We start from the raw sequence: 52756 nt of genomic DNA on the forward strand, positions 1-52756 counted from the left end.
CCCCCCGCTTCTGTTTGCGGGTTGATGCACCCGAGGGGCGGGGAGGATTCGTTCTCAGTGAAGTCCGATTCCGCTGCGTCTCGTCTGCGCCGGTCGACGGACGAAGATCGACAGCAGGATCATAGCTAGGCTGACGAACGCACCGACCACGAACGCGCTGTGGATCCCCGCAAGCTCAGCACTGGCAGGTGCTATTCCTGCTGCCTCTTCGGCGGCCATGGTGGTCGACATCAGCGTGATGAACAGTGCTGTGCCCGCTGCGCCGGCTACCTGCTGCATGGTGTTCACAATCGCAGTGCCATGAGAGTACAGTCGCGGCTTCACCGATCCGAGCGCTGTGGTCATCAGCGGCGTCATCATGCATCCGAGTCCGACGTTGAGCGCGATGTGAATCGTGACGATGAAGCCAATGGTCGAGCCTTCTCCCAAGAACGTCATCGCCCAGAGTGCGGCGCTGACCACAAGGGCACCGGGGATGACGAGCGGGCGCGGGCCGTACTGGTCGAACAGGCGCCCGATGAACGGTGCGACGATTCCCATGACGACTGCGCCGGGGAGCAGGATCAGCCCGGTCTCAAGGGCGCTCAGCCCGATGATGTTCTGCAGGTAGAGCGGCAGCAGAATGAGAGTGCCGAAGAGTGTCCCCATGCCGATCACAATAAGAACGAGCGGTAGGGCGAACGTCCGGCTTGCGAGGGGACTCAGATCCATCAGCGCACGATCACTGCGCTGGAGGACAATCTGTCGGCGGATGAACACCGCGAGCGCGGCGACGCCGACGGCGAGCGAGATGGCGGGGTGCACGATGGCCTCGCCGGTGCTGGACTCTCCGATGCTGCTGAGGCCAAAGATCAACCCGCCAAAACCGAAGGCGGCGAGAACAACCGATGCGATATCGAAGCGCACTCGCTCGATAGTGCCGACGTTCTGCATGAAGGCAGCACCGAGGACAATCGCGACCGCGATGATCGGGAGCATGATGATGAACATCCACCGCCACGAAAGCAGATCGATGACGAGCCCTGACACCGTCGGCCCGACTGCGGGGGCCACGGCGATGACCACCGAGATCATCCCCATCATGCGCCCGCGTCGGTGTGCCGGTACGAACTCCAGCACTGTCGCGGTAAGAAGAGGCAGCATGAGCGCCGTCCCCGCTGCCTGCAGGATACGAGCAAGTAGCAGGACCGAGAAGATCGGCGCTGCCGCTGCGACGGCTGTGCCAACGCTGAAGAGCACAAGTGCAGTGAAGTACACCTGACGCGTACTAAGTCTTTTGAGAATCACTCCGGTGGGCGGGATGATGATGCCGAGCGTGAGCAAGAAGGCCGTAGTCAGCCACTGGCCGGTCGCGGCGGTAATCTCGAACTCCGCCATCAGGCGAGGCAGCGCAACGCCCATGACAGTCTCGTTGAGGACAACGACGAAGGTTGCGGCCAGCAGGAGCCCGATTGCGATCCGCGCTGCGCGAGGCATCTTGTCGGGTTCTGTAGCAGCGTCGGGGATACGTATGGTGTCTGTGTCGGATGCGGTCATGCGTTGGTCAACTCCTGGGAATGAGGGAAGGCGAGGGCAGGACGATCAGGCAAGGAAGAGAGCCTTGCCCACGAGGCGCCGCTCTGACATGGCGGTGAGGGCTTCCGGTACCTGCTCCAGCGGGAAGGTGCGATCAACCATCGAGCGCAGGTGTCCGGTGCTGAGGAGGGTCAAGAGCTCTGCCAGGTTGACGCCCAACCGTTCCACGTCTCGCGTATCGCCATGCGTGTATGCGGCGCCGAGCGCGATCTCGTGGGTGGATGGACCAATTGAGAACGGCGGAACAACAGAGATATCCGGGCGCCCGGCTGTGGTTGCGATTCGGCCTCCGTAGCGAAGAAGCGCCGCGTTTGCCGTGGCCGAGGCTGTTCCAACGGTGTCGAGAACCGCATCCACACCGACATCACCGGTGATCCTGCGCACTTCGGTCGGAACATCCTGGGTCTGAAAATCGACGAACTCATCGGCGCCAAGCGCGCGAACACGGTCCGCATTGCTGCCGGCGTCTGTGGCGATGACCCGTGCACCGCGAATCTTCGCGAGCTGGAGCGCGTAACCACCGACGCCCCCAGCAGCGCCTGTGATCAAGGCCACGTCCTCGCCCGTGATGTTCAGCCGATTAATAGCCTCCATCGCTGTGAGTCCCGCGGCTGGCATGGCGGCGGCATCCGCGAACGAGACTGAATCAGGAATTCTTGCCGCAGCGAGCGCAGAAACTACAGTCTGCTCGGCAAGTCCACCCCGTGCGCGAATATCCGCGTGCGCGACGACCCGGTCGCCCACACGAAACTTCGTCACGCCTGGCCCTACAGCGTCGACGATCCCGGCCGGATCGAGCCCGAGCACGGCGGGCCATTCCCACTCTGCGACGCCATAGTGTGCGCGCTGAAAATCTGAAGGGTTGAGCCCGCAGGCTTGCACGCGAATGCGGAGCTGCCCAGCGCCGGGTTCGGGAAGGGGGAGTTCTCCGACGCGAAGGGTGTCCGGTGTTCCGACCTGGTCGAGAAGCAGCGCCTTCATCGGCTGACCTCCGTTCCGAGCGAGGGATCAACAAGGACCTTCACCGCGTCCTCGCCATCGGCGAGTGCGTTCAGCGCCGCTTCGAGATCGTCCAGTCCGATAACTCTGTCGATCAACGGGGCCGTTGCGAGGGACCCGTCCGCCATCATCGTCATCACCATGTGGAACTCGTGGTTAAGGTGGGCGAGTGAGGCGCGAATCGTCAGCTCCTTCGACAGCCACGTCAGCGGGGATACTCGAATGTCGGATGTCGCGGCGCCAACGAGCATGATCGTTCCTCCGGGACGTGCCACCGCAGTTGCGGATTTGAGTGCTGGCTCATTGCCGACACAATCGAAGACAAGGTCAGCGCCCAGTCCGTTCGTCTTAGCCAGGACCGTTGCGTCCGACTCTGCGGGGGGCGTGGCCGCCGTCGCACCGAGGCGACTGGCGAGGGCTCGCCGTCGCTCGCGGGGTTCGACAACGATCACTTCGGCGGCTCCTGCGTGGGCAAGCAACTGGGTGACGAACAAGCCAACCGGTCCGGCGCCGATTACAACGGTTCGTGCCCCGACCACGGACGGCGCCCGGCGAACGGCGTGCAACGCGACGGCCGCAGGCTCTACCACAGCTGCATCATCGTCGGTCAGCGTCTTTGGCACCGGGATCAGCGCCTCTGCAGGCATCGTGATCCGCTCCGCGTATCCGCCGTGATCAGGAGTGAAGGGATGCGTCCCGAACGCGAGGGAAGAGTACTCCGCGCACCTCTCCCAGTGACCCGACAAGCACATCTCACAGCGGCTGCAGGCCGGCGGAGTTCCAGCAACTACTCGATCCCCGATACGCACGTTCGTCACATCCGCAGCCACGTCGAGTACGTCGCCGACCCACTCATGCCCGGAGAGGAACGCCGGGTACTCCTCGCCATCACGGAACGCTGCGACATCGGAGCCGCAGATTCCCGTGCGCCGAATTCGAACGACGGCCGTCCCGGAACGCGCCTCGGCAGGCGACGATACATCGCGCATGTCTAGACGGCGGAGGCCGGTGATGATTGCTGCACGCATTGACACTGCTCAACTTTCAATCGGTGGTGAAGTCACGTCAGCCTGCCACCTTTTGACAGTCACTGTCAAGTTGCGTTTCGATGCCAAGGTGGCGCACAATATAGACAATCCTGAGGAGGTGGCCCCATGCCGCTAGACAGCACCCCGGACCTTCGTGCTCGCCGGAAAGCGGAGCTTCGCCGCGAGGTTTCGGAGCACGCGCTTCAGCTCTACGCCGAGCGGGGGTACGAAGAGACCACCGTTGACGACATTGCACACGCGGTGGGGATCTCGCAGCGGACCTTCTTTCGGCACTACCCCACGAAGGAAGAGACAGTCCTCTTCGAGTCCGAGTCCCTCGCCGATGCTTTGGCAGAGGTGAACTTTGAGCGGATGTCAGCGGTCGCTGCCCTCGCCACCGTTCAAGCGGTGTATCGCGAGATGGTGGTAAGGCTCGATTCCAACGAAGACGAGAGAAGTCGCCACGCACAGCGTCTTATTGCTGCCAACCCTACGCTTCGTCAAGCCGCCTCAGCGCGGCATTCTTCGATCATGGAAGACACTCGTCGGCGCCTCGCGGGGGCGCTGAGCGATGGGCTCATGGCGCGGATGGTCGTAGAGATTTCTACCGCCACCCTCCACGCTGCGCTCGATGAGTGGGCTGCACAAAAGGATCCAGCCGAAACTCCCGCAGTTGACTTCTACGACCGTGCTGCGCAAGCCCTTGAGTGCCTGCGGAGCACTGCGCGAAACTGACCGAAGGACAGACCAACCGCCTACGCGAGCTAAGGATCAGCGTGCTCACCGCCGCGGCGGGGGCGGCGGTGAGGCACGGCTGCGCTAGACGGCCGGGCGTCTAGTCCTCCCGTCGAACGGGGTCTGGTCGGGCACGTTGTTGTATGCGAAGCCGTTCGGCAAGTACACGTCACTCCGCTCGACATCTGCTGGCGTCGCCTTCGCCAGCGCATACAGCGACTCCGAGATCCCAGCCCTCAGAATCTCGAGCGCGGTGGCAACGCCTCGTGCGCCGTCTGCCGCTAACGGGTACAGGTGTGCCCGCCCGATGAGTACCGCCTTTGCGCCTAGCGCCAACGCTTTCACGACGTCGGCCCCCTCCGGATGCCGCCGTCCATCAGCACCTCAATGTCCTGCCCCACACTTTCGGCAATTTCGGGTAGGCAACGGATTGCAGCAAGCGTGGGGTCGAAGTTGGTTCCGCCGTGGTTGGACACGCTGATTGCGGCAGCGCCAGCATCGACCGTGCGCCGGGCGTCATCAACGTGGGTGATGCCCTTCAGCATCACAGGCTGGTCCCAACGCTCGCAGAACCACGACAAGTCGTCCCAGCTAGGAGGCGGAGTATTGGTCCATAGCGCGAATCCCTCATTGAAGAAGGGGGCGGGGTCGCTCGCGTGGAGCGTGACGTTCGGCACTCGGAGCTGGGGGACGACGCCGTGAGGCAACCATCTCGCGACGTACCGAGGTTTGAGAAGGGCTTGCGGCCCGTACTTCACGATCTCGGCGAGCCCCATCCGGTCCGGGATGAGAACTTTACGCCAGTCTGTCCGATAGTTGTGGACGTAGTCGACGGATAAGATGATCCCTTTTGACCCCGCTGCCCGAGCTCGCTCCGCTCGAGCGAGCACGTCGTCTCGAGTTCCGGTCCAGGAGAACTGAAGGAACGCGTGATCGTTCGCACGAGCGACATCCTCGATGGAACGGGATCCATAGTTGGACAGCGCAATGGAATCCCCGCCGTCTTTGACGCCTGCGCCGCGGCGACCTCACCCTCGGGGTGCACTGCTTGACCGCCGGCGGGCGCGATCATGATGGGCATACTGCTGGGAACACCCATGATCGTGACGGTGAGGTCCCGCGCTGGGATGTCTGCCACTCGAGGCTTGAACTTCACCTCCTGAAAGGCCGCGACGTTGTCGATAGCAGCCACGCCGCTTTCCTTTGCGGCGTACAGACCTTCATAGATAGCCTTCGGCAGCCTTTTTTCGCGATACGTTGCGCCTCAGCAATGCTCACGAACAGCGGGGACTTCGCCATGGGGTCGTTCCTTTCGGAGCGGGCGGGCCGCCTGGACGAATCGTGTCGCGATCCAGGAGGCCCTCGCTGGGGAGTGAAATGTGCGTCCGGTCAGTTCACCGGGACGACTGATTTCTCAGCCGCGACCTGTCGTATGGCGTTGGCAATGGTGACGTAGGACGGGGGCGGACCCATCTGCATGTGGTTATGAGTAATGGCAACAGCGAGCCCCGTGTCGAGCTCTGCCCAGCCGATGGACGATCCCGCTCCAGGCATCCAGACGATGGACGAGTGCGGGGTTATGACCGGGATCATGCCGGGCGTTTCATCACTGAGGTAGTACCCGTACGCCGACACAGGAACCTTCATACCCAAGTACATGTCGACGGCGTCGGTGTTGGGGCGCGGGGTGAGAAAGTCCATCACTCGTTCTTCGGAGAGCAAACGCACACCGTTCATCTCTCCTCGGTTGGCCAGGAGCGCCCAGTGCGCGGCCATCGACCGCGCGTTGGTGATCGACCCCGCACCCGGGTCAACAGTCCTTCGAGTGATTTCCTGGTTGAAGATCTCCGCTGATGGATGCACCGCATGCGGCATCCCTCGGAAGAACATGGGGTAGGGCGTACTTTCCGGAATCTCGCCGCCGACGATGCGGGCCAACCGATGATCTTCCTCCTCGGGTAGACCGAGATACAGGTCTGTGGCACCAATCGGGTCGAGCAGTTCCTCCCTCACGAACTGCGCGAAAGGGCGCCCCTTCGGGTCTGTGCGCTGCACAATCTCCCCGATGATCCAGCCCCAGCCGAGGGCGTGATAACAGTTGGTCCCAACGGGATACTCCGGCTCCATGTCTTCGAAGCCGCGAATCATCCACTCCCAGTCCGCTTTGAGTTCCGGTGTAACTCCCTCGGGCATCCACGGCACTCCGGACTGGTGGGTGAGAACGTTCCGGACGGTGATGTCTCCCTTGCCGTTCTTTCCCCACTCTGGCCAGTACGTCGAGATCGGCGCGTCGTAGTCAACCAGCCCTCGCTCGGCCTGAAGATGCAACGCGGTGGAGGTGACGCCCTTCGTCACCGAGAACGGGTAGAACAAGGTATCCCCCGTCACAGGCTCCTTCGTGTCCGGGTCTGCGACCCCTCCGAAGGTATCCACGAGGAGGCGTCCGTGGAGATACGCGGCCACTTGAATGCCGACTTCAGTGGTGGCCAACGCTTCTTCGATGGCCGCTTCAATTCGTGGATCGGTCAGTTTGGCTTCTGTCGCCATGGCAGTCCCTTTCATCGTCGAAAGACCGAGTCTCCACATCTGCGTGCGCTCGGGTGGACACAGCCTAGGCGTTCACAAGACTGGCTGTCTAGCAAAAAGGCAGGCCGTATATGCTGGGCCACATCGGAGAGACGGTCGTCGTCCGAGAACCCAAATCAACGAAGAAGAGGTGGTGACATGCAGGGTGTGGTTGTCCACAACGGTCAGGTCGAGCTTGCTCACGACTTGGAAGTACGCCCCCCGGGACCGACCGAAGTGCGGGTGCGAGTCCTGGCATCCGGCCTTTGCCGCAGCGATCTGTTGCCGATTGATGAACCGCAACCTGACCCGATGGTGCTCGGCCACGAGGCATCTGGCGTGATCGATGCCCTCGGCTCAGGAGTGACCGACCTGGAGGTGGGACAACTCGTCGCGGTCTCCTGCCCCGTACCGTGCAACCGGTGTGAGGCGTGCGCGAAGGGGCTCTTCACGGCGTGCCAGCACAGCTTTGGCATCGGAGAGACACCCTTTTCGAGGAAAGGTCAGCGTGTTCGTGCTCTCGCCCGAGTGTCTTCGCTCGCCGAGTACATCGTCGTCGACGAGTTTCAGGCACATCCGGTGCACTCACTCTCGCCCAACGCTGCTGCGCTCGTGGGCTGCGCCGTCAGCACCGGGTACGGGATGACCAAGAACGTGGTTGAGTTGCGAACCGGCGAGAGTGTCGTTGTGTTCGGCGTGGGTGGGATCGGAATCAACAGCATCCAGACTGCACGGATGCTAGGCGCTCGTCGAATCATTGCTGTCGATATCAACGGCGACAAGGAAAGCACTGCACGGCAGTTTGGCGCGGATGACTTTGTAGAGATCGCACCGGGGTTCTCGGCAGAAGATATCGTCCAGGCTGTTCAACGATCAGTCCCCGATGGAGTCGACGCGGTGATCGACTGCACCGGCCAAGCATCGGTGCTTGAATCGGCTCAATGGCTCCTCAAGCCGGGAGGGCGTTTAGGGCTTGTAGGTATCCCCCACGATGGTGGCATCATGCGCATCGACGTGAGCAACGCGATGTATCGCCACCTGACAATTCGCGGCGCCCTAAACGGTGCATCGAACCCGTTCCTCGACATGGCAGACATCGTGCGGCTCGCCGAGACTCACCATCTTGAGCGCGACGACCAGGTATCTCATACCTTCGCGCTGGAGGACTACGCCGATGCCATCGATGCTCTAAGAAGAGGAAAGGTCCTCAGAGCTGTCATCCAAATGCCCTCGGCAGATGCTAGTTAGAGCATCATCCCACGGCATTCAGAAGCACGCCTTGCGAAGGCCGCGTAAGCTCGGGGCGATGAAGCAGACAGTGACCGGTCTCAGGGCCGCGCAGAAGGCGATGACGCGCGACCGGCTGGTCGACGCCGCACATGACTCGCTCGTTTCCCGGGGCTATGTGGGCACGACAATCGATGACATCACGACAGAAGCCGGAGCGACTCGGGCGACCTTCTACCTCCACTTCACGTCAAAAGCCGATATCACTCGTGCGGTGTGGGAGCGTTTCGTCGACGAGCCCACAAACACTCTGTGGGCGCGACTGGATGGAGTGCTCGAAGCTCTCGCGAGCGACCCTGCGGTCTTGCAGCGAGATTGGTTCCCCCAGGTCCTCGCCCACTGGGAGCACCGCGGCTCAACGATCCGTGCCATCCTTCACGCACGAATTGTCGAGCCGACGCTCAGTGAACGGTTGCTGACTACGCGGGAAGATATCGCCGACATCATCGTCCGTGCGCTCTCGCCCCATCCCCGGCACTCCGACTCGGCTCTCCGTATTAGAGCGATTGCTGCCTTCGAGATCCAGACCCAGGTTTTCCTCGGCTGGATCGAAGGCCAGGTGCCACACGACACGGACGCCGTTATCGATGCGCTCTCGGATGCCTGGACTTCACTGCTGAGTTAGATCGAGCTCGCCAATGGAGCGAAGGCCATCCGCTGTCCCGCACAGCCGACGCCCGCCGACGCTCGCTTAGCCGCTGCATCGCCGCACGAATGGTTCGGCGCACATCATCGCTATTGCGATCTCGTCGCCCATGGGGCGGCGGCTGCTCGAGGTTCTCGGCAAAGCCAACCTGCAGCACCACCGGTACGTGTCTCCGGAGTGGCAGCGCATCCACAGCTACGGCCCCCAGGTCATCGAGTTCCTAAACGGCAGCCTGAAGCACGCCGACAACGCCACGCCGGGATCACCCGCACCTCTGCGGTGCGTCCCCGCGCCTCTCGAAGGCGAATGTCCACGAGCCGTCGCGCCCAGCTCGAACTGACCGCCAGTTAGCGGACGCACATGTGGCGCGTTCTCGGAGGCCGCGGCCGACGGCATCCAGCGGTGAGGGGTTTATTGCCCACAGTGCAGAGATCAAGACAACTTCTCGTGCGCTTTTCCTGTCCTCCATCAGCGCTGACCCGGGCACTACGCCCGGACGATGCATCATCCCCAGCAAGAGCGGACAATGAACTGCCGATACCGTCGAGTCGAGGGTTTGTGGCAGACGCATGGAGGATTGATGAGCAAGGCACGTACACGATGGGTGGCCCCGAGCGAGGTCGATTTCCATTCGCGGATGTTGCGCTCCATCACGGGCAAACGGTACGAGGTGTACGCCATTAGCCGCATCCTCCATCTCCTCGATGATCCGGAGATCGAGATCATCACGCAGCAGCCGGTTCGTCTTGAGAACGGCTCGTTGGCGCTCCTGGACCTCTACCTGCCGCAGTTCAAGGTCGGCGTGGAGGTCGACGAGTTGCATCACTTTTCGGAGCAGTCGCAGAACGCGGACAAGATCCGCGAGCAGGCAATCGCCTCAGTGGCCGTTGCGAACATCCGCCGCGTTCGGGTGGAGGATGCTGATTCCCTCATCACGCTCAAGCAGCAGGTCGATGAGCTCATCGCAGACATCAGACAGTTGAAAGCCGGCGCGGTCGCCGACGGCTCGTTCACGCCCTTCGTCTACGGACACAGACATGACCCCGACCATTGGCGGGCTGTGGGTACCGTGACGACCGAAGACGACATTCACATGCATTCGATGGTCGACGTCTGCGCTCTGTTCGGCAAGAACGTCGAGCACTGGCAACGCGGAGTCATCCCTCTGACGGACACTCACCGCGTCTGGATGCCGGGTCTCACGCAAGAGGGTCTGACGTCCCGAAATGACTGGAAGAACACTCTCAGCCGAGACGAGCTGACCATTGTGGAAGAGCAGCTCAAGACCGGGTTATACAGATACGACCCGACGGTGAAGAGCATCGTCTTCGCCAAGTTCAAAGATCCGGTTCTCCTCACTCAGTATTACCGTTTCCTCGGGGTGTTCGAGATCACAGCCATCGAAGAACTCGCGGAAAAGAAGCACGTCACGTACACCCGGGTGTCTACAGAGGTCGACCTCACCGCCCACAGTTAGTGGGTTCTACAGGCTTTCGCTGGTGATACCTCGCACGGAGTTGCAGATAACCCGCGAAACGCCATGCCTCGTCGATGATGCAACGCGACGTGTCGCCCTGCTCTCGGTCGAGATCAGTTCCAGGTCTTATGCAACCAGTCACTACCGCGCTTGTTGAAGCCTTTCCAGGCGCGGGAGCGGCCAGTGACATCAACGACCAGTAGCTCGTCGTCGCCGTCGATGTGTGAGCCCAGTGCGTCACGGACCTCTTTTGCAGACAGTGTCGTGCGGACGATCCATGTGGAATCGAGGTGGTGCCACCACGCGCCAAGGTTCTTGATCGCCGAAATGAGGTCGTCGTAGTTCTTCTGCTTGTTCAGGTCATACCCGATGAGGTGCGTAGGCATGGGCTGTTCCTCTCACGTACCGTTCTCGACGCGCACTCGAGATGTCACAGTCGTCGCGGCGAGGCCGGCGAGATCTATGGTCACGACCCATTGTCCGCTGTGGGGCACCGGCAATCGGAGGGGGCTACGACGTGCGAGACCGCCCTGATATCGGTGCGCTCGGCCGTCCCGGAAGTTCTGGAACTCGTTCGTTGTCATCAACCGCACGTTCGCGCCCGTGGAGAGGGTCACGACAACGGTCGCTCCGCTATCCAAGTGTCCCAGGTCGTAGTGCTGGAACCGCGTCCTGACGGCCATGACGGCGCCTCCTTCTTCACTCGAAGTCTAGGGGGTCTTCGACACGCGCTATGGTGATGCTTCGGAGGGAAAATGGCGCGGGGATCGTGGGTGCAGGGGATGGTTGCTGACCTCCCCGATGCGCCGATGGAATGGCCGGAGGTTCTCTACCTTCGGCTCACGGCTCAGTTTGGCCGCCTGGGGTCGGGCAGAGAAAATACCAGCGCTGCCGAGGGCATACTCGGGTGGGACCATCAGGTCTATTTCTTCGTCGGCCGACCTCATCCGGACTACTCCGCCTCCGTCACCCTCTTCTCCCCGCCGGCGCCAGGAGCGGCTGCCTGGGCTGTCACTCCGTTCGATACCGGCGGCATGATCAAGGGCCACATCGTTACTGCACCGGAGCAGTCCGAGTCAGAGCGTGTCTCCCTGGTCGAGAAGTGGACTACTGCTGACACCTCGTATGTTGAGGCTCAGGAGAAGTGGATCGGGGGCGCGTTCACCGAGCGGGACGGTTACGTGCGTTCGGAGAAGCCGACCACCCATCTCGTGCCACAGGTGGATCTCGCCCACAACTCCGACCACTCGTGGACTTGGGAAGGTCGCCTCCCCTCGGTCAACTATGAGACAGCTCCAACAACGGCCACGCACGTGTTCGTGTCCACGGGACGCCGTCAGCATTTCCAGAACTGGGTGCGGAAGTCTGGGGTGGTGGCGCGAGAAGACCTTGCCGCGTACATGAGAACCGTGGCAACTCTCGTGCACGAGACACCAAGCCCAGTCGAAGACGCACAGGATATTCTGTGTTGAAGGGAGGATGCGAGTGAAAGTAACGCTGGTGGGGTTCGTTGCAGAGCTGACAGGCTCCGACGACCATCTACTCGAGGCGCAGCCCGCTGTGGAGATCGACGGCGACATCTTTGTCGCGCCTGGGCTGGACTGGACTCTGGACACTCTTGTCCCCTACCGCCCTCAGTCATCGACGCCGCTCCATCGCGTGGCGTCCCGCCCTGAGATCGTCGTGGGCGACACCGTATGGATTGCTGGGCGCACATTCGTCAAACGCGCAAAGGAATGCAACGCGGTCGGCGAATTCGCGTACGAAATTGGCGGCTGGCAGGCCGTCGCTCTCGGGTTCCGCGGCTCGTTCGGTCACCGACGTGCGTTCGCTGACATGGTTCGCGCGCTCCGTCACAACCTGGAGCGTGGATTAAATCAGGCTCTCTTCGACCACGTGAACCTGCTGCGCTTCGCCGGCCCGATTCTGCACGAGCTGTATGCCGCGCTGCCTATCGAGCCCGATCTCGAATACCAACTCACCCGCGCCCTCGTCTTCGACGGGGAACGCGACGAGTACTCGTTGGACTTCATCCGCGCTGAGACCGTCCACTTGCTAGGACTCGCCCCGTCGGAGGAGGAGTTCGACTCACAGTTGGAAGCCAAACGGCGCCGACTGTCGGCGAGCCGTTTGGGCGAGCGTGGTCAGCAAGGTTGGATTCCGTTCACGGCAGCTCCGGCACGCAAAGAAGCCGACGAGGTCCGGAAGATGTTCGAGAGTGTTCTCGCGCACTCGAACCAGGCTCCGGACTCCGCGATGACCGACCTCTTCCTGTCCTTCGGCGCGGAACCGCAGTCGTCCTGGGCTCACACGAAAAGCCCCCAACCCACGTACAACGAGAAGGTGTGATGTCGGACTCGACGCACGACGACAATCCCGCTGAGGTTGAAGGAGACCAGACACTCAACACGGGAACGGGAATCGAAGATTTCTATTCCGCGATGCAGCGGGAGCGAGAGAGCCAGTACGAGAGCTACCGTACGTACGCCGGTAGCGAGTTGTACACCAAGCATCTGCGCTCGGCGCTGGCGTCGTTCACCGAGACCGACGACCTCGAAGTCGGAGATCTCGTGCAGTGGAAGACGTTCCTCCGCAACGCTGAATACCCGGACTACGGGGCACCGGCAATCCTCATGGAGTTCCGCGACGTTCCAGAGATCTCTGTCGCGTCAACCATTGAACGTCAAGATGTTGTGATCGGTGTTCTCGACCAGGACCAAGACTTGCGTCTGGTCGTCACGGACCGACGCCGACTCACGACATGGGAAGCTGACGGCGCCTAGCCTCGAGCGCCCCTGCGCGAGGCGCGCGTTTCTCGCACCTCTCCCCTCGTTCGCACGCGATACCCGGTGGCGGGCCCACCCATGCCCGCAATCGTGACACTCCCGCCGCAGCCGCTTGCCGGCACCAGACACGACATTCTGAGCAGTGAGCTCACCATTGGAAGTCCGAAGCGAGGTCCGGCTTCGTGGCGGCTATGTCACTGAACCCACCCACGCTGTGCTGCGTGACGCCACAACGGCGCTATGGGCACGAAGCCGACGGCGAGAGCTGCGGGTGGGTAGACCTGCAGCCCTCGCCGATGTGGCACCGTACTGGGGCAATTTCGAAGGCAGAGCAGAAAGCCTCCGTCAACTCTGGCGGCCGGGCCACTGGGCCTGGCCGCCAGAGGCCCCACCTGTAGTCCTTCGCCGGTGAACGGAGAAGGCTACGTGGGGGGTCCCCCGCTTCGCGCCGGTCAGGGACTAGGCGAATCTGGCGGTGTGATCAAGCGGCATAGACAGCTTTTCCGATGAGCCGTCGCTCGGACATCGCGGTGAGAGCATCGGGAACCTGCTCGAGGGGGAAGGTGTGGTCAACCATCGGACGTAGTTTCCCGTCGCCGACGAGCGCGAGAAGCTCCCCGAGGTTGGCGCCCAACCGCTGCACGTCTCGGTCGTCGCCGTGCGTGTACGCCGCACCGAGGGCGATCTCATGGGTGGAAGGCCCAATCGAGAAGGGCGGCACCACCGATATGTCCGGCCGCCCAGCCGTGGTCGCGATTCGACCGCCGTAGCGCAACAGCCCGGCGTTGGCCGTCGCTGAGGTGGCCCCCACGGTATCCAGGACAGCCTCATACTGGAGGCGACCTCGGGAGGTGGGTAGTGGACGACGGCAACGTGATGGACCTTCGAACACGTCGCAGGATTCAGCTGCGCCGAGAAGTCTCGAAGCATGCGATGGATCTCTACGCGGAGCGAGGGTACGAGGAGACAACCGTCGACGACATTGCTCATGCGTTGGGGATTTCACAGCGAACCTTCTTCCGTCACTACCGCACGAAAGAGGAGACCGTTCTTTTCGAGTCCGAGTCGCTCGCACAGGCGCTGGCAGAGGCGGATTTTGCACGCATGTCGCTCACGGATGCTCTCGCCGCGATACAGGAGATCTACCGCGAAATGGCTGTCAGACTCGATTCCAGCGACGACGAGCGGAGTCGCCGTGCGCAGCGGCTGATCGCCGCGAATCCGACGTTGCGTCAAGCCGCGTCAGCTCGCCACTACACGATCATGGAAGACACTCGGCGACGCCTGGCGCAGACGCTGGGCGATGGGCTCACCGCACGGCTGGTGGTGGAGCTCTCTACCGCGACGCCCCACGCTGCCTTAGACGAGTGGGCGGCGCAGCCGCATCCGGCCACCACTCCCGCAGTTGAGTTCTACGACCGCGCCATGCACTCTCTCGCCGAGTTACGGCCCGTCCCGCGACGCTGACGGGGCGTAACACCCAGTGCCGAACCCTGACGCTCCAACCTCGCCACCGTCACGCCCCGGGCGCGGGGACGCCCGGGGCTTTGACGGGAACAACAGCGGATGGAGCTGCACACCGATTGCCGGCTGGCAGCGGCGCCAAGGAGGCTGCGACTAGCCCCGTTCGATGTCAGCGTCGAGAGATGACTGCCTGCGCGAGTTGAGGGGCGTGACAGCGACAGTGCCGGTGTCGTCGTGGAGCTCTTTCCTCGTGCGCCCGGCGTCTCGGACGAATCCGAAATAGCAGGCGATAAGGATCGTGATCCAGATCGCCCCAACTATCAGGGCGGGACGCGTGTCGGGGACAACTCCGATGAGGATGACCACGACTCCGATGACGAACATCGCGAGGTAGTTTGCGACGGGCCACAGCGGGGCAGGGAACTCGCTGGGCAGCAACTGGTCCCGCAAGATCTCTCGTTTCATGCGTGCGTGGGAGATGAGAGTCATCAACCACACCACGACGACCGCGAACGTGGCGAGCGCCGCAATGAGGAAGAAGATCTGCTCTTCGAACCAGACGTTCAGGACCACACCCACCAGAAGCGCGGCCGTCATTGCGATCACCGTCATGAAGGGGATTCCGCTGCGGCTGGCCTTGAGGAACGCACGCGGTGCCTGTCCCTGCTCTGCGAGACCGTGAAGCATGCGCGCCGCTGCAAAGAAGTCAGCGTTGATGGCTGAGAGCGCGGCGGTGATCACGACGACGTTGAGGACATGCGCGGCGCCCTCGAGCCCGAGGTTCTGGAAGATGGAAACGAAGGGGCTGGTGTTGCCGTCGATGGTGTTCCAGGGCTGGATCGACATGATGACCGTGAGCGCGAGAACGTAGAACAGCAGAATCCGAATAGGAACCGAATTGATGGCCTTCGGGATGACCTTCTTCGGATTCTGAGCCTCTCCGGCCGTGATTCCGATGATCTCCGTACCGCCGAACGCGAACATCACGATGGTGAGGGACAGGAGCACTCCCCACAATCCGTTGGGCATGAACCCGCCGTGATCGACGAGGTTGCTCAGTCCTGCGGCACCATCCGACTGATTGCCGAACCCGAACAGGATGATCGCGATTCCGCCGAGGATCATCGCGACGATAGCGACAACCTTGATGAGGGCGAACCAGAACTCCATCTCTCCAAATACCTTGACACTCACCAGGTTCGCGGCGGTGATGAAGAACACCACTGCCAGGATCCAGATCCACCGTTCCACGTCCGGGAACCAGAACCCCATGTACACCCCGAATGCCGTGACGTCGGCCAGCGCGACCACGAACATCTCGAACGTGAAGGTCCAGCCTGTGAGGAATCCGGCGAACGGACCGACGTATCGCGATGCGTACTGACCGAAAGATCCCGCGACGGGGTGGCGGACGGCCATCTCCCCCAGCGCGCGCATCACGACGAAGACGACCGCCCCGCCAAGGATGTAGGCAAGAAGCACCGCGGGTCCGGCGGCTTGAATCGCGCTGGCAGAGCCGTAGAACAGCCCTGTACCGATAGCTGAACCCAGAGCGATCATGCGGATGTGTCGAGCGGTGAGGCCCCGGCGTAGCGCGGAACTGGTCTGATTCATGCGAAGTCATTCTCCTTTGAATGCGGTGAGTGATGCGAGCTCGCTCACGAGGGGGTGCACTGCAGGGGGCGGGGTGGTGAGGACGGGACTGCTAGAGCTGAATGTCGCCGAGCCGCGGTATCGCCGACCACATGGCTGCGGTGTAGTGCGGATCAAAGATCGCGTGATAGCCCCCGGTATGCCAAAACAGCACGGGTCCGTCGATAGAGCCTGAGCGAGCCATGTCGATGATCGCCGCGACGGCCTTGCCCGTGTAGACCGGGTCCACCACGATTCCTTCCAATCGCGCCATGAGGTCGATGGCTTCCATGACGCCGGGTGCGGGCTTGCCGTACCCCTCACCGAGGTAGGACTCGGTGAGCTCGAGGTCCGCGCCCGTGATCTGGATGCTCGGGGCGAGAAGACCAGCAGCCTCTTGAGCGAGACGAAGGTACGTCGCCGGAACATCGTCGTACACTTCGCCGGCGACCACGACACCGATGATGCGGGTGGAAGCACCCTGGATCGCTCGGCCGAGCGTCAGCCCAGCGTGAGTGCTACCCGCGGAACTCGCATGGACGATGGTCTTGAACTCCGTACCCTGGGCGCGGATCTGCTCATCGGCCTCGATGTATGCGCGAGCGAAGCTCGTCGCTCCACGCCCAGTAGCGGACCCGATGGGGAGTCGGTAGACACGCTCGCCGGTGTCCTCGAGCTCGCGAATGACACCTTCAGTGAGATGAGCCAGTTCCACCCAGGACACGTCGCCGACCAGCCGGAGGTCTGCGCCGAACAGTGCGTCCAGCAACAGGTTGCCGACCGGCTCCTTGGGCTCGTCATGGCAGAGCACTAGCGTGCACTTCATGCCTATCGCAGCGGCCGCCGCCGCGGCGGCGCGCGTGGCGTTGGAATGCCGCGAGCCCTCCGTCACAATGTGCGTGGCGCCCAGTGCCTGCGCGTGCGCGAGTTCCATCTCGAGCTTGCGGACTTTGTTTCCAGCCAGACCCACCGACCCCAGGTCGTCGCGCTTCGCCCAGAGTTCCACGCCGAGGTATTCACTCAGTCGCGGAAGACGCTGGACCGGTGACGTGAATCCTCGAAGATCGATGCGAGGCAGATCCTGAAGTTCGGGCTTTGTGCTCATAGTGAGGAAACTAGATACAAATAGAGCTATTGCACAACCTCTGAGAATATTCCCATGCATCTGCTCATCAAGAGGCAAAGGACGACGAGTATGATCGAGCACATGTATACGCTCGATGCGGTCGATGCTCGAATTCTCCTCGCTCGCGACGAGTCTCCTGACGCGTCTCTGATAGAGATCGCCGCGCGCCTGGGAATGTCGCGAAACACCGTGCAGGCGAGACTGAAGCGACTTCGGGACAGTGGCTCCTTAGGGGTGCCGAGCTCCTCGGTACTTCCGGAAGCGGCGGGGCGCCCGCTGCTCGCGTTCGTGACGGTTTCGGTAGCGCAGCAGAGCATCGACTCGGTTTACGCGTCATTGGCCTCAATCCCCGAGGTAATCGAAGCGCACACCACGACCGGAGAGGCGGATCTCATGCTTCGCGTCGCGGCTCGCGACACTGTTGACCTTCACCGCATCACGCAAGCGATCCAGCTGTCCCCGGGAGTGAACCGCAGCAGCACCTCCATCGCGACGACAGAGGTCATCGCTCCGCGGATGTCGTCGCTGCTCACCGTCCTCGCTCGCACGTCGGCCTGACCACCTCTCTTGACGTCCCGACACGGGAAGGTGTCGACAGGCGTCTTGCCCTGAGGTATATTCATGAAACTACTTACAACGTGCGAAGGAGCACGAGGTTATGTTGACCGAGACGTCGAGGCAGATGCGCTCGGTGGTGACCGCCGTCACCACCGGCGACATACGTCTTGCCTCCGTACCGGCCGCGACGCCGGCCCCCAATGAGGTCGCCGGCCGCACACTCGTCTCTCTGATGAGCCCCGGTACGGAGTTGGCGTGGGCGTTTCACCCGTCCTCCTCTCCCCTCGAACTCGGCTACTCCTCTGTGTTCCAGATTGACGTAGTAGGCGATGAGGTGCAGTCGCTCTCCGTCGGCGACATCGTTCTGTCGACCGGTCCGCACGCGGACTGGCAAGTAGCGCGCGAGAGCGATGTAGTCCGCGTCCCTGATGGCCTCGATCCGGCTGCCGCCGTCTTCGCAAGGCTCATGAACGTCCCGCTGTCTGCTCTGCACCTGTGCACCGTCCCCACCGGCGGCGACGCTCTCGTCATCGGACTGGGACTCATCGGCCAGTGCACCGCGCGGGTACTCGAGCGTGCCGCATTCTCCGTGACTGCAGTCGACGATGATCCGCGCCGACGAGGCCTCGTGCCGCCCGGGGTCGCCAGCTCGGATCAGGTGACATCCGAGAGCGCGGACCTCATCGTCGAATGCACCGGCGGTGATGCTCGGATCGTCGATGCGGTCCGTGCCGCACGACGCGGTGGCGAGATCGTTCTCGCAGGTGTTCCCTGGCGTCCTCGCGAGACCGCGCCCATCTTCGCCATCTCTCGGCCGATTTTCGACAAGAGCGTGACTGTGCGTGGTGGTTTCGAGTGGCAGGTGCCGCTGGTCAAGGACACCCGCGCGGGCCGCACGGATGCGCGCGATCAGATGAAGCGCGCGATGCGCTGGCTCGCAGAGGGTGGCATTGAGACAGAGGGCCTGACATCGACGATCTCACCGGGTGAGGTCGTGGACGCCTACGTGTCGCTCCGCACACGCACCGCCCCGGCCCTGTCGTACATCATCGACTGGTCCGAGGGCAACGGCACCGATACGGCAACACGGCCGTATCACGCCCGAAACATCGACTCGTCAGACTCATCACTGACCATTCATGTGGTCGACCCGACACGCAACGAGAGGAGTGCCCAGTGAGCCAAGCTCCCGGCAATTCTCGATGGGTGACCCCTGCCGCGTCGCAGCGCTTTGCGGCCGCCCGTCTCGATGTGGTTTACCGCCCCAAGGGGCAAGGCGAGGGCTGAGACCCGCGCGTCCCTCGTTGCTGACGGACGCTCCTGCCTGCTCGCCGAGGCCACCGCAATCACGTTGTGGCGCTCGACTGCAGCCGCTCGTTGGCGAACCCGCCTGGGCCGTCGCACGCCGCGCCGACCCTCCTCCGCGCTCGGTCCCTGCCGAAGCGTCGGCGACGTCGAACACGGTCTTCTTTGTCGACCCAGCTGGCGTCCCCCGTTAGTCCCCGTAGTACACACCGACACACCCTCACAGGAGTAACCATGTCTGTACGAACGAACCGTGCGTCCATTCGACGCACTGTTGCTATCACCGCCACCCTCGCCGCCGTCGCTCTCACCTCCGCCAGCTGCGCCAGCTCCGCAGGCGGAGGCGGCGCGAGCGACGAGAAGACCGTTGCCTTCCTCGTCCCGAGCACGGTGCAATCCAAGTGGACCGCTAACTACGACCTGTTCACCGAAAAGCTCAAGGAGGAGTACCCCAACGTTGAAACGGTGATGTACAACGCCAACGCGAGTGACAGCACCCAGCAGTCTCAGGTGGACACGGCCCTGACGCGTGGCGCCGACGCAATTGTCCTCGTCTCCGTCGACTCGACCTCTGCTGCTCGAATGGTGCAGGTCGCAGCGCAGAGCAAGGTTCCGGTCGTCAGCTACGACCACCCCATCATGAACACGGCTGATCTGTCTCTCTTCGTCGGGGTCGACGGCATCGCCCAAGGCAAGGCCACCGGGGAATGGGTCGCCGAGAATGCGCCGGACGGCTCGCGTGTCCTCTTCCTCAATGGCAGCCCGACTGATGACAACGCGGTCGACTTCAATGAGGGCTACCACAGCGTGCTCGACCCTCTCATCGAGTCGGGCAAGCTCGAAATGGTCGGAGAAGACTGGGTCCCCGGGTGGGACCCCCAGACGGCGCAGTCGACCTTCGAGCAGCTGCTCACCAAGGCCGGGGGCGATGTCGATGTCGTCGTCGTGCCGTGGGATGACGGAGCAGGAGTCGTTTCGACAGTGCTGCGAAATGAGAAACTCACCGACGTTCTCGTGACGGGAGGGGACGCGAACCTCGCCGGGCTCCAGCGGGTGCTGCTTGGTGAGCAGTCAATGACTGTCATTCGCGACGACCAGACCCAGTCCGTCGTCTCCGCTCAAGCCATCGCGGGCCTGCTCAAGGACGGCAAGGTCCCCTCTGACCTGATCACCGGTTCGGCTGACTACGGTGCAGGCGACGTGCCCACCCACCTGCTGATTCCGAAGGTGTACACCATCGACAACATCGCCGAGCTCGTCGACAGCGGCTGGGTCACCACGAAGGACCTGTGCAACGGCATCCCCGCCGGCACGGGACCCTGCTGATCGCGCCATCACGAAGGAGAAACGACATGCTTCTCGAACTACGCAACATCCATAAGAGCTTCGGTGCCGTCCACGTCTTGAAAGGAGTGGACTTCGAGGTGGACGCTGGGGAGGTCGTTGCCCTCTGCGGGGACAACGGTGCCGGCAAGTCGACGCTCATCAAAGTGATTGCCGGGGTGCATCAGCCCGACGAAGGCACGGTTCAGATGGACGGCAAGGAGATCACTTTCGCGAGTCCGGAAGCCTCCGTGGAGGCGGGCATCGCGACGGTGTATCAGGATCTCGCCCTGTGCGACAACCTCGACATCGTGCAGAACATGTTCCTCGGGCGGGAACGGTACCGGCGGCTGCTCGGGCTACCGCTTGGCCGCGCGACGCGTGTGCTGGATCGCAAGTCCATGACCGTCACCGCCGCCGAGCTGCTCGCGGACCTGCGAGTGACCACGGTCAGCGATGTGCGCGCGAAAGTCGCATCGCTTTCCGGAGGTCAGCGCCAATCCATTGCTATTGCTCGTGCCGTAATGGGCGACTCGAGGATCATCGTCCTCGACGAGCCCACGGCGGCGCTTGGCGTGGCGCAGACCTACCAAGTCGGGGAACTGGTGAAGAGGCTGCGCGACCAAGGCATGGGCGTCATCCTCATCTCCCATGACATGAATCAGGTGTTCGAGCTCGCCGACCGCGTGACGGTGCTTCGGCACGGTCGGCGCGATTACAACACCCACACCTCGGAAACCACCCCCACCGATGTGGTCTCGGCCATCACCGGAGCACTCTCCCTGAAGGAGATCGCATGACTGCCACACCTGTCGATGCTCGCAGTACTCAGCGTCCCACTATCAACATCGGTCCCCCACCATTCCGGCCCTGGCACGACCTTCGAATGCGGGTGAACCAGGGCGAGCTCGGCATGATCCCCGTGTTCGTCAGCCTGATCCTCATCGCGGTGCTCTTCGGCGCCCTGCAGCCGGACTTCCTCAGCCCCCGCAACATCAGCAATCTGCTCGTACAGGTCGCGGTCACAGGGACCCTTGCCGTCGGCTTGGTGCTCGTCCTGCTCATCGGAGAGATCGATCTTTCTGTCGGCTCGATCATGGGTACCGCGGCTGCTCTGCTCGGCGTCACGGTGACGACCATGCACTTCCCGTGGTGGGTTGGCCTGATCGCCGCCATCGTCGCGGGTGGCCTCATCGGAGCATTCCAAGGGGCGTGGGTTGCGATATTCCGCGTCCCCTCATTCGTTGTCACACTGGCCGGCTTCCTCGGCTGGTACGGCGTCCAGCAGGCAATCCTGGGATCGCAGGGGACGGTGAACGTCTTCGACCCGCAGATCGCCTGGATAGCGACCAGCTTCCTTCCTCCCTGGATGGGCTGGGTCACAGCGGCTCTCATCGTCGCCGCCATCGCGCTGTCGGTATGGCGGAGCGGGAAGGCCAGAGCGACCACCGTCATTGTGGCGGCAGCGATTGGATCCTTCGCTTTCGTCGCCATCCTCAATCAGTTCAACGGTGTCCCTGTGGTCGTCGTGATCTTGGTGGCTCTTATTGCGATTGTCGACTTCGTCCTCACCCGCACCCAATTCGGGCTGCATGTCTACGCTGTCGGCGGGAACGCCGAAGCCGCACGACGGGGCGGAATCAGTCTCGTCCGTGTGCGGACACTGGTGTTCATGCTGGCGGGAGCGCTGGCTGGACTGGCGGCGATCATCGCCGTTTCCAGGAATGGAGCCGCCGGCACCCTCACCGGCGGCGGCACGCAAATGCTCGAGGCCATTGCCGCTGCGGTCATTGGGGGGACGTCTCTGTTCGGAGGACGAGGCCGAGTATGGGCGGCCCTGTTCGGTGGCCTCGTCCTCGTCAGCGTCTCCAACGGCATCGACCTCCTCGGTTACCCCACCGATGTGAAGTTCATCGTCGCCGGCGCGATCCTCCTGCTCGCCGTAACCATCGACGCTCTTTCACGTCGCCGGGCACGCGCGGCCTGACACATCTCAAGAGAAAAGGAATCAATATGAGTACTACCGCTACAGACACGCGTCAGCGCATCCTCCGCGAGGACGCCTACGAATACGTGATGGCTCTCCAAGAGCCTCGCCTGACCGTAGAGCAGGGCGAAGAGTTCGTCCTCGAGGTTGAGAACTCGATGAGCAACCTCATCGTGACGGAGGACGATCTACCCACGCACGAAACGCTGGGCGAGATCGCGAAGCTGAAGAAGTTCAATCCGTGTGCCGGCCCGATCTATGTCAAAGGCGCCAAGGCCGGCGACACTTTGGTCGTGGACATCGTGGATATCGTCGTAGAAGAGACGGGGTACGTTCTCCTCGAGCCGGGCCCCGGACCGTTTCAGGACTCCATCAAGTACGGCGAAGCGCGGGGGCCGTACACAAAGATCATCCAGCACCTGCCTGGCCCCAGCGGAACGACATCCGACGGCATCGGCGTCTTCGACGACAACACCCAGTGGGATCTGCAGCCGCTGATCGGAACAATCGGGGTTGTCCCTCCTCGACCTGAGGTCAGCAGCGACACTGTCTTCATGCAGGGACCGTGGGGTGGGAATCTCGACACTCGCGAATTCCGCAAGGGACACCGGCTCTACTTCCCCGTGGCGCATGACGGCGCATTGCTCTATGCCGGCGACGTGCACGCGACCCAGGCCACGGAATTCGGCGCGACGGGCGACGAGTCCCGAGCAGAGCTGACACTCCGGTGCGAGGTCATCCCGAACAAGACCATCCCCTTCATTCGCGTGGAGACGCCGACAGAAATCGTTCAACTCAACTCATGGCGCCCTATCGAGGAGGGGCTGAAGCAGGCGAACCTGTGGATGATCGACTGGCTCGTCGACGACTTCGGCTTCACCGTTCGGGAGGCCACACTGCACCTCGCGGTGAACCCCGATGTGCGCGCCAACGTGTACCTCCTGTGCATGGACGGCAAGCAGAACTACACCATCGGAGTCTCGTTCCCGAAGTCAGCGCTGAACCACTGACCGGTGGGTGACCTGCACGCGTACATGCAGGTCACCCCCTCACCGGGCATCCGACCCGCCTGACTACCGGCGACCGCTCGTGCTGTCACAAGCGACTGACATCGGTAGCGAAATTCTCTTGACACGCCCCGCCCACCGGCCACAAAATGTAAGTAGTTACAAAACGCTATGACCCACCCTATGCACGTACAAGTTCGAGGGAAAGCATCCATGAATCACATGAAGAAAGCAGCGGTAGCGGGAGTCGTTCTGGCAGCGCTTTTGCTTGCCGGTTGCGCGGGCGGAGCCGGCACAGGAGCCGACTCCGACAAGCCCGCGACGGACGACATCGCGCTACTGCCGAAGGACGACGAGATCGCGGCGCTTCTGCCCGCGGCAATCGCGGACAAGGGCACACTCGTCTTCGCCACGGACGCGACCGCGCCGCCGAACCAGTTCATCGACACTGACGGCAAGACCATCATCGGTAACGAGGTCGACTTCGCCAATCAGATCGCATCGATCCTCGGAGTGAAGGCCGAGTTCGTCAACGTGTCATTCGATTCGATCATCCCGGGGCTTCAGGCCGGGCGCTACGACCTGTCCATCTCTGGCTTCCGAGACACGAAGGAGCGCGAAGAGCTCGTCGACTTCGTCACCTACGCGAAAGCTGGTCCTCAGCTGTTCGTCCTCGCCGAGAATGCAGACAAGTTCGAAACGCTTGAGGACCTCTGCGGCCACAGTTACGCTGCCCAGTCCGGCACAGTGGGCGAGACGGCAGTGCAGGAGCAGAGCGAGAAGTGCGTTGCCGAAGGCAAGGACCCTGTGGACATCAAGGTCTTCAAGAGCCAGTCCGATCAGGTGCAGGCCGTCTCGAGTGGTCAGGTGGATGCCGGCGCGCAGAACTCGCCCAACAACGTGTACCTGGAAGATCAGACCGACGGCGCTCTCGTCGGCGTCGGCGAGCCGTTCGTGGAGGGCCCGTGGGGGATGCCCATCCCGAAGGACACCGGACTGACTGAGGCAATCCACGCTGCGACGCAGAAGCTCATCGAGAGCGACCAGTACATGGCCATTCTCAAGAAGTGGAACGACGAAGACCAGGCCATCGACGAGTCCGTCATCAACGGCGCCATCAGCTAAGCGAGATGCACATGACAACCTCATCAGCGCCAACAGAGACGCGACACACCACGCACGGAACGCCCATGCTCGGCACGGCGACAGTTCATAAGCTGAAGCACCCGGGCCGTTGGGTAGCGGTCGCGATCATCGTCCTGCTGTTCGCATCGATGATCTACATCGGCTTCACGAACCCGCGGTTTCGGTGGGACGTGGTCGCGGAGTACTTCTTCTCCGCACCCGTGCTCGACGGTCTGCGCATCACACTGACTCTCACCATCATCGGGATGATCATCGGTGTAGTGCTCGGAACAATCGTGGCGCTGATGAGGTTGTCGGTGAATCCTGTCCTGAAGTGGGCCGGATTTACCTTCGTATGGCTCGTGCGAGGTGTTCCTCTCCTCGTCCAGCTGATCTTCTGGTACAACATCTCAGCGTTGTTCCCTGTGCTCAGCATCGGCATACCGTTCGGTGGTCCCACCTTCGCGAGCATCGACTCGAACGTCGTGATGACGGCATGGACTGCGGCGGTACTGGGCTTGGGGCTCAACCAAGCCGCCTACATGGCAGAGATCATCCGCAGTGGTATCCAGTCCGTCGACGAAGGCCAGCTCGAAGCGGCTTCCACCGTAGGGCTGTCGCGGCTGCAGACGGTGATGCGCATCGTGTTGCCGCAGGCCATGCGCGTGATTCTCCCGCCGACCGGCAACGAGACCATCACCATGCTGAAGACGACCTCGCTCGTCAGCGTCGTCGCGGTGGCCGACCTGCTCTATTCGACGCAGCTCATCTACGCCCGCACTTTCCAGACCATTCCGATGTTGATCATGGCGAGCATCTGGTACCTCATCCTCATCTCGATCCTCAGCATCGGCCAGAGCTATCTCGAAAAGTACTACGCACGCGGCAGCTCCCGGCATATCCATGTCGGCTACCTGCAGCGGATCCGCAACCGCTCAACCAAGAGCGCACAGAGCACCATTCACGGGAAGGAGACCGCACATGACTCAGAGAGCTGAGGCAAGCGTCTTCACCGCACCTCTTGTCATGGAGGACACCCCCATGGTGTCGTTCCAGCACGTGCGAAAAAGCTTCGGGCACAACGAGGTCCTCAGAGACATCACGTTCGACGTGATGTCGGGCGAGGTACTCGTCCTTCTTGGCCCCTCGGGCAGCGGGAAGTCCACCCTGCTGCGATGCGTCAATCAGCTGGAGAAAATCGACGGCGGTCGCATCGACGTCGCAGGAGAACTCGTCGGCTACTCCGAGCGCAACGGGGCCCTCTACGAGCTTCACCCGAAGCGGATCGCTCGCCAGCGCATCGAGACCGGCATGGTCTTCCAACACTTCAACCTGTTCCCGCACTTGACGGTGCTCGAAAACGTCGTCCTCGGCCCGACCCTGACCAATCGTGAGCGTCGGCGAGATGCGGTGGCCCGTGCGAAGGAGCTCCTCTCCCGCGTCGGCCTCGAGAAGCAGATGACGCTGTATCCGCGACAGATCTCCGGCGGTCAGCAGCAACGTGTGGCGATTGCCCGAGCACTGGCGATGCGTCCACGTCTGATGCTCTTCGACGAGCCCACCTCCGCTCTCGACCCTGAGCTCGTGGGAGAGGTTCTCGACGTCATGAAGGGCCTTGCGAATGACGGCATGACGATGCTCGTGGTCACCCACGAGATCGGCTTCGCGCGGGAAGTCGCCGACAAGGTCGCGTTCATGGATGGCGGTGTAGTCGTCGAGTACGGGTCCCCGTCCGAGGTCATCGACAACCCGCAGCACGAACGCACCAGCTCGTTCCTGTCCAAGGTGCTGTGACCATGGGCCAGCAGACATCCCCCAAGAGCCTCGAAGGAAAGGTCGCCGTCGTCACAGGGGGTAGCGGCGTCCTCGGGGCAGAGTTCTGCCGCGCGCTAGCCGCCGAAGGGGCGAAGGGCGCGATCTTTGGGAGGGACTTGCGTAAAGCAGTCATCGTGGAAAGCGAGCTTCGCGCTGCGGGGGCAACGGCCGCAGCGTTCTCCCTCGACGTGCTGGACCGAGCGGCCCTCGAGCGAGCAAACGAGGACATCTCACTCCACTTCGGCCCGGTCGACATCCTCGTCAACGGCGCGGGCGGCAACTCTCCTGCCGCCACGACTGACGTCGAGCACCTGGAGGCGGGACGTGAGATCGCGTCGGGATCGTTCTTCGACCTCGATCCCGAAGGATTCCAGGACGTTCTCGACCTGAACCTGCTGGGTTCAGTGATCCCGTCTCAGGTGTTCGGAAAAGCGATGGTCGAGCGCGGCTCCGGTTCCATCATCAACATCTCGTCGATGAACGCGTACCGACCCCTGACGAAGATCCCCGCCTACAGCGCCGCGAAGGCTGCCGTCACCAACTACACGCAGTGGCTCGCAGTGCACTTCGCTCATGCGGGCGTCCGCGTGAATGCAATCGCGCCCGGATTCTTCGCGAGCGAACAGAACCGCACCCTGCTGTTCGACCGAGACGGAGAGTTGACTCCCCGCGCACAGAAGATCCTGACCAGCACGCCTATGGGGAGATTTGGTCGACCCGAAGAACTGGTTGGTGCGCTTCTCTTCCTCGCCTCGGATCAGAGCGCGGGTTTCGTCAGTGGGGTCACGATCCCTGTCGACGGCGCGTTCTCCGCGTACGCCGGCGTCTAATCACACAACACGAAGGAGGTGGGCTCGACATGAGTCGACTGATCAAAGCACGCAGATCCCAGGGACTTCAGGACCTGGTACCGGACGGCAACCCCTACACGAAGTTCCTCCGATTCGGCCTCGTACAGCTCGAATCCGGAACGTCGCACAGCGGGGTCGCGGCCGGAGTCGAAACTCTCGCCGTGATTCTCACAGGCACCGTATCCGTCAACGTCGGCGACCAGACCTGGGAGGACCTCGGAGGGCGCAGCAGTGTGTTCGACGGTTCCCCGACATCGGTGTACATCCCACTCGGCGCAACGTTCACGTTCACCGCATCCTCCGACGCCGAGATCGCCCTGTGCAGCTCAGTCACGGACGAAGTCTTTGAGGCATACGTCGTGGGTCCCGAAGACGTGCAGGTGAGCCATCGAGGTGACCGTAACTGGAAGCGCACCATCCGCGACATCGTCACGACGTCCGGGGAGGGACGGGTCTCGCGACTCGTCGCCGGCGAGACGATCAACGCCCCGGGTGACTGGTCCAGCTACCCACCCCACAAGCACGACGGCGAGTTCGCTCCCGAGGAGCCGAACTTCGAAGAGGTCTACCACTACCGGGTGGACCCCGAAGGCGGGTACGGGGTCCAGCTGCACTACACCTCGGACAAATCCATCGACGACGCGCACACCGTCTACAACGGAGACACCTTCGTCATCGAACAGGGATACCACCCGATGGTGGCCGCAGGTGGGCACTCGCTCTACTACCTGTGGTTCATGGCCGGAGACACCGGCCGGACCCTGAACCCCTACATCGAGCCCGCGTTCCGCTGGCTCCTCTAGACAACGCATCCCAAGAAAGGTTCACATCATGACCAAGCCCTTTGAGAACCTGCTCCAGCAGGTACAGAACGACCCCAATGTCGGACCGAACAACCGTGCCGCATTGGAGGAGTTCCTCACCAACGAGACTCCTGGCTCTTGTCTCTACACAAAGTGGAGCAACCCGCCCATCATCGCCTCCGGCAAGGGCAGCCGAGTCACCGACGTTGACGGCGTGGAGTACATCGACTGCATCACCGGTATGTCGAGCATGAATATCGGTCACGCAGACCCGCGTGTCGCCGACGTCATGCGGGACCAGTACCTCAAGCTCAGCCACTGGTTCGACTTCCCGACACCCGAGCGTCTTCGTCTCGTCCAGCGCCTCATCGACAACACGCCTGGTGATTTCGACAAGCGCGTCTGGCTGGGACTGAGCGGAGCGGACGCCCTCGACGCAATCCTGCGGCTCGTCCGCGTTCACACCGGAAAGTCGCAGATCATCTCCTTCTACGGCGGTTACCACGGGCAGAACTACGGCACGATGGCGCTGACAACCAAGGCCGGCATGCACCGCTGGTACTCGCCAGTCGGACCCGCAGATCAGCAGGTGACGCGATTCCCGTACCCGTACGCATACCGCGATGCATACGACTCCAAGTCGGCGGAAGAGAGTGCCATCCGTTGCGTGGAGGCCATCGAGCGCGTTCTCTCCAGCGGAGAGAACACCCTCGCCAACCCCATGGCCGGTGTCAATAACGTCGCTGCAATCATTGTGGAGCCGATGCAGTGCTCCGCAGGCTACATCCGCCCGCACGACGAGTTCCTGCGACGCCTGCGCGCCCTTGCCGACAAGCACGGGATTCTGCTGGTCTTCGATGAGATCCAGACGGGCATGGGACGCACCGGCAAGATGTGGGGAAGCGAGCACTCGGGCGTCGTTCCCGACCTCATGGCTGTCGGCAAGGCACTCGGCGGCGGAGTGCCGATGAGTGCCGTCGTCGGTCGGGCTGAGATCTTCGAAGAGCTCGCCCCGGGAATGTCCAGCAACACCTACGCCGGGTACGCACTGGGCTGCGCCGTGGCGAACAAGGTCCTGGACATCTTCGAAGAGGACGATCTTCTCGCCAAGTGCACCGAGGTCGGCGAGTATCTCGGTGAGGTGCTCGAGGGCTACTTCGACCGCCACTCCATCGTCGGCACGTACGACCAGGTGGGAGTGTTCCTCGGCATCGAATACGTCCGCGACCGCGAGACCAAAGAGCCGGCACTCGAGGAGACGCTTTCGCTCGTCGATGGACTTCGCGAGGCGGGCCTGCTTGTGCAGCGCAACGGCTACTACGGCAACCGGCTCTCCTTCATCCCGCCGATCAACATCACCCGTAACGAGGTCGACGAGATCTTCGAGATCCTCGACCGCGTCACCAGCGAAGTCGAGGCCCACTTTAAGATCGGACAGCGCGAGCTGCTGGCCACCACTCTCTAAACCTTGAGGGGAGGAGGGGGATCCTCTTCCTCCCCTCCCCCACATCCCGCGCCCTCAATGTGGCGCTCATCGAGACAGGAACACATCATGCTCATTGGCGTGCCCAAAGAGATCAAGAACAACGAGAACCGGGTCGGACTCACCCCCGCGAGCGTTCTGGCGTACACCAAGGCAGGTCACACCGTTCTCGTGGAGCGCGGCGCGGGAACCGGGAGTGGATTCGCCGACGATGCGTACTCGGTGGCCGGAGCGTCCATCGTCGAGACGGCATCCGACGCGTGGGCGGCGGACATGGTCATCAAGGTGAAAGAACCGCTCGCCTCCGAATACGGATACTTCCGACCCGACCTTCTTCTCTACACGTACCTCCACCTCGCAGCCGAACGGGCACTCACCGAGGCACTGCTCGCTAACGGCGTGACGGCCGTCGCGTACGAGACGATTCAGACTCCGAACCGCGCACTGCCGCTGCTGCAGCCGATGAGCGAGGTCGCCGGCCGGATGTCCGTGCAGATCGGAGCCCAGTACCTCGAGAGCTTCTACGGCGGGAGCGGCGTGCTGCTCGGTGGCGTCCCGGGTGTGCTGCCCGCACAGGTCACCATCATCGGTGGGGGCATCGTGGGAACAAATGCCGCGAAGATGGCCGTCGGCGCTGGCGCCGACGTCACGATCCTCGACGTCAGCACAGACCGACTGCGATACCTCGACGACATTTTCGGCGGCCGCCTGCGCACCCTGGTCTCCAACCCGTACAACATCGCAGACGCCGTCCAGAAGGCCGACCTGCTCATCGGCGCGGTCCTCATCCCTGGGGCGCGCGCGCCTCGCCTCGTCCACGAGGAACAGGTCCGAGCCATGCGCGACGGGTCCGTGATTGTCGATGTGGCCATTGACCAGGGCGGGTCCATTGAGACCATCGACCGGGTCACCACGCACGATCAGCCGACGTACACGAAGCACGGCGTGCTGCACTACTCGGTCGCGAACATGCCCGGTGCTGTACCGCGCACGTCGACCATCGCCTTGAACAATGCGACTCTGCCCTATGGCCTCGCCATCGCAGGGAAGGGCTACCGTCAAGCAGCCGAGGACGACTCCGCCGTCGCTTTGGGCCTGAACACGGTCCGCGGTGCGCTGACGTTCCGGGCCGTCGCTGAGGCACACGACCTCCCGTTCACTGACCTGGCCGCGGCGCTGTCCGCGCGCTGACACGTACCGAAGGAGACACCAGACATGATCATCGAAAAGGCTGAGGTCATCGTTACGAGCCCGGATCGGAACTTCGTGACGCTGAAGTTGACGACCGACGAGGGACACACGGGCCTCGGCGACGGAACACTCAACGGGCGTGAGCTCGCCGTCGTGTCCTACCTGGCGGATCACATCGTGCCGCTACTCATCGGCCGAGACGCATCTCGGATCGAAGACACCTGGCAGTTCCTCTACCGCTCGGCCTACTGGCGCCGTGGCCCGGTCACGATGGCCGCTATCGCCGCCGTGGACATGGCGCTGTGGGACATCAAGGGGAAGGCCGCCGGCATGCCGGTGTATCAGCTCCTTGGCGGCGCGTCGCGTACCGGTCTCCTCGCCTACGGTCACGCCTCTGGCAAGACGACCGAGGAGCTCTTCGATTCTGTGCGCAGTCATCAGGAGGAGGGGTACCGCGCGATTCGCGTCCAGACGGGAGTCCCCGGCCTGAAGTCGATCTATGGCATTGCGTCCAACGCGACCTTCGAAGCTAACAAGGGCGTGCGGTATGACCACGAGCCTGCCCAGCGCGGCGCCCTTCCCAATCAGGAGGATTGGGATACGAGGTCCTACCTGCGGCATGTGCCGACCGTGTTCGAGGCTGTACGCAACGAGTTCGGGCCGGAGCTGCCGCTCCTGCACGACGCGCACCACCGCATGACCCCCATTCAGGCCGCGAAGCTCGGTAAGTCGCTCGAGCCGTACGACCTGTTCTGGCTCGAAGACTGCACTCCCGCCGAGAACCAGGAAGCGCTGCGCCTGGTGCGCCAGCACACCACAACCCCTCTGGCCATCGGTGAGATCTTCAACTCCGTATGGGACTACCAGCAGGTTATCCGTGAGCAGCTCATCGACTACGTGCGCAGCGCGGTCACTCATACGGGCGGCATCACGCACCTGAAGAAGGTGCTCGACTACGCGTCGCAGTATCAGATCAAGTCGGGGATGCACGGCCCGACAGACATCTCCCCCGTCGGCATGGCAGCTGCCATGCACCTGGGGATGTCGATCCACAACTTCGGCATCCAGGAGTACATGCGCCACGGCGAGAAGACGGATGCGGTGTTCCAGCAGTCCTACTCATGGGAGAACGGCATGCTGCATCCTGGTGATAAGCCCGGCCTCGGCGTCGAACTCGACGTCGACGAAGCGGGCAAGTACCCCTACGTACAGGCGTACCTCCCGTTCAACCGTCTCGCCGACGGCACCGTTCACGACTGGTGAGTTGAATATGAACATCGTGGTGATGGGGGTGTCCGGTTGCGGGAAGTCCACGGTCGGGAGCGAGCTAGCGGCGAAGCTGCATGTCGCGTTCGTAGACGCGGACTCACTGCACCCTGCCTCCAACATTGAGAAGATGGCCGCCGGCATCCCCCTCACCGACGATGACCGATGGCCGTGGCTGGATGAGGTGGGCCTGCGACTTCTGGCCGGGAGCGAGCCCGGCATCGTGATCGCGTGCTCCGCCCTCCGACGCTCCTATCGGGACTGGATCCGACAGACAGCGAGTGGAACGGTGTTCATCCATCTCGACGGCAGCCGGGAGATACTCGCTGAGCGGATGGCATTGCGGCCAGGACACTTCATGCCGCTCTCACTGTTGGACTCGCAGATAGCGACGCTCGAGCCTTTGGAGCCGGACGAAGCGGGACTAGTTCTCAACATCGATGCCACCGCAGAAGCACTCGTGGACGACGCACTCGCGTATCTCAGTACCACGCGAGCAGGACCGACAGCCTCTCCCCTAACGTGAGACCACCAAGGGCGGCGCAAGACGGCGCGGAAACGAGCCGGTACCTTTATGGGTACGTGGAGGGGGCGTCCGATTGGAACGCCTCCAAGACGTGCGGGTTGCATGAATGGGAGGGAACGCGAGCGTGGTGAACATCTACGACGTCGCCAAACAAGCCAGCGTGTCGATTGCCACGGTATCGCGAGTCCTGAACGGAAGCGCACAAGTCCGGCCGGCGACGGCCGCCCGCGTACACGCCGCGATGAGCGAGCTGTCCTTCAGCCCCAACATTTTCGCCCAGAGCCTCCAGACGAACTCTATGAGGGTTCTCACCGTCCTCACCGTGGATATCTCGGATGAGTACTTCGCAGTCGCCGTGCAAGAGATCGAACAACAGGCGCGCGAGCGCGGATATGACGTGCAAGTGAGCTTCGCGCGAGACGACCTCGAAGACCAGGCTGCGCGGTTGACGTCCTTGCTGCACAAACGCGTCGACGGAATCATCCTCGCAGGATCGAGCTTCGCCCGCGTGGACAACCCCATCGTGCGAAAGGTGGCGCGCCGCACTCCCGTAGCCCTCCTCAACGGTCAGCTCGACGGCGAGGGCATCTACTCTGTGGTCAGTGACGACGGTGCGGGCATCCAACAAGCGGTCGACCATCTTGTCACCCAAGGGCGCCGCAAACTCATCTATCTGCAGGACAGCTCGAACGCCGCAGCACTCGCAAAGGCTAGAGGTTATCGCGACGCCGCCGCATCGCACGGTATCGACGTGGTCGTCCTGGACTGCGCGCAAGGTGCCGAACCGGCGCAGCAGATCCTCGCGAAGGAATGGAGCAACCTTGGCTCTGTCGAGGGGATCGTGTGCGCGGAAGACCCTCTCGCCATCGGGGCAATCAAGCACCTCGCTTCCCTCGGACTAAAGGTTCCCGCGGATGTTGCTGTCACGGGGTACGACAACCTGTCAGTCGCAACGTACTCCTCTCCCGAGCTGACTTCAGTGGACGGGCGAGTTCGCGACGTCAGTCGCACAGTGGCAGACGTGCTCATTGACCGACTAGAGGGGGGCACGCCGGCCTCGATCACGACGTTCACCCCCACCCTGAAAGTGCGCGCGAGTTCGCTCGTCGCTCCGGACGGAGACGGCCCGCCGCTGACGCCTGTGCGGCGCCTCACTGCTCGCTGAGGCGCAGCGCCGATGCGGGAGCGGGTCAGGTGGCTCGCGCTGCACGTACCGCCGATCCCCGCCGTCTAGATCTGGTGGAATCCTGCACCGCGCTGGACACCTGGCGCTCGAGCGGTTGAGAAGGCCGGCGACAGCGGCAGACCCACGCTGGGAACGGGAAGGGGGACGGCCCTCCCCCGAAGACCCCCGCTCCTTGATGGGTGCATTCGTCAGCCTGACACAACTCCAAGTGCGCCTCTTGGGCGTCATCAGCCCAGAACCCGAAGATAAGGCGATCTCGACCTCACCGAAGCCCGCATCGGCGGTGCCCCAAGCTCACCGACAAGCTCTTCCGGCGGCACCGGCGATTGCCACCACCATCGCCTCCGGCCGATCCTCGACCGGAGGCGTGTGAAGCTGCGATGCTTCCAGGGGACTGCGTCGGACCCGAGAGTGAGGGCTTCAGAGGGTCTTGGTCATCGCGGGCCCGCGGTGGGGAGCGCATGATCCAAGTTCCCTGTGCGAGCAACCCTGCCCAGCCACGCCAGGCTCGGTTTGGCAGTGCGCTCGAAGGTTTCCCGGTCTACGGACACCAGTCCGAACGTCGGGCCCCAATGCCCCCACTCGTAGTTGTCGAGGAGGCTCCAGTGCAGGTATCCGCGCACCTCGATACCGTCACCCATCGCATCGAACAGGCTGCCCAGCGCGTCTCTTGTGTAGGCGATGCGACGGGTGTCGTCAGTGGTTGCGATGCCGTTCTCGGTCACCAGCACAGGAGTACCGTTGGTGACCTGCCATGCGTGGCGCGTAGCGATGCCGACGGCGTCCGGGCGGTATGGCGTTCCGATCATGGTGTTGTCGGGGTGAGGCGCGTGGGGTATCGGACCGTTCTTGCCGATCTCCTGAGTCGAATACGCCTGGACTCCTACGAAATCGTCGTCTCGAGACACTTCGAGGTAGAAGTCTTCGCGGACGAAGCGCTCTTCGATGAGTGTCGCTTCATTGTCGGGGGTGGCGTAGAAGGCCTGATTCGCGATGGTCCAGCCCACCGCAGCGCCCGTGGTCGCCTTGAGCACTTCACGCGCGGCAACATGCGCTCGCGCGAGTCGGCGGCCGATCTCAGGATCGGGAGCAGGCAGCACAGGCTGTGTACCACCCTCGGCACCATCGGTGGTCGGGCTCTGCCATTCTGATACGTCGCCGTGCTCCACTGCCTGCACGAGACTGCTCATCATTGCAAGCATGTTGGGCTCGTTGATCGTACACACCCATTTGACCCCGTCGAGGATGGGAGCGACCGCCTCCACGTACGAGCGGAAGCGGTCGACTGCACTGTCGACGAGCCAACCACCTTCTGCGGAAAACCACTGCGGTGTACTGAAATGCTGGAGGGTGATCACAGGGGTGAGCCCCAAGCGGAAAGCCTCTTCGATCATGCGTCGGTAGTGCTGAAGTTCAGCCCGGGAGAATCGTCCGGGTGCAGGCTCGATTCGTGCCCATTCGATTCCGAACCTGTATGCCGTGAGTCCGGAATCGGCCGCCAGACGCATGTCGTCTCCATACCGGTGGTAGCTGTCCAGAGCATCACCGCTGGGTTCCATGCCGGGCGTTGACAGCTCTAATGCCCACCAGTCGCTGTTGACATTGTTCCCCTCGATCTGGTGTGGGGCGGTGGACGCGCCCCAGAGGAAGGTGGGAGGCAATGCGGGCATGGTGTGCCTTTCCGTGGTTGAGCCTGCGGTGGGTCATGGTGAGTGCTGACCGCCGTGCCGAGAGAGCGTCATGCTTCTCTCGACCCAGCGTGGATGTCGGACGGGTATCGGAGTTCTACTCCGCCACTTGCGCGAGGAGCTGGCGTACCGCTTCCTCCCCGTCCGTGGCGCTTGCGCCAAAACCGATCATCGTGCGCAGCGGCATGTCTTCGATGAGCTTCAGGGTGTCCGAATCTGTGGGGAGACCGCCCGTGCCAGCCATCGACTCGAACAGCTCACTCACCACCGCGCTCCCTCGGGGGTGTGACATCCACTCCCCAATGGTGGAGTCGGGTGCAAGCGCGACGACCGGCTCCGGGGTGAACAGGACGATGGACTGCTCGAGCGACAGGTCGCGGGAGTGCCGCCCCACGGAGACCGCATAGGAACCAGGTGTCACCGTCCAGCCGCTCGCGCCCCACCACGCGAACGCTCGGTCGTCCAGCTCAAAGGTCAGTGTCTCCCGCTCCCCCGGGGCAAGATGCACCTTCTTGAAGGCGCGCAGCTCGCGAGGCGCGCGGGTCACGCTGGGCCTATCTTCGCCGACATAGACCTGCACCACGTCGCTGCCTGCGCGAGACCCGGTGTTCTCGACGGTGACTTCGACGATGGCGTGGGCTGTGGCGGGATCTGCGGCGATCACGCGCAGGTCCGTGTATGCGAATGTGGTGTAGCCCAGGCCGAACCCGAATGGATAGGCCACTTCCCGCTCAGTGATGTCGTACCACCGGTAGCCGACCGCTACACCTTCCCCGTAGCGGACGGTTCCGTTGGAGCCGGGCCAGTTGACGTATGCCGGGGTGTGCGCCAAGGACACAGGGATGGTCTCGGCGAGGCGTCCCCCGGGCTCTGCGGCGCCGAACACGATGTCCGCTGCAGCGGTGCCACCGGCCTGGCCCGCGAGCCACATCTCGAGGATCGCTGGCGCCTTGCCCCGGATACCTTCGAGGGAGACCACCGATCCGTTACTGAGGACCACGACAACGTTCGGGTTGACGGCGTATACGGCGTCGAAGAGCTCGCGCTGGTTGCGGGGAAGAAAGAGGTCCGTCCGGTCGAAGCCCTCGGATTCAGCTTCATCGGGAAGACCCAGGAACAGCAGGACGATCTCGCTTGTGCGCGCGATTTCGGTCGCCTCTGCCCGAAGAGCAGCGTCATCACCATCCTCGATGGTGAACCCGGGGGCGAACCGCACTTCACGAGTGGTCGCTGCCGTGATCGCCGCAAGAGCATCGTCGAGGCGAGTGGGAACGATGTGCGAGCTTCCTGCGCCCTGGTACCTGGGAGTGCGGGCGAACTCCCCCATCACCGCGATGTCGCCGCCCTGTGCGGGGTCCAGAGGAAGCAGGTCGCCCTCGTTGGCAAGGAGCACCGACCCTGCAGCAGCGAGTTCACGTGCCAGCTGGTGGTGCGCCTCGAGATCCGCGGTCACTTCGGTGCGGTCGTCGCGCAGGCGGTCGTGAACGGTGAGGAGGCGGGAGACCGCTTGGTCGAGGAGCGCCTCGTCGAGCTCGCCCGCAGAGACCGCCGCCTCAATAAGGCTTGGGCCTCGGTCGCCCGAAGAGGGCATTTCCAGGTCAAGGCCGGCGGCGACGGCCGCGACAGGATCGACAACCGCGCCCCAGTCCGACACCACGTACCCCTCGAAGCCCCACTCATCGCGGAGCACATCGGTGAGAAGCCATCGATTCTGCGACGCGTAGGTGCCGTTGATCTTGTTGTACGAGCACATGACTGTTGCCGGGCGCGAGTCGCGAACAACGTGTTCGAACGCGGGGAGGTAGATCTCTCGCAGCGTGCGCTCGTCGACCGCCGCGTTGATTCGCATGCGGTTGGTCTCTTGATTATTCGCGGCGAAGTGTTTGACCGATGCCCCGACGCCCTGGGACTGAACACCGCGAACCCACGCCGCCCCGAGCGAACCGGAAAGCAGCGGGTCCTCGGAGAAGTACTCGAAGTTCCTCCCGCACAATGGGGATCGCTTGATGTTCACCCCAGGGCCGAGCAGCACGTCCACGCCGAGCTGTCGAGATTCGACGCCCAGCGCCAGCCCCATCCTCTCGAGAAGCAACGGATCCCAGCTCGATCCGGTCGACGCAGCCGTTGGAAAGCTGGTGGCGGGCTCGCTGTCGTTGATCCCGAGATGATCAGCACCGGCTCGCTGGTGCCGTACGCCGTGCGGACCGTCTGTCAGAGTCGCGGACTCGACGTCGTGCTTCTCGATAGCGCGAGTTGTCCAGAACGTTGCTCCGGAGACGAACTCAGCTTTTTCGCGGAGGGAGAGGTGGGAGACGAGGGGATGCACGAAGTACCTTTCTGATGCCGTGTTGTGTCGGCCGGATATGGGATGAGGCGGAGAATCGCCTCCTGGCTGGGCTGGAAGGGGCGAGGCACGCTGCCAGCCCAGCCTTGATGGAGCTACTTGACGCGCTTCACCGGAAGGATGACTATCGCGGCGATGAAGACGACCGGTGCTGCGACGAGCCACACGATTCCGTAGCCGCCGGAGAGGGCGACCAGCTGACCGGCAAGAACGGGCGCGAGCGCTTGACCGAGGTTGCCGCCGAGGGCGGACATGCCGAGGTCACGTCCCGCGGTCCGCTTGTCTTTGATCACATCGATGAAGAGGGCCTGATCGACGACCATGTAGGCGCCGAAGGCTGTTCCCGCGATGATCCCCTGAATGATGAGTGCGGGAACGGTGGGCGAGAAGAAGGGGATCAGCAGAGACAAGCCGAGCAGGATGGACGACCAGAACACGAATGGCTTGCGTCGACCGATCTTGTCCGACCATTTTCCGACGACGGCGATGGCGAGGATGGTGCCGGGGACGCCGACCAGTCCGATGACGGGAGCGAGCGCGGTGGCCTCGGCTGCGCTGAGGGCGGGCTGCACGTAGCTCTGCAGCATGAAGAAGCTGAAGGCGGTCGAGATGCCGTACCCGCACATCATGACGACCTTGCCGATCCACACCCACCGGTAGTCCGCGTCTCGCAGCGGGATGAGGAACGATGCGAAGAACTGTCCGAGCTTGATCGGTTCGACCTCAAGGTCCTTCGAGGAGCGATCCGGTGCGAAGAGAATGAACAGGGCGACAAACACAAGAATGAGGACAGCGAAGACGATGTAGATGTTCAGCTGCACAAGACCGTACAACACACCGGCGGCGACACTGCCGAGAACGCCACCGACCATGCCCGCTAGTCCTGAGAACGTGCTGGCTGTGCCGATGCTCCGCTCGGGGACGCGATCAGCGACGGTCGCTGTCAGCGGGCCTTGCACCATGTTGAACAACGCCTGCACAGCGGCCCACAGGAGAACGATCAGCGCGATGGACGTCGAGTATCGCAGTGCGACGAGTGCGAGCAGTCCTGCTGCAGCACCGAATGCCATCCACGGGGCGCGGCGTCCGAAACGGGAACGCGTACGGTCCGAAAGTACCCCGGCAATCGGCTGGACGAGCATGGTGACGAAGACGCCGACCGCCGTCACGATGGAGAGATTCTGGGCACGGGCAGCTTCGAACTGGGCGTAAAGATCAAGCAGTCGAGCCTGCTCCGCGGTCGCGGTGGCCGCCCCCGCGTCGATCTGCGCCTTGAGAGTCTGCAGCTCCACGAGGTTCGTGTTGGCATCCGCGCCGGTGAACCAGGTGGCGAACTCGATTGCTTGAACGTGATTGGGAAGGACGATGCCGAGCATCGCCCCCCACAGGGCGAACACCGGCAGCGCGGCGAGGACGTACCACAGCAGATACGACCGGAAGCGCCACTTCTGCGTATAGATCGCAGAGGTGCCTTTCAGATTCGGCTCGACGACCGAAGGCTCGGGCTGGACACTGGGCATCATTGCTCCTAGTTACTCGTGGGGGCGGACGCCCCAAAACATAGTATGAACATGTTTTAGCGCGCAAGTCAACGACTCCGCCACGCGCGGTCGACTCCTTTCCCACTCTAAAAGCTAGTGCTGATGCACAATTCAGTGTCGTACCATACGATGTTGCTATGGCCGGAGAGAGAGCAAAGCGAGGTCCGTACGCGAAGACCCTGCAACGCCGAGCATCTATCGGTGCCGCGGCGCTGCAGCTCATCAACGAGCGCGGGGACGCCCGCGTCGGGTTCGCAGAGGTAGCCGACGTGGCCGGCGTCAGTGAGGCGACGGTCGCCTACCACTTTCCGACGCGTGACCATGTGCTTGTTGCCGCGCTGGAAGAGGCTGACGAGGTCAACCGCCGCGTCTTCGAAGAAGCCGACATGCAGAACATGGACGTCGCTGAGGTCGTGTCCATGCTTGCGACCACATCTGCGGGCCACCCGCAGCGCATGCGCCTCTACACAAGTCAAGCTGCGAACGCCGCGGATCCCGACCACCCGGCACACGCATGGTTCGCGAAGCATCAAAAAGGCACCAGGGACTACTTCGCCTGGGTGCTTCGGCGGGACCAGGCCGCCGGACGTGCTCATGAGGATGTGGACCCCGAGCAGTTCGCCCGCCAGATGATCGCGCTCTGGGACGGACTTCAGATGCAGAAGCTGTCTGACCCCTCCCTTGATTTGCCCGGGCAGGTCACTGATGCCTATCGCAGTTTGGCCCGCGTGGATCTGGTCGATGCGCGCCGAGCCCTGGAGTCCCTCGTAGCCGGGCTGTGACCAGCCGACGAAGCTGTCGCCTCTAGCCCCACGGACTAGCATCTGCCGCCGTCGTTCAAGTAGTCTGTGTGTGATCACACACACAGGTGTGGCGGTACATCTTTTCCGGTCTGAGAGGATTCGGTCATGGCTACTCGACGTAACGTGCCGAACGACCCCGACCGACGCACCCGCATCCTGCACGCGGCACTCGACGTGATCGCGGACGTGGGAGTGAACAAAGCAAGCCACTCACGGATCGCCGAAACCGCCGCGGTCTCCCCCGGTTCGCTGACGTACTACTTCTCCAGCATCGACGACATCTACGGCTGCGCCTTCGAGATGCTGGCCGCGGACATGTCCAAGATCTACGACGCGCGCATGGCACGTGTCACCAATGCCGCCGAAGCAGCGGAGGCAGTCGCAGACCTCATCTGCGGCGACTACGCCGATCATCGCTCCATGGTGCTGATCTTCGAAATGTATGCCTATGCCCGCCACAGCGAGAAGATCTCCGCTTTGACCGGTGAGTGGACACAGCGCAGCCGACAGAGCCTGGCCCCCCATTTCTCCGGGTCAGCTGCTCGTGCCATCGACGCCCTGGTGGAGGGTTGGCCGATGCATCGCGAGTTCGAGAATCGTCCGATCCGCAAGGAGGACGTGCTGACCGCAATCCACGCCCTTGCTGCAGCCTTCCCCATGACTGACCAAGAAAAGGAAACCCAATGACCCATCAGATTCCCGGTGTGCCCGGTTCGTTCACTGCCTCCGCCGGAAGCTCCTGGGATGTCGACCCCGCAAGTGGCCGCGTGACAACCGGCGGGCTTCCGGGCACGGACATCTTCACGGATCCGGGCGGAGTGGACTCGCAGGTCACATCGACGACGCTGCACAACGCTGCGACGTTGCTCACTCAGGCCCCGGACGGTGATTTCCAGCTCAGCGCGAAGGTGACGGTCGACTTCCAGGAGAAGTTCGACGCGGGAGTCCTCTTCCTTCGGCACGATGAGAAGACGTGGGCGAAATTGTGCTTCGAGTACTCGCACGAGAACGATCCCATGGTCGTCACCGTCGTCAACCATGGAGTCTCAGACGACGCCAACGCGTTCGTCGTCGACGGGCGGACCATCCACCTTCGCATCTCAAGGAAGGGCAAAGTGCTTGCCCAGCATGCCTCTCACGATGGGAAGAAGTGGGTTTTTGTTCGCGCGTTCGCGTTCCCCTCGGTTGATGCTCCCCTCGAAATCGGCTTCGAAGCACAGTCGCCGAACGGGCAGGGCTGCGCGGTCACCTTCGAGGACCCGCGCCTCAGCGCGACGACGATCAGTGACTTCCGCGACGGTAGCTGACGTCGCCGCCCGGCCCTGAGAGGCTGACATCTTGCGGGACGATTTCCATCCGCAACCACGAAGGCCGCAGAACAAATCTGCGGCCTTCGTGGTGTCAGCTCTCCCGGCCTATACGGTGTCTAGACCAGACGGGCGCCATGAGTCGGCACTGTGGCACTCACCACATGATCGGGTCACGTCGCACCCCTGCAACGGCGACGTGAAGGGCGAGTGATCGCATCCCTGCGGTGCTGCTACGGTCGATCCCAGTCTCCGCGCGTGGCGGCCGCTTCGGCGTACGAGCGGAACGTGCGGGGCTGGGTGCCGATGGCGTCGTGAACACCCGTGCTGAGATACGCGTCCGCACCCGTAGAAATCGCCTGGAGGAACTCGGCCACGGCGCGCGCGGCGGCGGCCGGGTGCCCATTCTTCTCGAGGGTGGCGGCGCTATCGTCGGCCGTTGCGTCGATGTGCTTGAGCTCGCGCCCGGTGACCTCGCCAATAATCGCGAGGGCCTCGGCGAAGCTCAGCAGCTCCGGTCCGGAAAGCTCGTAGACCTTGCCTTCATGATCCGAGGAGAGCAGCGCTGCCACTGCGACATCCGCGATGTCCTCCGCGTGGATGAAGGGCTCGAGGCCGTCACCGGCCGGGGTGGCGAGCGTGCCCTCCCGCACGCCATCGAGGAAATACTCCTTGGCGGAAAAATCTTGCGCGAACCAGCACGGGCGGAGCAGGGTCCACCCCAGAGACGAGCCCACAACCGCTTGCTCGGACGGGTCGAAAGCGGCCGGGTCTCCGACTCCCCGAACCGACAGCTGGACGATGCGCTTCACTCCCGCGGCCTCCACCGCCGCAACGAACGCAGCCCTGTCCTCCAGCCCGAGCGTCTCCGTGGGGAGGAAGAAGACGGCGTCAACAGCCGTCAGGGCCGGTCCCCACGTACTGCGATCATCCCAATCGAACGGGACTGCGCTTGAGCGCGACGCCCTCCGCGCCGAATGTCCGGCCGCTTCCACCTTCTCCGCGACGAGCGATCCCGCCTTCCCGCTCGCCCCCAACACGAGAACCTTCAACACATCCTGTTCAGACATTACTTTTCCCTTCGTGAAACTATTTCGACAACACAGGTCGCTGAAGCGGTTGGTCCAGAGGACTCAGCCGCGAGAAGCCAGCTCAGGCACTCGACGCTCTTCTCGCGTCGCGGGTGCAGCGAAGATCGCGGCGGCTACTGCGACAAGCACGACGATCATCGCCCCACGGAGTCCGACTTCCTCGCCGAGGGTGCCCAGAAGAGGAGGCCCCACAAGGAACGCGGTGTACCCCACGATGGAGGCGAAACTCACTCGTGCAGCGGAGTTCTCTCCGGACGCTCCGGCGGCCGACAGCGCAAGCGGGAAGCCGAGGGACGCACCCAAACCCCACAGCACGATTGCCAGAAGAACGATGGCGGGCTGGTCGACGAAGATCACAACTGCGAGCCCGATGGCGCCGAGCACTGCACTGCCCGCCAACAGCGTCGACCGCGAGAGCTTGCCGCCCAGCCAGCCTCCGGTGAAGCGACCCACTGTCATCGATGCCGCGAAGATCGCGTACATGGCCGAACCGGATGCAGGATCGAACCCATGCCCGTCAACCATGAGCAACGGAAGCCAGTCGTTCGCTGTACCCTCCGCGAAGGCCATTGCAAGAACAACCAGGCCGATGACCAGCAGCTTCGGGTCACGCAGTACCTGGGCAATGGAAGCGTCCTTCCTGGTGCCCCGCGACTGTCGGCCCACGTCCCCCCGAAGGCCGGGCGTAGCGACAACGAGAATCACCGCACCGAGAATGGCGGCGCCCCCCAGGTGCAGAATGATCGGCACAGAAAGGGCGGTGCAGATCATCCCGGCGACTGCTCCCACCACAGTCCCGAGGCTGAAGCACCCGTGAAGGGTAGGGAGGAAGTCTTTGCCTCTCTCCTGTTCGAGTTCAGCACCGGCGACATTCAGCCCCACCTCTCCCCCGCCCCTCCCCAGTCCGAAGAAGAACAGGCCGGCGGCGACCACGATGCCCTCCTGCACGAAGCCACCGACTCCCACCAACGCGACGCCAAGCACAATGGATGCCGAACCAGCGACGATCACGGGTCTCGTGCTGAACTTGGCAACGAGCGGTCCGGAGCCGAGGATGCCGATCATCGAGCCAATCGACAGACCGAGCAGGATCAACCCGACCTCATACGTACTCGCCCCCAGCCCATCGCGCAGGTCTGGGGATCGAGTGACCCAGGAGGAGATACCCAACCCGGGTACGAAGATCAGCATGGCAAGAGCAAGGGCGGGGCGACCGCGCATAACAAGTTCCTTCGAAAGTGGGTGGGGCCGTGCCCGCGAGGTACACGACTTAATTGAAGACGTCGCTACGGCGGAGAGTGCGACACATGTATGTCAGGCCGAACATGTGGAAGGCGTGCGTCCGCGGGCATCGCTGAGCAGCCTGGCGGCGTGCAGTGGCCACTGCGGATCGGCGAGAGCTGCCCGGCCGATCATCACCGCGTCGACATCCCCCTGAGAGAGGATCTGCTCGCCCTGGTGCGGCTCCGTGATGAGGCCCACTGCACTGACAGGGAGCCCACTCGCATATCGGATGCCTTGCGCGAATCCCACCTGATACCCCGGCGCAACCGGGATCTCAGAGTGAGGAGCGTTTCCCCCGGTCGAGACATCGATGAAGTCCACGCCGGCCCCCCTGAGCCATACGCACACCCGCTGCGTATCTTCAAGCGAGATACCATCGGGCTCCCAGTCCGTCGCTGACACTCGGACGAAAAGAGGGACCTCGGGCGCGGCCCGGCGCACCTCGCGAACAACCTCGAGGAGCATGCGCGCACGATTCTGCAACGAACCGCCGTAGTCATCGGCGCGCTTGTTGCTGAGAAGGTGAGAGGAACTGATGCAACAGGTATCCGTGCGCGGCATGAATCTCGATGACATCGAACCCCGCGGCGACCGCGCGAACCGCAGCATCCCCAAACTCGGCAACTATCTGAGATATCCCATCGATTACAAGGGGCTCGGGCAACGCGTAAGCGCCGAATGCCACCGATGACGGTGCAACAGTCGCCCAACCGCCTTCGGCCAGCGGCACCGAACCTTCACCATCGACAGGGCGATGCGTGCTTGCCTTGCGTCCCGCGTGCCCTAGTTGCACGCCGATGAGAGCTCCGCGCGCATGCACACTCTCCACGACACGCGACCACGCCTCCTGTTGATCCCCGTTCCACAGCCCGGTGTCGCCCGGAGTGATGCGACCTTCTGCATTGATCGCCGTCGACTCCGTCAAGATCAGTCCGAAGCCCCCCTCTGCGAAAGCGGAGAGGTGAGCACGATGCCAGTCATTAGGGACCCCATCGCTCGCCCTGTACTGACACATGGGCGCAACCCACACACGGTTCGCCATCTCGGTGCCCGCCACCGTCACGGGGGAAAAGAGTCGCGTTGCAATCTTGTTCACGGGGCAGCCTCCGCCAGCGATCTTGGGAGAGGTCGCGTTGACCTCTATCGGCATAGCCGCGCACCAAGAGAGGCACGGGCCGATGTGTCTAATCGTACACACTCCTCGCGACAGTCGGCGTGGCGAGCATTCGTGCTCGTGGCATACGAGGGGAACTTCGCAGAAATGCGACCGCAGGTCCACCCAGCAGAGTGGGAACTATGAGCCTCGCGTGGCGGCGCGGAGCTTCACCTCGCGAAAGTCACGTTGAGGCCTGCTATCGCGGAGGCTGGAACGCCGAGACCACCTCGTGCGCTCTTGCGGGGGCGAGCCCAAGCTGGTCCGACACCTTGAGCGCGGTCTCGAGCCGCAGTTGCTGAGCTCGACGTTCGGCCTCGTTTGCTTCCGCGAAGGCGTCACGGATCACCTTCCGCAGCGGCTCATCGGGCCAGGGCAACTGCAATTCCGAGATCTCGCTCCACGACACTCGCGTTTGTCCGATCCCCGTCGCGAGCGCGATGAGATCAGCACGAGCTTGCGTCGAGCGCAGAAGCGTCCAGACGACCGGGGCGTCCTTTTCGTCCACCGCTCGGCATACGAAGTACTCGTTGGTGACCACGCATCCGTCGAGCTCCTGTGGCACGATGCCCACTGCACCATGAACAGTGTTCGTATGGCTGAAGACCAAGTCACCGGTGCGCACCCGTGTGAACTCCAGCGGCGCTGCACCGCCCAACCAGAAATCGTCACCGGCCTCGCAGAGCCCGTCACCACGCACCCGCAAGAAGGTGGCCCGCCCCTCTTCGTCAGACCCGGGAACCGTCAGCGATGTCACCGGGGCGAGTACTCTATCGACCGACACGACCGTGAGTCCCACCTCCTTCCAGGCGTCGACTCGTTCACCAGGACGGACGAGGTTGGCTTTGACATCGAGCCTGTCGCCGAGGTCTTCTGCCCTCACGGTCCAGGGTGCAGCCTCGGCCTCGCCGCTGCGGAATGCGGCGTAAGGCGATTGACCGTTTCGATCTCTTCGATGGCCTTGGCGCGGTTGACGTCGAAGGGAAGCCTGTGCTGACGCGGGGAGTCATCCATCCCCACGAATCCGCAGTAGTACATGAACACATCCGGCTGGATCTCGCTCCCGTCGCGCTTCTTCTCGAGAACCAGGATGGACGTCTTCACCCGCGCCTCGGAGCTGTCGAAGGCGTCACCCGGGAGGCTGACAACCGCCTTGACGAGCCATTGCTTCCGGATCCACTCGCGGACGAAGGCGTTGTCGTTCGCGCCGAGAATTTCGTCGTCAAGCACGGCGACGAGCTGCCCCCCAGGGGCGAGAAGATCGTGGTAACGCTCGAGGAACAAGATGTCAGCGCTCAGCCCCTGCAGTGGCTCTATCGCACTCCCCTCGCGTCGGTGGGCCAGATTTTAGTCGGCCAGAACATGTTCTTCACTCTTCTCACGCCGGTTGTAATCTTTCGCAGACGGCGGGTTGCTGAGAACCACATCGACGGCCCCCTGAGGCTGCCCGTCGCTCCCGAGGTACTGTCCCAGGGCCAACAACGAGCGGAACTCATCCATCTCGCGCGATGTCTCCAGATCGTCCGTGTCCGCCCCACTGACGGACTTGTCCAGCGCATCCAGCTGGAAGATCTTGCTGTCCGTAACTCCGAGCAGGTGCATGTTGATGCGCGCAACGCGGGCGAGCGCCGGATTCTGTGCCACATCCACCCCCATGATGGAGCGCTGGATCTTCCCCTGAAGCTCATCGATCTGCGACGCGCTCCGAGGAAGCTTCGTCGCCTTCGCCGACATGTCGGACAGGGCTTCGACGAGGAACCCTCCGGTACCGCAGCACGCATCGAGCACCCGGGTCGGCCGCTCCCCGGTCACCTTCAGATCAGCGAGACCAATCGCGAGCTTCACGACGCTGCGCGGTGTGAAGAACTGGCCCCGGTCCTTGCCTCGGAAGGCGACGTCGAGGAGTGTCTCGAACACGCGACCGCTGAGGTCTGCGTCGATGCTGCACAGGTCAACACGCTCGAATCGGCCCACGAGCGCCTTGATGGTCTCGGCGGATAGATTGAGACCCTCACCCTTCTCAAAAAGGCGCTTCATCTTTATCGCGGCGATGTCCTCCTCGAAGGTTTCCATCAACTGCTTGAAGTGCAGCTCGTCGAGCGGGCTTGCGGACTCCGACTCCATCCGCTCGATCCATCGCACAGAGAACCACACGCTGTCTGCCGGGACGCTGATGGTCTCGCTGTCTTCATCGCGGAGATGCGGGTGTTCGTGCGCATCGCGGTCAGACTGGAACTTGAGGAAGACGATCTTCACGAACGCCATGAATGCCGCTGTGTGACTCAGCGCCTCGCCATGGGAGATGAGCCTGAGCGCCCACGAGAAGTCGGCGCTCAATTGGTCTGCAGAGCGTCGGCGAAGCTCGTGTCGTGTTGGGTCAGTGGTCGGCGTCATATCGATGTTCTCGGCGCACAATAGAGCTGCTGCAAACGCAGGTTACCGTCTGCAGAGTCCTCAAGGTGCGCGTCGATGAGGTGATTGCGTAGGTCCCGTCGATAGGCGGCCTGTGCCCGCGGGAACTCGGGTTGCGTGAGCCACCGTTCCGGTTGTTCGCCGATGCCGCTCACCATTTAGGCCCGCGCCTCGATGTACTCTCGGCTCACTTCGGTTCGAAACCGGAGACCCACGTCTCCAAGGCGAAGGATTATCGCGCGGCGCATCTCGAGCAGCCCGGTAGCCGCACCCGACGGGGTGGCAAGGATCGATGCGAAAAGATGCACCCACCGACTCCTCGACCCACTCTCCAACAAGCCGAAGACGAGGTCTCCGCGACATCCTCGATGGAGGCAGCGACATCCGTTTCCGTTGCGAGTAGCGCCAAACGCGGCTTGAGCTCGCCGTCCGCACGACGGGTGCCCTCAACCCGGATATCTTCGGGGCTGGAAAATTTCTCACACACGAAGGCTCGCGTGACGCCGCCGTCCCGCGCAACGTTCCTCATCGTGGCCGCGCCGTACCCGTGCGCGGCGAACAACGACTCTGCCGTTTCGAGCAGCTGTTGTCGACACTGCGCTCGACTCAGCCGCCGTCGCATCGATGTCATCCACGCAGTCTAGAGGCGCTTGAGACTCACTCAAGCTCGTCCGCCACTGCGGCTCGGTCCTCGCGAACGCGGCTTCGGATCGACAACGTTCGGATCAGCTTGCGGTTCGCGAACTCGAAGAGCCCAAACTCACCGAGCTCCCGACCAAACCCCGAGGCCTTCACACCCCCGAACGGGGTGTCTGGTTGAGTCATAGACGCGCCATTCACGGCGACCATACCCACCTCGAGTCGGTCCACGACCGATGAGAGATCCTCGAGATCATCGCCGAAGACGACGCTCCCGAGGCCGTACGGTGTGTCGTTGGCGAGGGCGACAGCCTCGTCGAGGTTCGCCACGCGGTGAACGACCGCCACGGGGCCGAAGACTTCCTCACGGTAGGCGCGCGCTGAATCCGGTACATCGACGAGGACAGTAGGGGCGACAAATGCACCCGTGCGGGGGACCTTGTGGCCTCCTATGAGAACACGCGCGCCTTGGGCGACCGCATCCTCGATCTGCTCGACGACCGTAGCGGCTGCCGCAGCCGACGACAGCGGCCCCATGTCAACCTCGTCGGACGGATCGCCGACTCGGAGACGGGCGACCGCCGAGGTGAAGGCGGAGGTGAAGGCATCGTAGACGTCGGCGTGAACAATAAATCGCTTGGACGCGGTGCATGCCTGGCCTGCGTTCTGCATCCTTCCGAACACCGCGGCCTCCACCGCGGCATCGAGGTCGGCGTCTGGAAGGACGATGAACGGGTCAGAGCCGCCGAGCTCGAGCACCACCTTCTTGCCTGCGGCCCCGGCCAGTGATGCGACAGCTCGACCTGCTCTCTCGGATCCGGTCAGGGAGATCCCCTGGACCTCAGGCCGTTCGATGACATCGGCGATCTGCGCCTCCGAGGCGAGGAGCCGCGTGTGGACGCCGTCGGGTGCGCCCGCGCGGCGAAGGATGTCGTCAATGGCAGCGGCTGACGCTGGGCACGCCGGGGCGGGTTTGATGAGCAATGTGTTGCCGAGCAACAGGTTCGGCGCCGCGAGCCGGGCGACCTGATAGTACGGGTAGTTCCACGGCATGATCCCGAGGATTACACCGACCGGCGCCGACCGCACCACCGCCGTCCCGGGTGAGGTGTCGATGACGCGGTCGACGAGGATTGCCGGGCCGCGGTCCGCGTAGTAGTCGAAGATGTCGGCGACGAGATCGACCTCGCCGAGCGCCTGCGCGTGCGTCTTCCCCATCTCTCGCGTCGCGATCCGCGCCAGTTCGGTTCGCTCCTCCCGATACAGCGCCGCGGCCCTTCGCAAAACCGCCGCACGTTCTTCCACAGCGAGGGTGCGCCAAGATTTGAATGCCGTGTGCGCCGCGGACACCGCATCTGCGATGCCTGCATCGGTCGCCTGCGGGTGCTCCTGGAGAAGGCGCCCGGTGGCGGGGTCAACCACGGCGTAACGGGTCATGCGAGCGCTCCGTCCGCAAGGCGGGCAACAACGTCAGTCAGTACCTCGAGGCCCGCGAGCATGTCCTCGGGCCGTGTGGATTCTCCCTCGTTGTGGGAGATCCCTTCGATGGATGGGACGAAAAGCATGACAGTCGGAACTCGTTCTTTCATGTTGATGGAGTCGTGGCCGGCGACCGTGAGAATCTCGGCCGAGCGGTGTCCGAGCGAATTAGCAGCGGATCTCGCGAGGTCAACCCCTTCAGGCTGGTAGGGATTGATCCCCCACGCGTGCGAGAGCGTCTCCTGTACTTCGACGTTGGCGTTGACGCGGATCCGGTCGATCTCGGCGGCGAGGAGAGTGTTGGCTTCGGCGAGGACCGACTCATCCGGGGTGCGCAGATCGAGCAGCAGCGTGACGCGGGACGCGACCACGACCGGCGAGTTCGGGTACACGTCGAGCTTGCCCACCGAGGTGTGCAACTGGCCGGGGAACCGGTCTGCGAGCTGCCGTGCGAAGGCAACGAGCAGTGCGGCCCCGTAGAGCGCGTCACGGCGGTCAGCCATGACCGTGGCGCCGGAGTGCGCCTGCTCGCCATCGATGACGACTTCGTACTTCGTCGCAGCCCAGCTAGCGGTCACCAGACCGATGGTGATGTTCGCGTCCTCGAGAAGTCGCCCCTGCTCGATGTGGATCTCGGCGGCACTCACTGCCTCCGGCCCGTCACCCTCGCCGAGGAAGCCGGTCGGCCTGAGAGCTTCGGCGACACTGGTCCCGGTTGAGTCACGCACCGCTAGTGCCTCCTCGATTGGAAGGACACCGGTATAGACACTGGATCCCATCATGGATGGGACGAACCGCGAGCCCTCTTCGTTGAACCAATTGACGACAGCGATGTTGTACTGAGGCCTCGTGGCGGCTTCGGTCCACCGAGCAGCGACACGGAAAGCCGCATATGCGGCCGCCAGCACACCGTACGCGCCGTCGAAGCGGCCGGCTGTCGGCTGGGAATCCATGTGCGACCCGACCACTACATACGGCGCACCCGGGATGACCTCGAGGAGCCCGAACTGGTTTCCGATGCGGTCGTACTCCACGCGGAGTCCACGTGACTCGAGCAATTCTGCGAACCATCGTCGCTGGGATATGTCTGCATCGGATGCTGCCTGTCGGTCAACGCCGCCCGCCTCGGTTGCGCCGAACGCGCTCATGGTGTCGAAGTCGGCGAGGAAGGCCCGGTCATCGAGCTCGGGCGTCAGTTCGGTGAGGCGGGGAGAGGTCATGGGAGCATCCTCGGGTTGGTTCATGCGGGGGCACGGACGGTCGGGTCCTGTCGGACGTGGATTACGGCGGGCAGCGCGCTCGCGCGCGCGCGCTGGTATGCGTCGCGGAACTGGGAAGTGCGCGTGACCGTCTCCCCATGTCCGCCGTACGAGCGAGCCAGCGCGGCAAAATCGGGGTTGGTGAGATGCGTGCCCGAAGGGCGCCCGGGGTAGTGCGCCTCCTGGTGTTCGCGGATTGTCGCGAAAACACCGTTGTCGACGACCACGGCGATGAACGCAGCCCCATACGCGATGGCCGTTGCGATCTCTTGCCCATTCATGAGGAAGCATCCGTCTCCAGCGATGGAGAGGACCTCCCGACCCGGGGTGACGAGCGCTGCCGCAACGGCCGCCGGGATACCCATTCCCATCGCCCCATTGCGCGGAGCGACGAGCGACGATGCGCTGCGGTGGACCAGGTATCGGGCGGGCCAGATCGCATGGTTGCCGGCACCGAACGTGACGACGGTGTCTTCCGACATTTCCTCACGCAAGGTCGCCATGATGCCTTCGAGATCGGCGTAGCCGTCGTCGGAGTCCGTCACGGACTCGGGTGTGGTGAATCGGCGTCGGTCGGCGATGGCGCCGTCGAATCGGCCTCGGTCGAACGAGGCATCCCCCAGCGCCGCGCTTAGGGCAGGAAGCGCCGCGACGAAGCCCGCCGGGTCCGCTGCGATCTGCTGGTCAATGCGTCCAGAGTGTCCAAATGGGTCAGTGGGCACGACGAGCACGGTGAAGGCACCGTGGCCGATGCGGTAGCCATCGCTGAGCACATCGGTACGTCCCGTCCCAATGAAGATCGCGAGGTCAGCATCGTCAAACAGGTCCGCGGCATGGTCGGATCGCCCGTACCCGAGAGAGCCGGCATAACTGCTACTACCACCGGCGAGTTCGTGGGGAACGGCATCGTACGCGCGGAAGTCTGAAAGGAGCGGAACAGCATGCTCATGCGCCCACTCCGCCAACCCCTGACCGGCCTCCCCCGTCCATCCCTCTCCCCCCACGACGATGACCGGACGCTCGACGACGCGGAGCCTGTCGGCAAGGTCGGTGATAGCGGCCGCCGAGGGGCGGATGGGCGGTACGGGCGCCGGGGCTACGGTGTTCGCACCTTCGGCGGAGAGACGGATGACGTCCTCGGGCAGGCCAACGACGACTGGGCCAGGACGTCCCGAGCGGGCGATTCGCATGGCCTCAGCAACAACTCGTGCGGCGGAGGTCGGGTCGTCGAGTGTGACGACGTGCTTGGCCGTGGATCCGAACCACCCGGTGAGGTCGAATTCCTGGAACGCTTCTCTCCCGCGGTCGGCGACAGGGATCAGTCCGACGAACAGGACGAGGGGCGTGCCATCCTGCCACGCGGTGTGGACGGCGATGAATGCGTTTGCAGCTCCTGGACCGCGGGTAACCATCGCAACCCCAGGGGTCCCGGTCAGCCGCCCCTCAGCGAGGGCCATGAAGCCGGCGCCGCCCTCGTGGCGAGTGACAACCGTGTCGATGGTCGAATCGTGGAGGCCGTCGAGGACGTCGAGGTAGGACTCTCCCGGAACCGCATACACGCGGGCGACGCCCTCGCGTTCCAGTTGCTTGACGATGAGGTGTCCGGCGGAGGGAGCGGCAATGCTGTCAGGAGAGGTCATGCGAGTTCAGTTCCATGGTCGTACGGACGTGCGGTGAGGGTGAGGATCTGGGCGAGGTCATCCCCGCGAGCGATCCGGTCGAGTATCGCCGGCTCGGCCTCATCGGAGGCTCGAGCTGTCTCGACGACGCGGGGGTCGAAGCGGTCCGGGGCTATGACGAGCACCCCGTTCTCGTCTCCCAGAACGATGTCCCCGGGGCGGACCGTGACCCCCGCGATCACCACCGTCACCCCGTGGCGCGGTTGGTCCGCACCGAGCAGCTTGGTCGTGCGGGCAGTCGTTCCGGTCGCGTAGACCGGCACGGTGCCGTTAGCGATGGCGGAGAGATCGGTGACCGGTCCGTCGACGACGATGCCTGCGGCGCGCGGGG

Annotated in this window: 49 protein-coding genes and 2 pseudogenes; 27 read left to right on the top strand and 24 right to left on the bottom strand. The window is 63.2% G+C overall.

Features of this window, described 5'->3' with window-relative positions; genetic code table 11:
• Positions 1-54: 54 nt before the first annotated feature.
• The 3 genes from ACNPNP_RS11625 to ACNPNP_RS11635 are packed head-to-tail and all read right to left on the bottom strand — an operon-like array spanning position 55 to position 3602.
• Positions 55-1536, bottom strand: a complete 1482-nt coding sequence (locus tag ACNPNP_RS11625; RefSeq protein ID WP_448966205.1) for an MDR family MFS transporter — start codon at positions 1534-1536, stop codon at positions 55-57.
• 45 nt (positions 1537-1581) lie between these two features.
• Positions 1582-2556 carry a zinc-binding dehydrogenase gene (locus ACNPNP_RS11630; protein ID WP_448966206.1) on the bottom strand — a complete coding sequence of 325 codons (975 nt, stop codon included), beginning with the start codon at positions 2554-2556 and terminating at the stop codon, positions 1582-1584.
• On the bottom strand, positions 2553-3602 hold the full coding sequence (locus ACNPNP_RS11635) for a zinc-dependent alcohol dehydrogenase (protein ID WP_448967241.1): 1050 nt from the start codon (positions 3600-3602) through the stop codon (positions 2553-2555). Before ACNPNP_RS11635 ends, ACNPNP_RS11630 begins: the two co-directional genes overlap by 4 nt.
• 126 nt (positions 3603-3728) lie before the next feature.
• Between ACNPNP_RS11635 and ACNPNP_RS11640 the strand changes: the two genes are divergently transcribed.
• On the top strand, positions 3729-4337 hold the full coding sequence (locus tag ACNPNP_RS11640) for a TetR/AcrR family transcriptional regulator (RefSeq protein ID WP_448966207.1): 609 nt from the start codon (positions 3729-3731) through the stop codon (positions 4335-4337).
• An 84-nt stretch (positions 4338-4421) separates the two neighbouring features.
• Here the strand turns inward: ACNPNP_RS11640 and ACNPNP_RS11645 are convergent.
• Positions 4422-5529 (bottom strand): annotated as a pseudogene (locus tag ACNPNP_RS11645) (alpha-hydroxy acid oxidase).
• Between the two features lie 197 nt (positions 5530-5726).
• Positions 5727-6884 (bottom strand): serine hydrolase domain-containing protein, encoded by a 1158-nt coding sequence (locus ACNPNP_RS11650; protein ID WP_448966208.1) that lies wholly within the window; start codon positions 6882-6884, stop codon positions 5727-5729.
• Positions 6885-7061: 177 nt separating this feature from the next.
• On the opposite strand from ACNPNP_RS11650, the gene ACNPNP_RS11655 reads away from it, so the two are divergent.
• The 3 genes from ACNPNP_RS11655 to ACNPNP_RS11665 all read left to right on the top strand — a co-directional run bounded on the left by ACNPNP_RS11655 (position 7062) and on the right by ACNPNP_RS11665 (position 10312).
• Entirely contained in the window at positions 7062-8150 is a 1089-nt protein-coding gene (locus ACNPNP_RS11655; protein ID WP_448966209.1) for a zinc-binding dehydrogenase, read from the top strand.
• A 58-nt stretch (positions 8151-8208) separates the two neighbouring features.
• The gene (locus ACNPNP_RS11660) at positions 8209-8814 is read left to right on the top strand and encodes a TetR/AcrR family transcriptional regulator (RefSeq protein WP_448966210.1); all 606 of its coding nucleotides are present in this window, start codon (positions 8209-8211) and stop codon (positions 8812-8814) included.
• Between the two features lie 601 nt (positions 8815-9415).
• On the top strand, positions 9416-10312 hold the full coding sequence (locus ACNPNP_RS11665) for an AbaSI family restriction endonuclease (protein WP_448966211.1): 897 nt from the start codon (positions 9416-9418) through the stop codon (positions 10310-10312).
• Positions 10313-10425: 113 nt separating this feature from the next.
• On the opposite strand, the gene ACNPNP_RS11670 is transcribed toward ACNPNP_RS11665, so the two are convergent.
• Both ACNPNP_RS11670 and ACNPNP_RS11675 read right to left on the bottom strand, forming a co-directional pair.
• Positions 10426-10698 (bottom strand): hypothetical protein, encoded by a 273-nt coding sequence (locus tag ACNPNP_RS11670; RefSeq protein WP_448966212.1) that lies wholly within the window; start codon positions 10696-10698, stop codon positions 10426-10428.
• A gap of 12 nt (positions 10699-10710) precedes the next feature.
• The gene (locus tag ACNPNP_RS11675) at positions 10711-10995 is read right to left on the bottom strand and encodes a DUF1883 domain-containing protein (RefSeq protein WP_448966213.1); all 285 of its coding nucleotides are present in this window, start codon (positions 10993-10995) and stop codon (positions 10711-10713) included.
• A gap of 99 nt (positions 10996-11094) precedes the next feature.
• Here ACNPNP_RS11675 and ACNPNP_RS11680 point away from each other — a divergent pair, with 99 nt between their 5' ends.
• From ACNPNP_RS11680 to ACNPNP_RS11690, 3 genes are all read left to right on the top strand, one after another.
• Positions 11095-11784 (top strand): hypothetical protein, encoded by a 690-nt coding sequence (locus tag ACNPNP_RS11680; protein ID WP_448966214.1) that lies wholly within the window; start codon positions 11095-11097, stop codon positions 11782-11784.
• Positions 11785-11872: 88 nt separating this feature from the next.
• Complete coding sequence (locus ACNPNP_RS11685) at positions 11873-12661, top strand: hypothetical protein (protein WP_448966215.1); 789 nt, start codon at positions 11873-11875, stop codon at positions 12659-12661.
• Complete coding sequence (locus ACNPNP_RS11690; RefSeq protein WP_448966216.1) at positions 12661-13095, top strand: hypothetical protein; 435 nt, start codon at positions 12661-12663, stop codon at positions 13093-13095. Before ACNPNP_RS11685 ends, ACNPNP_RS11690 begins: the two co-directional genes overlap by 1 nt.
• A 484-nt stretch (positions 13096-13579) precedes the next feature.
• On the opposite strand, the gene ACNPNP_RS11695 is transcribed toward ACNPNP_RS11690, so the two are convergent.
• On the bottom strand, positions 13580-13990 hold the full coding sequence (locus ACNPNP_RS11695) for a zinc-binding dehydrogenase (protein WP_448966217.1): 411 nt from the start codon (positions 13988-13990) through the stop codon (positions 13580-13582).
• On the opposite strand from ACNPNP_RS11695, the gene ACNPNP_RS11700 reads away from it, so the two are divergent.
• Positions 13957-14565: a TetR/AcrR family transcriptional regulator gene (locus tag ACNPNP_RS11700; RefSeq protein ID WP_448966218.1), complete on the top strand. Its 609-nt coding sequence runs from the start codon at positions 13957-13959 to the stop codon at positions 14563-14565. The two genes, ACNPNP_RS11695 and ACNPNP_RS11700, sit on opposite strands and share 34 nt — an antisense overlap.
• Before the next feature lie 150 nt (positions 14566-14715).
• Here ACNPNP_RS11700 and ACNPNP_RS11705 read toward each other — a convergent pair whose 3' ends face one another.
• Both ACNPNP_RS11705 and ACNPNP_RS11710 read right to left on the bottom strand, forming a co-directional pair.
• The gene (locus tag ACNPNP_RS11705) at positions 14716-16176 is read right to left on the bottom strand and encodes an amino acid permease (protein WP_448966219.1); all 1461 of its coding nucleotides are present in this window, start codon (positions 16174-16176) and stop codon (positions 14716-14718) included.
• A gap of 91 nt (positions 16177-16267) precedes the next feature.
• Positions 16268-17299 (bottom strand): 1-aminocyclopropane-1-carboxylate deaminase/D-cysteine desulfhydrase, encoded by a 1032-nt coding sequence (locus tag ACNPNP_RS11710; RefSeq protein ID WP_448967242.1) that lies wholly within the window; start codon positions 17297-17299, stop codon positions 16268-16270.
• 54 nt (positions 17300-17353) lie between these two features.
• On the opposite strand from ACNPNP_RS11710, the gene ACNPNP_RS11715 reads away from it, so the two are divergent.
• The 16 genes from ACNPNP_RS11715 (at position 17354) to ACNPNP_RS11790 (ending at position 33725) form a co-directional block, all read left to right on the top strand.
• Complete coding sequence (locus ACNPNP_RS11715; RefSeq protein WP_448966220.1) at positions 17354-17878, top strand: Lrp/AsnC family transcriptional regulator; 525 nt, start codon at positions 17354-17356, stop codon at positions 17876-17878.
• A 100-nt stretch (positions 17879-17978) separates the two neighbouring features.
• On the top strand, positions 17979-19058 hold the full coding sequence (locus ACNPNP_RS11720; RefSeq protein ID WP_448966221.1) for an MDR/zinc-dependent alcohol dehydrogenase-like family protein: 1080 nt from the start codon (positions 17979-17981) through the stop codon (positions 19056-19058).
• A 359-nt stretch (positions 19059-19417) separates the two neighbouring features.
• The gene (locus ACNPNP_RS11725) at positions 19418-20509 is read left to right on the top strand and encodes a sugar ABC transporter substrate-binding protein (RefSeq protein WP_448966222.1); all 1092 of its coding nucleotides are present in this window, start codon (positions 19418-19420) and stop codon (positions 20507-20509) included.
• A 26-nt stretch (positions 20510-20535) separates the two neighbouring features.
• Positions 20536-21306: an ATP-binding cassette domain-containing protein gene (locus tag ACNPNP_RS11730; protein ID WP_448966223.1), complete on the top strand. Its 771-nt coding sequence runs from the start codon at positions 20536-20538 to the stop codon at positions 21304-21306.
• On the top strand, positions 21303-22493 hold the full coding sequence (locus ACNPNP_RS11735) for a sugar ABC transporter permease (protein ID WP_448966224.1): 1191 nt from the start codon (positions 21303-21305) through the stop codon (positions 22491-22493). Before ACNPNP_RS11730 ends, ACNPNP_RS11735 begins: the two co-directional genes overlap by 4 nt.
• An 89-nt stretch (positions 22494-22582) precedes the next feature.
• Positions 22583-23503, top strand: coding sequence for an acetamidase/formamidase family protein (locus tag ACNPNP_RS11740; RefSeq protein WP_448967243.1), 921 nt, complete (start codon positions 22583-22585; stop codon positions 23501-23503).
• Positions 23504-23722: 219 nt separating this feature from the next.
• Positions 23723-24625, top strand: a complete 903-nt coding sequence (locus ACNPNP_RS11745) for an ABC transporter substrate-binding protein (RefSeq protein WP_448966225.1) — start codon at positions 23723-23725, stop codon at positions 24623-24625.
• 65 nt (positions 24626-24690) lie between these two features.
• Positions 24691-25623, top strand: coding sequence for an amino acid ABC transporter permease (locus ACNPNP_RS11750; RefSeq protein WP_448966226.1), 933 nt, complete (start codon positions 24691-24693; stop codon positions 25621-25623).
• Positions 25607-26419, top strand: coding sequence for an amino acid ABC transporter ATP-binding protein (locus ACNPNP_RS11755; protein WP_448966227.1), 813 nt, complete (start codon positions 25607-25609; stop codon positions 26417-26419). The genes ACNPNP_RS11750 and ACNPNP_RS11755 overlap by 17 nt, the downstream gene beginning before the upstream one ends.
• A gap of 2 nt (positions 26420-26421) precedes the next feature.
• Positions 26422-27270 (top strand): SDR family oxidoreductase, encoded by an 849-nt coding sequence (locus ACNPNP_RS11760; protein ID WP_448966228.1) that lies wholly within the window; start codon positions 26422-26424, stop codon positions 27268-27270.
• A 29-nt stretch (positions 27271-27299) separates the two neighbouring features.
• Positions 27300-28094: a 5-deoxy-glucuronate isomerase gene (iolB, locus tag ACNPNP_RS11765; protein ID WP_448966229.1), complete on the top strand. Its 795-nt coding sequence runs from the start codon at positions 27300-27302 to the stop codon at positions 28092-28094.
• A gap of 28 nt (positions 28095-28122) precedes the next feature.
• The gene (locus ACNPNP_RS11770; protein WP_448966230.1) at positions 28123-29559 is read left to right on the top strand and encodes an aspartate aminotransferase family protein; all 1437 of its coding nucleotides are present in this window, start codon (positions 28123-28125) and stop codon (positions 29557-29559) included.
• 87 nt (positions 29560-29646) lie between these two features.
• Positions 29647-30768, top strand: coding sequence for an alanine dehydrogenase (ald, locus tag ACNPNP_RS11775; RefSeq protein ID WP_448966231.1), 1122 nt, complete (start codon positions 29647-29649; stop codon positions 30766-30768).
• Between the two features lie 24 nt (positions 30769-30792).
• Positions 30793-32031: a D-mannonate dehydratase ManD gene (manD, locus tag ACNPNP_RS11780; protein ID WP_448966232.1), complete on the top strand. Its 1239-nt coding sequence runs from the start codon at positions 30793-30795 to the stop codon at positions 32029-32031.
• 7 nt (positions 32032-32038) lie between these two features.
• On the top strand, positions 32039-32560 hold the full coding sequence (locus tag ACNPNP_RS11785) for a gluconokinase (protein WP_448966233.1): 522 nt from the start codon (positions 32039-32041) through the stop codon (positions 32558-32560).
• A gap of 127 nt (positions 32561-32687) precedes the next feature.
• Positions 32688-33725, top strand: a complete 1038-nt coding sequence (locus ACNPNP_RS11790; RefSeq protein WP_448966234.1) for a LacI family DNA-binding transcriptional regulator — start codon at positions 32688-32690, stop codon at positions 33723-33725.
• Between the two features lie 455 nt (positions 33726-34180).
• Here ACNPNP_RS11790 and ACNPNP_RS11795 read toward each other — a convergent pair whose 3' ends face one another.
• The 3 genes from ACNPNP_RS11795 to ACNPNP_RS11805 all read right to left on the bottom strand — a co-directional run bounded on the left by ACNPNP_RS11795 (position 34181) and on the right by ACNPNP_RS11805 (position 39298).
• Positions 34181-35416, bottom strand: coding sequence for a family 1 glycosylhydrolase (locus tag ACNPNP_RS11795; RefSeq protein WP_448966235.1), 1236 nt, complete (start codon positions 35414-35416; stop codon positions 34181-34183).
• A 115-nt stretch (positions 35417-35531) separates the two neighbouring features.
• Positions 35532-37760 carry a glycoside hydrolase family 3 C-terminal domain-containing protein gene (locus ACNPNP_RS11800; RefSeq protein WP_448966236.1) on the bottom strand — a complete coding sequence of 743 codons (2229 nt, stop codon included), beginning with the start codon at positions 37758-37760 and terminating at the stop codon, positions 35532-35534.
• Between the two features lie 113 nt (positions 37761-37873).
• A complete protein-coding gene (locus ACNPNP_RS11805) occupies positions 37874-39298 on the bottom strand; it encodes an MFS transporter (RefSeq protein ID WP_448966237.1) in 1425 nt (474 codons plus the stop codon).
• A 158-nt stretch (positions 39299-39456) separates the two neighbouring features.
• On the opposite strand from ACNPNP_RS11805, the gene ACNPNP_RS11810 reads away from it, so the two are divergent.
• The 3 genes from ACNPNP_RS11810 to ACNPNP_RS11820 all read left to right on the top strand — a co-directional run bounded on the left by ACNPNP_RS11810 (position 39457) and on the right by ACNPNP_RS11820 (position 41429).
• Positions 39457-40101: a TetR/AcrR family transcriptional regulator gene (locus ACNPNP_RS11810; RefSeq protein WP_448966238.1), complete on the top strand. Its 645-nt coding sequence runs from the start codon at positions 39457-39459 to the stop codon at positions 40099-40101.
• A gap of 126 nt (positions 40102-40227) precedes the next feature.
• Complete coding sequence (locus tag ACNPNP_RS11815; RefSeq protein ID WP_448966239.1) at positions 40228-40809, top strand: TetR/AcrR family transcriptional regulator; 582 nt, start codon at positions 40228-40230, stop codon at positions 40807-40809.
• Entirely contained in the window at positions 40806-41429 is a 624-nt protein-coding gene (locus tag ACNPNP_RS11820) for a DUF1349 domain-containing protein (protein WP_448966240.1), read from the top strand. Before ACNPNP_RS11815 ends, ACNPNP_RS11820 begins: the two co-directional genes overlap by 4 nt.
• Positions 41430-41662: 233 nt before the next feature.
• Here the strand turns inward: ACNPNP_RS11820 and ACNPNP_RS11825 are convergent, their stop codons facing one another.
• The 11 genes and pseudogenes from ACNPNP_RS11825 to ACNPNP_RS11875 all read right to left on the bottom strand — a co-directional run.
• The gene (locus ACNPNP_RS11825) at positions 41663-42499 is read right to left on the bottom strand and encodes an NAD(P)H-binding protein (RefSeq protein ID WP_448966241.1); all 837 of its coding nucleotides are present in this window, start codon (positions 42497-42499) and stop codon (positions 41663-41665) included.
• A gap of 63 nt (positions 42500-42562) precedes the next feature.
• Complete coding sequence (locus tag ACNPNP_RS11830; RefSeq protein ID WP_448966242.1) at positions 42563-43711, bottom strand: MFS transporter; 1149 nt, start codon at positions 43709-43711, stop codon at positions 42563-42565.
• 123 nt (positions 43712-43834) lie between these two features.
• Positions 43835-44413, bottom strand: coding sequence for an oxidoreductase (locus ACNPNP_RS11835; RefSeq protein WP_448966243.1), 579 nt, complete (start codon positions 44411-44413; stop codon positions 43835-43837).
• Positions 44301-44900, bottom strand: coding sequence for an oxidoreductase (locus tag ACNPNP_RS11840; RefSeq protein ID WP_448966244.1), 600 nt, complete (start codon positions 44898-44900; stop codon positions 44301-44303). Before ACNPNP_RS11840 ends, ACNPNP_RS11835 begins: the two co-directional genes overlap by 113 nt.
• A gap of 256 nt (positions 44901-45156) precedes the next feature.
• Positions 45157-45840: a restriction endonuclease subunit S domain-containing protein gene (locus ACNPNP_RS11845; protein WP_448966245.1), complete on the bottom strand. Its 684-nt coding sequence runs from the start codon at positions 45838-45840 to the stop codon at positions 45157-45159.
• Positions 45837-47351 (bottom strand): annotated as a pseudogene (locus tag ACNPNP_RS11850) (HsdM family class I SAM-dependent methyltransferase). Before ACNPNP_RS11850 ends, ACNPNP_RS11845 begins: the two are co-directional and overlap by 4 nt.
• 250 nt (positions 47352-47601) lie before the next feature.
• On the bottom strand, positions 47602-48000 hold the full coding sequence (locus ACNPNP_RS11855) for a TetR/AcrR family transcriptional regulator (RefSeq protein ID WP_448966246.1): 399 nt from the start codon (positions 47998-48000) through the stop codon (positions 47602-47604).
• Between the two features lie 26 nt (positions 48001-48026).
• Complete coding sequence (locus ACNPNP_RS11860) at positions 48027-49445, bottom strand: aldehyde dehydrogenase family protein (protein WP_448966247.1); 1419 nt, start codon at positions 49443-49445, stop codon at positions 48027-48029.
• Positions 49442-50707, bottom strand: coding sequence for a M20 family metallo-hydrolase (locus ACNPNP_RS11865; protein ID WP_448966248.1), 1266 nt, complete (start codon positions 50705-50707; stop codon positions 49442-49444). Before ACNPNP_RS11865 ends, ACNPNP_RS11860 begins: the two co-directional genes overlap by 4 nt.
• Positions 50708-50727: 20 nt before the next feature.
• Positions 50728-52386, bottom strand: coding sequence for a thiamine pyrophosphate-dependent enzyme (locus ACNPNP_RS11870; RefSeq protein ID WP_448966249.1), 1659 nt, complete (start codon positions 52384-52386; stop codon positions 50728-50730).
• A partial coding sequence (locus tag ACNPNP_RS11875) for an RraA family protein (RefSeq protein ID WP_448966250.1) occupies positions 52383-52756 on the bottom strand: 374 nt, incomplete at its 5' end. The genes ACNPNP_RS11875 and ACNPNP_RS11870, both read right to left, overlap by 4 nt.

The sequence above is a fragment of the Microbacterium xerophyticum genome, assembly GCF_053543555.1.

Coding starts and splice junctions, on each gene's coding strand:
- ACNPNP_RS11855 (WP_448966246.1), bottom strand. CDS start 48,000: ATGACATCGATGCGACGGCGGCTGAGTCGAGCGCAGTGTCGACAACAG.
- ACNPNP_RS11720 (WP_448966221.1), top strand. CDS start 17,979: ATGTTGACCGAGACGTCGAGGCAGATGCGCTCGGTGGTGACCGCCGTC.
- ald (WP_448966231.1), top strand. CDS start 29,647: ATGCTCATTGGCGTGCCCAAAGAGATCAAGAACAACGAGAACCGGGTC.
- ACNPNP_RS11830 (WP_448966242.1), bottom strand. CDS start 43,711: ATGCTGATCTTCGTACCCGGGTTGGGTATCTCCTCCTGGGTCACTCGA.
- ACNPNP_RS11625 (WP_448966205.1), bottom strand. CDS start 1,536: ATGACCGCATCCGACACAGACACCATACGTATCCCCGACGCTGCTACA.
- ACNPNP_RS11860 (WP_448966247.1), bottom strand. CDS start 49,445: ATGACCCGTTACGCCGTGGTTGACCCCGCCACCGGGCGCCTTCTCCAG.
- ACNPNP_RS11705 (WP_448966219.1), bottom strand. CDS start 16,176: ATGAATCAGACCAGTTCCGCGCTACGCCGGGGCCTCACCGCTCGACAC.
- ACNPNP_RS11760 (WP_448966228.1), top strand. CDS start 26,422: ATGGGCCAGCAGACATCCCCCAAGAGCCTCGAAGGAAAGGTCGCCGTC.
- ACNPNP_RS11665 (WP_448966211.1), top strand. CDS start 9,416: ATGAGCAAGGCACGTACACGATGGGTGGCCCCGAGCGAGGTCGATTTC.
- ACNPNP_RS11670 (WP_448966212.1), bottom strand. CDS start 10,698: ATGCCTACGCACCTCATCGGGTATGACCTGAACAAGCAGAAGAACTAC.
- ACNPNP_RS11640 (WP_448966207.1), top strand. CDS start 3,729: ATGCCGCTAGACAGCACCCCGGACCTTCGTGCTCGCCGGAAAGCGGAG.
- ACNPNP_RS11710 (WP_448967242.1), bottom strand. CDS start 17,299: ATGAGCACAAAGCCCGAACTTCAGGATCTGCCTCGCATCGATCTTCGA.
- ACNPNP_RS11740 (WP_448967243.1), top strand. CDS start 22,583: ATGGCTCTCCAAGAGCCTCGCCTGACCGTAGAGCAGGGCGAAGAGTTC.
- ACNPNP_RS11730 (WP_448966223.1), top strand. CDS start 20,536: ATGCTTCTCGAACTACGCAACATCCATAAGAGCTTCGGTGCCGTCCAC.
- ACNPNP_RS11745 (WP_448966225.1), top strand. CDS start 23,723: ATGAAGAAAGCAGCGGTAGCGGGAGTCGTTCTGGCAGCGCTTTTGCTT.
- ACNPNP_RS11650 (WP_448966208.1), bottom strand. CDS start 6,884: ATGGCGACAGAAGCCAAACTGACCGATCCACGAATTGAAGCGGCCATC.
- ACNPNP_RS11870 (WP_448966249.1), bottom strand. CDS start 52,386: ATGACCTCTCCTGACAGCATTGCCGCTCCCTCCGCCGGACACCTCATC.
- manD (WP_448966232.1), top strand. CDS start 30,793: ATGATCATCGAAAAGGCTGAGGTCATCGTTACGAGCCCGGATCGGAAC.
- ACNPNP_RS11660 (WP_448966210.1), top strand. CDS start 8,209: ATGAAGCAGACAGTGACCGGTCTCAGGGCCGCGCAGAAGGCGATGACG.
- ACNPNP_RS11795 (WP_448966235.1), bottom strand. CDS start 35,416: ATGCCCGCATTGCCTCCCACCTTCCTCTGGGGCGCGTCCACCGCCCCA.
- ACNPNP_RS11825 (WP_448966241.1), bottom strand. CDS start 42,499: ATGTCTGAACAGGATGTGTTGAAGGTTCTCGTGTTGGGGGCGAGCGGG.
- ACNPNP_RS11755 (WP_448966227.1), top strand. CDS start 25,607: ATGACTCAGAGAGCTGAGGCAAGCGTCTTCACCGCACCTCTTGTCATG.
- ACNPNP_RS11725 (WP_448966222.1), top strand. CDS start 19,418: ATGTCTGTACGAACGAACCGTGCGTCCATTCGACGCACTGTTGCTATC.
- ACNPNP_RS11680 (WP_448966214.1), top strand. CDS start 11,095: ATGGTTGCTGACCTCCCCGATGCGCCGATGGAATGGCCGGAGGTTCTC.
- ACNPNP_RS11770 (WP_448966230.1), top strand. CDS start 28,123: ATGACCAAGCCCTTTGAGAACCTGCTCCAGCAGGTACAGAACGACCCC.
- ACNPNP_RS11655 (WP_448966209.1), top strand. CDS start 7,062: ATGCAGGGTGTGGTTGTCCACAACGGTCAGGTCGAGCTTGCTCACGAC.
- iolB (WP_448966229.1), top strand. CDS start 27,300: ATGAGTCGACTGATCAAAGCACGCAGATCCCAGGGACTTCAGGACCTG.
- ACNPNP_RS11750 (WP_448966226.1), top strand. CDS start 24,691: ATGCTCGGCACGGCGACAGTTCATAAGCTGAAGCACCCGGGCCGTTGG.
- ACNPNP_RS11715 (WP_448966220.1), top strand. CDS start 17,354: ATGCATCTGCTCATCAAGAGGCAAAGGACGACGAGTATGATCGAGCAC.
- ACNPNP_RS11735 (WP_448966224.1), top strand. CDS start 21,303: ATGACTGCCACACCTGTCGATGCTCGCAGTACTCAGCGTCCCACTATC.
- ACNPNP_RS11865 (WP_448966248.1), bottom strand. CDS start 50,707: ATGACCTCTCCCCGCCTCACCGAACTGACGCCCGAGCTCGATGACCGG.
- ACNPNP_RS11815 (WP_448966239.1), top strand. CDS start 40,228: ATGGCTACTCGACGTAACGTGCCGAACGACCCCGACCGACGCACCCGC.
- ACNPNP_RS11805 (WP_448966237.1), bottom strand. CDS start 39,298: ATGCCCAGTGTCCAGCCCGAGCCTTCGGTCGTCGAGCCGAATCTGAAA.
- ACNPNP_RS11690 (WP_448966216.1), top strand. CDS start 12,661: ATGTCGGACTCGACGCACGACGACAATCCCGCTGAGGTTGAAGGAGAC.
- ACNPNP_RS11835 (WP_448966243.1), bottom strand. CDS start 44,413: ATGCTGCGGTTCGCGCGGTCGCCGCGGGGTTCGATGTCATCGAGATTC.
- ACNPNP_RS11785 (WP_448966233.1), top strand. CDS start 32,039: ATGAACATCGTGGTGATGGGGGTGTCCGGTTGCGGGAAGTCCACGGTC.
- ACNPNP_RS11675 (WP_448966213.1), bottom strand. CDS start 10,995: ATGGCCGTCAGGACGCGGTTCCAGCACTACGACCTGGGACACTTGGAT.
- ACNPNP_RS11810 (WP_448966238.1), top strand. CDS start 39,457: ATGGCCGGAGAGAGAGCAAAGCGAGGTCCGTACGCGAAGACCCTGCAA.
- ACNPNP_RS11630 (WP_448966206.1), bottom strand. CDS start 2,556: ATGAAGGCGCTGCTTCTCGACCAGGTCGGAACACCGGACACCCTTCGC.
- ACNPNP_RS11820 (WP_448966240.1), top strand. CDS start 40,806: ATGACCCATCAGATTCCCGGTGTGCCCGGTTCGTTCACTGCCTCCGCC.
- ACNPNP_RS11635 (WP_448967241.1), bottom strand. CDS start 3,602: ATGCGTGCAGCAATCATCACCGGCCTCCGCCGTCTAGACATGCGCGAT.